At 36.0% G+C, this 57,671-nt stretch carries 55 protein-coding genes (2 of these 55 only partly in view); 15 read left to right on the top strand and 40 right to left on the bottom strand.

Features of this window, described 5'->3' with window-relative positions:
- A protein-coding gene (locus AC4BB5_RS15850; RefSeq protein ID WP_490457032.1) for a YbgA family protein crosses the window boundary here: on the bottom strand, positions 1-29 show its beginning. It extends 358 nt beyond the left edge of the window; the window shows 29 of its 387 coding nt (coding positions 1-29); its start codon is at positions 27-29; its stop codon lies off the left edge, out of view.
- Positions 30-218: 189 nt separating this feature from the next.
- On the opposite strand from AC4BB5_RS15850, the gene AC4BB5_RS15855 reads away from it, so the two are divergent.
- The gene (locus tag AC4BB5_RS15855; protein ID WP_490457033.1) at positions 219-1,688 is read left to right on the top strand and encodes a peptide MFS transporter; all 1,470 of its coding nucleotides are present in this window, start codon (positions 219-221) and stop codon (positions 1,686-1,688) included.
- A gap of 56 nt (positions 1,689-1,744) precedes the next feature.
- Here AC4BB5_RS15855 and AC4BB5_RS15860 read toward each other — a convergent pair whose 3' ends face one another.
- From AC4BB5_RS15860 to AC4BB5_RS15905, 10 genes are all read right to left on the bottom strand, one after another.
- The gene (locus tag AC4BB5_RS15860) at positions 1,745-2,908 is read right to left on the bottom strand and encodes a cation:proton antiporter (RefSeq protein ID WP_490457034.1); all 1,164 of its coding nucleotides are present in this window, start codon (positions 2,906-2,908) and stop codon (positions 1,745-1,747) included.
- Between the two features lie 142 nt (positions 2,909-3,050).
- Positions 3,051-3,614: an elongation factor P gene (gene efp, locus AC4BB5_RS15865; protein WP_490457035.1), complete on the bottom strand. Its 564-nt coding sequence runs from the start codon at positions 3,612-3,614 to the stop codon at positions 3,051-3,053.
- Between the two features lie 323 nt (positions 3,615-3,937).
- Positions 3,938-8,149, bottom strand: coding sequence for an MSCRAMM family protein (locus AC4BB5_RS15870; RefSeq protein WP_490457036.1), 4,212 nt, complete (start codon positions 8,147-8,149; stop codon positions 3,938-3,940).
- A gap of 274 nt (positions 8,150-8,423) precedes the next feature.
- Positions 8,424-9,377, bottom strand: coding sequence for a carbamate kinase (gene arcC, locus AC4BB5_RS15875; RefSeq protein WP_490457037.1), 954 nt, complete (start codon positions 9,375-9,377; stop codon positions 8,424-8,426).
- Positions 9,374-9,850 (bottom strand): nucleoside deaminase, encoded by a 477-nt coding sequence (locus AC4BB5_RS15880; protein WP_490457038.1) that lies wholly within the window; start codon positions 9,848-9,850, stop codon positions 9,374-9,376. The genes arcC and AC4BB5_RS15880 overlap by 4 nt, the downstream gene beginning before the upstream one ends.
- Positions 9,847-11,289: a cytosine permease gene (locus AC4BB5_RS15885; protein WP_490457039.1), complete on the bottom strand. Its 1,443-nt coding sequence runs from the start codon at positions 11,287-11,289 to the stop codon at positions 9,847-9,849. Before AC4BB5_RS15885 ends, AC4BB5_RS15880 begins: the two co-directional genes overlap by 4 nt.
- A gap of 24 nt (positions 11,290-11,313) precedes the next feature.
- Positions 11,314-12,456 (bottom strand): ankyrin repeat domain-containing protein, encoded by a 1,143-nt coding sequence (locus AC4BB5_RS15890; RefSeq protein WP_490457040.1) that lies wholly within the window; start codon positions 12,454-12,456, stop codon positions 11,314-11,316.
- Positions 12,457-12,474: 18 nt separating this feature from the next.
- Positions 12,475-13,899 carry a YlbE family protein gene (locus tag AC4BB5_RS15895; RefSeq protein WP_490457041.1) on the bottom strand — a complete coding sequence of 475 codons (1,425 nt, stop codon included), beginning with the start codon at positions 13,897-13,899 and terminating at the stop codon, positions 12,475-12,477.
- Entirely contained in the window at positions 13,896-15,446 is a 1,551-nt protein-coding gene (gene fdrA, locus AC4BB5_RS15900; RefSeq protein WP_490457042.1) for an acyl-CoA synthetase FdrA, read from the bottom strand. Before fdrA ends, AC4BB5_RS15895 begins: the two co-directional genes overlap by 4 nt.
- A 12-nt stretch (positions 15,447-15,458) precedes the next feature.
- On the bottom strand, positions 15,459-16,367 hold the full coding sequence (locus tag AC4BB5_RS15905; RefSeq protein WP_490457043.1) for an oxamate carbamoyltransferase subunit AllH family protein: 909 nt from the start codon (positions 16,365-16,367) through the stop codon (positions 15,459-15,461).
- A 170-nt stretch (positions 16,368-16,537) separates the two neighbouring features.
- Between AC4BB5_RS15905 and AC4BB5_RS15910 the strand changes: the two genes are divergently transcribed.
- Positions 16,538-18,214, top strand: coding sequence for a PucR family transcriptional regulator (locus AC4BB5_RS15910; protein WP_490457044.1), 1,677 nt, complete (start codon positions 16,538-16,540; stop codon positions 18,212-18,214).
- A 96-nt stretch (positions 18,215-18,310) separates the two neighbouring features.
- On the opposite strand, the gene fabZ is transcribed toward AC4BB5_RS15910, so the two are convergent.
- Together fabZ and fabF are read right to left on the bottom strand one after the other, a co-directional pair.
- Positions 18,311-18,745 carry a 3-hydroxyacyl-ACP dehydratase FabZ gene (gene fabZ, locus AC4BB5_RS15915; RefSeq protein ID WP_490457045.1) on the bottom strand — a complete coding sequence of 145 codons (435 nt, stop codon included), beginning with the start codon at positions 18,743-18,745 and terminating at the stop codon, positions 18,311-18,313.
- Between the two features lie 2 nt (positions 18,746-18,747).
- The gene (gene fabF / locus AC4BB5_RS15920) at positions 18,748-19,986 is read right to left on the bottom strand and encodes a beta-ketoacyl-ACP synthase II (RefSeq protein WP_490457046.1); all 1,239 of its coding nucleotides are present in this window, start codon (positions 19,984-19,986) and stop codon (positions 18,748-18,750) included.
- Between the two features lie 301 nt (positions 19,987-20,287).
- Here fabF and fabI point away from each other — a divergent pair, with 301 nt between their 5' ends.
- The gene (gene fabI / locus AC4BB5_RS15925; protein WP_490457047.1) at positions 20,288-21,040 is read left to right on the top strand and encodes an enoyl-ACP reductase FabI; all 753 of its coding nucleotides are present in this window, start codon (positions 20,288-20,290) and stop codon (positions 21,038-21,040) included.
- 116 nt (positions 21,041-21,156) lie between these two features.
- Here fabI and AC4BB5_RS15930 read toward each other — a convergent pair whose 3' ends face one another.
- The 14 genes from AC4BB5_RS15930 to AC4BB5_RS15995 form a co-directional block, all read right to left on the bottom strand.
- Positions 21,157-22,251, bottom strand: coding sequence for an acyltransferase family protein (locus AC4BB5_RS15930; protein WP_490457048.1), 1,095 nt, complete (start codon positions 22,249-22,251; stop codon positions 21,157-21,159).
- Between the two features lie 195 nt (positions 22,252-22,446).
- Complete coding sequence (locus tag AC4BB5_RS15935; protein ID WP_490457049.1) at positions 22,447-22,602, bottom strand: hypothetical protein; 156 nt, start codon at positions 22,600-22,602, stop codon at positions 22,447-22,449.
- Positions 22,599-23,186: a DUF1700 domain-containing protein gene (locus tag AC4BB5_RS15940; RefSeq protein WP_490457050.1), complete on the bottom strand. Its 588-nt coding sequence runs from the start codon at positions 23,184-23,186 to the stop codon at positions 22,599-22,601. Before AC4BB5_RS15940 ends, AC4BB5_RS15935 begins: the two co-directional genes overlap by 4 nt.
- Positions 23,179-23,496 carry a PadR family transcriptional regulator gene (locus AC4BB5_RS15945; protein ID WP_490457051.1) on the bottom strand — a complete coding sequence of 106 codons (318 nt, stop codon included), beginning with the start codon at positions 23,494-23,496 and terminating at the stop codon, positions 23,179-23,181. The genes AC4BB5_RS15940 and AC4BB5_RS15945 overlap by 8 nt, the downstream gene beginning before the upstream one ends.
- Positions 23,497-23,632: 136 nt before the next feature.
- Positions 23,633-24,448: a helix-turn-helix transcriptional regulator gene (locus AC4BB5_RS15950; RefSeq protein WP_490457052.1), complete on the bottom strand. Its 816-nt coding sequence runs from the start codon at positions 24,446-24,448 to the stop codon at positions 23,633-23,635.
- Positions 24,449-24,636: 188 nt separating this feature from the next.
- A complete protein-coding gene (locus tag AC4BB5_RS15955; RefSeq protein WP_490457053.1) occupies positions 24,637-25,473 on the bottom strand; it encodes a GNAT family N-acetyltransferase in 837 nt (278 codons plus the stop codon).
- Positions 25,474-25,507: 34 nt separating this feature from the next.
- Positions 25,508-25,906 (bottom strand): FAD-dependent oxidoreductase, encoded by a 399-nt coding sequence (locus AC4BB5_RS15960; RefSeq protein ID WP_490457054.1) that lies wholly within the window; start codon positions 25,904-25,906, stop codon positions 25,508-25,510.
- Positions 25,907-25,917: 11 nt separating this feature from the next.
- Positions 25,918-27,465: an ABC-F family ATP-binding cassette domain-containing protein gene (locus tag AC4BB5_RS15965; protein ID WP_490457055.1), complete on the bottom strand. Its 1,548-nt coding sequence runs from the start codon at positions 27,463-27,465 to the stop codon at positions 25,918-25,920.
- A gap of 380 nt (positions 27,466-27,845) precedes the next feature.
- Positions 27,846-28,688, bottom strand: a complete 843-nt coding sequence (locus tag AC4BB5_RS15970; RefSeq protein WP_071879279.1) for a PTS system mannose/fructose/sorbose family transporter subunit IID — start codon at positions 28,686-28,688, stop codon at positions 27,846-27,848.
- Positions 28,672-29,442 (bottom strand): PTS mannose/fructose/sorbose/N-acetylgalactosamine transporter subunit IIC, encoded by a 771-nt coding sequence (locus tag AC4BB5_RS15975; protein WP_071879278.1) that lies wholly within the window; start codon positions 29,440-29,442, stop codon positions 28,672-28,674. Before AC4BB5_RS15975 ends, AC4BB5_RS15970 begins: the two co-directional genes overlap by 17 nt.
- 29 nt (positions 29,443-29,471) lie before the next feature.
- Positions 29,472-29,945: a PTS sugar transporter subunit IIB gene (locus AC4BB5_RS15980; RefSeq protein ID WP_490457056.1), complete on the bottom strand. Its 474-nt coding sequence runs from the start codon at positions 29,943-29,945 to the stop codon at positions 29,472-29,474.
- On the bottom strand, positions 29,938-30,690 hold the full coding sequence (locus AC4BB5_RS15985; protein WP_490457057.1) for a BtpA/SgcQ family protein: 753 nt from the start codon (positions 30,688-30,690) through the stop codon (positions 29,938-29,940). Before AC4BB5_RS15985 ends, AC4BB5_RS15980 begins: the two co-directional genes overlap by 8 nt.
- A gap of 12 nt (positions 30,691-30,702) precedes the next feature.
- Positions 30,703-31,113 (bottom strand): PTS sugar transporter subunit IIA, encoded by a 411-nt coding sequence (locus AC4BB5_RS15990; RefSeq protein ID WP_490457058.1) that lies wholly within the window; start codon positions 31,111-31,113, stop codon positions 30,703-30,705.
- A 14-nt stretch (positions 31,114-31,127) separates the two neighbouring features.
- Positions 31,128-31,859 (bottom strand): GntR family transcriptional regulator, encoded by a 732-nt coding sequence (locus AC4BB5_RS15995; protein ID WP_490457059.1) that lies wholly within the window; start codon positions 31,857-31,859, stop codon positions 31,128-31,130.
- Between the two features lie 223 nt (positions 31,860-32,082).
- Between AC4BB5_RS15995 and AC4BB5_RS16000 the strand changes: the two genes are divergently transcribed.
- The 3 genes from AC4BB5_RS16000 (at position 32,083) to AC4BB5_RS16010 (ending at position 34,301) form a co-directional block, all read left to right on the top strand.
- Positions 32,083-32,670 carry a DNA-binding protein gene (locus AC4BB5_RS16000; RefSeq protein ID WP_490457060.1) on the top strand — a complete coding sequence of 196 codons (588 nt, stop codon included), beginning with the start codon at positions 32,083-32,085 and terminating at the stop codon, positions 32,668-32,670.
- 102 nt (positions 32,671-32,772) lie between these two features.
- A complete protein-coding gene (locus tag AC4BB5_RS16005; protein WP_490457061.1) occupies positions 32,773-33,444 on the top strand; it encodes a hypothetical protein in 672 nt (223 codons plus the stop codon).
- Complete coding sequence (locus tag AC4BB5_RS16010; RefSeq protein ID WP_490457062.1) at positions 33,444-34,301, top strand: sce7725 family protein; 858 nt, start codon at positions 33,444-33,446, stop codon at positions 34,299-34,301. The genes AC4BB5_RS16005 and AC4BB5_RS16010 overlap by 1 nt, the downstream gene beginning before the upstream one ends.
- Before the next feature lie 82 nt (positions 34,302-34,383).
- Here the strand turns inward: AC4BB5_RS16010 and AC4BB5_RS16015 are convergent, their stop codons facing one another.
- The 8 genes from AC4BB5_RS16015 to AC4BB5_RS16050 form a co-directional block, all read right to left on the bottom strand.
- On the bottom strand, positions 34,384-35,580 hold the full coding sequence (locus AC4BB5_RS16015) for a DUF998 domain-containing protein (protein ID WP_490457063.1): 1,197 nt from the start codon (positions 35,578-35,580) through the stop codon (positions 34,384-34,386).
- Positions 35,581-35,734: 154 nt separating this feature from the next.
- The gene (locus tag AC4BB5_RS16020; protein WP_490457064.1) at positions 35,735-36,187 is read right to left on the bottom strand and encodes a GNAT family N-acetyltransferase; all 453 of its coding nucleotides are present in this window, start codon (positions 36,185-36,187) and stop codon (positions 35,735-35,737) included.
- 173 nt (positions 36,188-36,360) lie between these two features.
- Positions 36,361-36,636 carry a hypothetical protein gene (locus AC4BB5_RS16025; RefSeq protein ID WP_490457065.1) on the bottom strand — a complete coding sequence of 92 codons (276 nt, stop codon included), beginning with the start codon at positions 36,634-36,636 and terminating at the stop codon, positions 36,361-36,363.
- Between the two features lie 352 nt (positions 36,637-36,988).
- The gene (locus AC4BB5_RS16030; protein WP_490457066.1) at positions 36,989-38,092 is read right to left on the bottom strand and encodes an NADH-dependent flavin oxidoreductase; all 1,104 of its coding nucleotides are present in this window, start codon (positions 38,090-38,092) and stop codon (positions 36,989-36,991) included.
- A gap of 86 nt (positions 38,093-38,178) precedes the next feature.
- Positions 38,179-38,547 carry a MarR family winged helix-turn-helix transcriptional regulator gene (locus AC4BB5_RS16035; RefSeq protein WP_490457067.1) on the bottom strand — a complete coding sequence of 123 codons (369 nt, stop codon included), beginning with the start codon at positions 38,545-38,547 and terminating at the stop codon, positions 38,179-38,181.
- A 144-nt stretch (positions 38,548-38,691) separates the two neighbouring features.
- Positions 38,692-40,005, bottom strand: a complete 1,314-nt coding sequence (locus AC4BB5_RS16040) for an NCS2 family permease (protein ID WP_490457068.1) — start codon at positions 40,003-40,005, stop codon at positions 38,692-38,694.
- Between the two features lie 245 nt (positions 40,006-40,250).
- Positions 40,251-41,180, bottom strand: coding sequence for a DUF4767 domain-containing protein (locus tag AC4BB5_RS16045; RefSeq protein WP_490457069.1), 930 nt, complete (start codon positions 41,178-41,180; stop codon positions 40,251-40,253).
- 243 nt (positions 41,181-41,423) lie between these two features.
- The gene (locus AC4BB5_RS16050) at positions 41,424-42,329 is read right to left on the bottom strand and encodes a phosphatase PAP2 family protein (RefSeq protein ID WP_490457070.1); all 906 of its coding nucleotides are present in this window, start codon (positions 42,327-42,329) and stop codon (positions 41,424-41,426) included.
- 455 nt (positions 42,330-42,784) lie between these two features.
- Here AC4BB5_RS16050 and AC4BB5_RS16055 point away from each other — a divergent pair, with 455 nt between their 5' ends.
- The 5 genes from AC4BB5_RS16055 to AC4BB5_RS16075 all read left to right on the top strand — a co-directional run bounded on the left by AC4BB5_RS16055 (position 42,785) and on the right by AC4BB5_RS16075 (position 48,388).
- Positions 42,785-45,502, top strand: a complete 2,718-nt coding sequence (locus AC4BB5_RS16055; RefSeq protein WP_490457071.1) for a YfhO family protein — start codon at positions 42,785-42,787, stop codon at positions 45,500-45,502.
- Positions 45,503-46,090: 588 nt separating this feature from the next.
- Entirely contained in the window at positions 46,091-46,498 is a 408-nt protein-coding gene (locus tag AC4BB5_RS16060; protein ID WP_490457072.1) for a hypothetical protein, read from the top strand.
- Positions 46,499-47,755 (top strand): alpha/beta hydrolase family protein, encoded by a 1,257-nt coding sequence (locus AC4BB5_RS16065; RefSeq protein WP_490457073.1) that lies wholly within the window; start codon positions 46,499-46,501, stop codon positions 47,753-47,755.
- A gap of 21 nt (positions 47,756-47,776) precedes the next feature.
- Positions 47,777-48,022: a hypothetical protein gene (locus AC4BB5_RS16070; protein ID WP_490457074.1), complete on the top strand. Its 246-nt coding sequence runs from the start codon at positions 47,777-47,779 to the stop codon at positions 48,020-48,022.
- An 81-nt stretch (positions 48,023-48,103) separates the two neighbouring features.
- The gene (locus AC4BB5_RS16075; RefSeq protein ID WP_490457075.1) at positions 48,104-48,388 is read left to right on the top strand and encodes a hypothetical protein; all 285 of its coding nucleotides are present in this window, start codon (positions 48,104-48,106) and stop codon (positions 48,386-48,388) included.
- A gap of 163 nt (positions 48,389-48,551) precedes the next feature.
- Here the strand turns inward: AC4BB5_RS16075 and AC4BB5_RS16080 are convergent, their stop codons facing one another.
- Positions 48,552-49,202, bottom strand: a complete 651-nt coding sequence (locus AC4BB5_RS16080; protein WP_490457076.1) for a DUF998 domain-containing protein — start codon at positions 49,200-49,202, stop codon at positions 48,552-48,554.
- 141 nt (positions 49,203-49,343) lie between these two features.
- Positions 49,344-49,964: a helix-turn-helix domain-containing protein gene (locus tag AC4BB5_RS16085; protein WP_490457077.1), complete on the bottom strand. Its 621-nt coding sequence runs from the start codon at positions 49,962-49,964 to the stop codon at positions 49,344-49,346.
- A gap of 317 nt (positions 49,965-50,281) precedes the next feature.
- Here AC4BB5_RS16085 and AC4BB5_RS16090 point away from each other — a divergent pair, with 317 nt between their 5' ends.
- Entirely contained in the window at positions 50,282-51,154 is an 873-nt protein-coding gene (locus AC4BB5_RS16090) for an alpha/beta hydrolase (protein ID WP_490457078.1), read from the top strand.
- 156 nt (positions 51,155-51,310) lie between these two features.
- On the opposite strand, the gene AC4BB5_RS16095 is transcribed toward AC4BB5_RS16090, so the two are convergent.
- Positions 51,311-54,310 carry an LTA synthase family protein gene (locus tag AC4BB5_RS16095; RefSeq protein ID WP_490457079.1) on the bottom strand — a complete coding sequence of 1,000 codons (3,000 nt, stop codon included), beginning with the start codon at positions 54,308-54,310 and terminating at the stop codon, positions 51,311-51,313.
- Between the two features lie 203 nt (positions 54,311-54,513).
- Positions 54,514-55,251, bottom strand: coding sequence for a tRNA pseudouridine(38-40) synthase TruA (truA, locus tag AC4BB5_RS16100; protein ID WP_490457080.1), 738 nt, complete (start codon positions 55,249-55,251; stop codon positions 54,514-54,516).
- Between the two features lie 257 nt (positions 55,252-55,508).
- Here truA and AC4BB5_RS16105 point away from each other — a divergent pair, with 257 nt between their 5' ends.
- Genes AC4BB5_RS16105 through AC4BB5_RS16115 form a run of 3 tightly spaced genes read left to right on the top strand, consistent with a single transcriptional unit; the run spans position 55,509 to position 57,572 of the window.
- Positions 55,509-55,877 (top strand): ArsR/SmtB family transcription factor, encoded by a 369-nt coding sequence (locus tag AC4BB5_RS16105; protein ID WP_490457081.1) that lies wholly within the window; start codon positions 55,509-55,511, stop codon positions 55,875-55,877.
- Positions 55,874-56,809 (top strand): ABC transporter ATP-binding protein, encoded by a 936-nt coding sequence (locus tag AC4BB5_RS16110; protein ID WP_490457082.1) that lies wholly within the window; start codon positions 55,874-55,876, stop codon positions 56,807-56,809. Before AC4BB5_RS16105 ends, AC4BB5_RS16110 begins: the two co-directional genes overlap by 4 nt.
- Complete coding sequence (locus tag AC4BB5_RS16115) at positions 56,802-57,572, top strand: ABC transporter permease (protein WP_490457083.1); 771 nt, start codon at positions 56,802-56,804, stop codon at positions 57,570-57,572. The genes AC4BB5_RS16110 and AC4BB5_RS16115 overlap by 8 nt, the downstream gene beginning before the upstream one ends.
- Positions 57,573-57,632: 60 nt before the next feature.
- On the opposite strand, the gene AC4BB5_RS16120 is transcribed toward AC4BB5_RS16115, so the two are convergent.
- A protein-coding gene (locus AC4BB5_RS16120) for a DinB family protein (protein WP_490457084.1) crosses the window boundary here: on the bottom strand, positions 57,633-57,671 show its end. Its footprint extends 471 nt past the window's final position; only the last 39 of its 510 coding nucleotides appear in the window; the start codon falls outside the window, past its right edge; its stop codon occupies positions 57,633-57,635.

Below are 57,671 nucleotides of genomic sequence, written 5' to 3' on the forward strand. Positions count from 1 at the left end.
TCTTGCTGTCTCTCGGTTATTATCTGCAAAAAAAGCTTCCTTTCTCTTACTAATTATGAAAAAAAAATGAATAAAAGCTCCATTATTCTTATAGTCTATTCATGAAAATTTATGATATTTAAAAGAGTAACAGTTTACAATGAGCTCTATATACTTTTTTCAGAAATTCTAGGGCAAATGAATTTTCTGAATATTAAAAAGAATTGAGGTTATTATTTATGGATGATCAGCAGTTAGACAAGTCATTTTTGGGACAGCCAAAAGGATTGTCTACACTCTTCTTCACTGAGATGTGGGAAAGATTTAGTTACTACGGTATGCGGGCAATTTTACTGTACTATATCTATGATACGGTTGCAAATGGTGGTTTAGGTTTACCAAAAGAAACTGCTTTAGCAATCATGTCGATTTACGGTTCGCTTGTTTTTATGTCCAGTATCGTTGGCGGTTGGATCTCTGACCGAGTGTTAGGTGCTAGAAAAACGGTTTTCTTCGGTGGTGTATTCATCATGGTCGGTCACATTGTTCTAGCGACACCATTTGGAATTGCCGCATTATTTCTTTCTATTCTTTTGATCGTAATTGGTACAGGGATGTTAAAACCGAATGTTTCCGGTATGGTCGGACATCTTTATTCAAAAACAGATACACGTCGTGATGCTGGTTTCTCTATTTTCTATATGGGGATCAATATGGGTGCATTATTCGCACCCTTTGTAGTTGGGACATTAGGTCAAACTTATAACTACCATATTGGTTTCTCAGCGGCTGCTTTTGGTATGTTTTTCGGTTTACTACAGTATTATCTACAAGGAAAGAAATCACTTCCTACTATCGGTTTGAAACCAACAAATCCGATTGGTACGGCAGAACGTAAAAAATTCATACACTCGCTATTGCTTGCTCTTGTTTTTGTCATCGTTCTTTTTGGCGGCGCCTTTATTATGGGACACTTAACGATTGGATTCTTTATCAATAGCGTTAGTTTCTTAGGCATTTTGCTTCCTGCCTATTATTTTATTAAGATGCTGAGTTCAAAAAATGTGACTGCCGAAGAAAAACCGAGAGTACTTGGCTACATTCCATTATTTATTGCAGGAATCGTCTTTTGGTCACTAGAAGAACAAGGTTCTTCAATTTTAGCATTATTTGCGAACGAACGTACGAATGATACATTGTTCGGTTTTTCCATTGCACCTAGCTGGTTCCAATCGTTAAACCCAATTTTTATCGTTGTCTTAACACCTATTTTCGTGACTTTATGGACAAGATTAGGGAAAAGACAACCCTCAACCGTAGTCAAATTTTCATTAGGGTTAGTCTTTGCTGGCTTATCTTTTGTTCTTTTGATGGTACCAGGATTACTGTATGGCACTGATACCAGAGTTAGTCCGTTGTGGTTATTCTTTAGCTTCTTCATTATGATCATAGGTGAAATGTGTATTTCTCCAGTTGGACTATCGATTACAACAAAACTTGCACCTAAAGCTTTTGAATCACAAACGGTTGCAATTTGGCTATTAGCGGATGCTGCTTCTCAGGCAATCAATGCACAAATCGCACGTTTTTATACACCTCAAACTGAATCAGCCTATTTTGGTATCGTTGGATTTGTGGCTGTAATCGCCGGTATTCTACTAATTCTTTCTAAAAATCCAATCAAAAAGTTAATGGGGTCAATCCACTAAAATAAAACAGTTTCCACCAAAGTTGACTGAACTTTGGTGGAAACTGTTTTTTTATTCTAATAATTAAGTTGTTTTTCCTGCTTCATGATCGTTGCTTTTAATAATAGCGGCGCAATGATCGTCGTAGCAATAATCACAATGATCACAGAGGAATAATATTCTTCTGAAAGAAAACTTGAGGTCAATCCCACTTGAGCAATGATCAATGCCATTTCACCTCTAGAAACCATTCCTGAGCCAATGATCAACGTAGAAACACCTTTAAACCCGGTAACACGCGCACCTATAGCACCACCCAATAATTTCGACAATACTGCTACTACAGTTAAGACAAGGATGAAAAGAAAATGTTTCGACATACCAGCAAACGTCATATTTAAACCAATAGAAACAAAAAACATCGGGATAAACACTGCATAGCCGATCGTTTCTAATTTCTCATCTACTCTCTTACGATAATCTGTTTGCGCAATGGCGACTCCTGCGAAAAATGCCCCAATAATTGCTCCCATATCCAACATTTCTGCAAAATAAGCAAAGCCTAAGCAAATCACTAAAGAAATAGCAGAAACAGCTTCGATTGCAATCAGCTTTTTACTCATATTCAATAGCCAAGGCACTAGCCACTTACTGGCTGCAAAGATCACGATAAAGAAAAAGACTTTCAAGAGTAAAACTTCCCACATTGGCAAACTTTCACCTGGTGTAGAGCGATTCATCAAGCTCAACATAATTCCTAAAATCAACACCACAACGATGTCATCCACAACTGCCGCACCAAGGATCGTTGCGCCCTCTTCACTATCTATCTTCTTTAGATCTTTTAACACTTGTACAGAAATACTTACAGATGTCGCACTAAAGAGGACTCCTAAAAAAATTGAATTCTGTACGGAAAACTGAAAAGCTTCACCTACGCCAAAACCCATGGCTGCAGGAAAAACAATGCCTAAAAGTGCCACCGATAGAGCCGGCCGCCAATATTTTTTTAATAACTCTAAATCACTTTCCAAGCCCGCAATAAACATTAAAATAATAACACCAATTTCAGAAAAATAATGCATAAAATCATCTGGCTTAATCCAACCCAATATAGCAGGTCCAATTAAGATTCCAACTAGTAGTTCTCCAATCACAGAAGGAATTCCAACTCGATTACAAAAGTGTCCAGCAAGTTTGGTGAATAGTAAAACTAGACACAGTGTTAATAAAAACCCCATATTTCTCTCCCTTTCTACTAAAAAAACATATAACTCATTGTACCACGGCAACTAGTTTTAGTCGTTGCGAAAAGATTATTATACTTTGAGCATACTAAAAAACTGACAAATCAATTACGACCTGTCAGCTTTATCAATTCAATTATTTTGATGCACGTTTTAAATACGTACCTTCTTGTGTATTGATTTCTAATGATTCATCTGCTTCAATAAAATCAGGAACGTTGACTACTAAGCCAGTTTCCATGATTGCTGGTTTCCCAGAACCTGAAACAGTTGCGCCTTTGATCGATGGTTGTGTTTCTTTTACTTTTAAGATAACTGTCGTTGGTAACGTAATTCCAATTACTTCTGATCCGTAAAATTGGATTTTTACTTCCATATTTTCTAAAAGATATTTTAATTCTTCTTCGATTACAGAAGTAGGGATTTCGTATTGCTCATACGTTTCTAAATCCATGAAATTAGCTGTATCATCTTGGCTATATAGATATTGTACAGGTTTATTTTCGATAAACGCTTTTTTCACTTTATCATCTGGACGCATTGTAGTATCTGTTGTTGTTCCTGTACGAACATCTTTTAATTTCATACGCATAACCGTATTTCCTTTACCAGGCTTGTGGTGACTAGCATCCATTACGCGGATTAATTTACCGTCTTGTTCAAAAGTCATGCCTGCTTTAAGATCACTTACTGCTATCATGTTGTTTTCTCCTCTTTCTTTAAGGTTCGATCTGATCGAAACGTTAGTGTCGTGCCTCTATGTCTAGATTGCTTTGCTTCTCTATTAGAGATACTTCTTAAAAAAATTCTTCTCAACCATTGTAGCAGATTACAAGCGGATATTCTAGAGAATACCTACTGTTTGAGTCCATTTTTTGTTGAGAAACGGCAGAAAGTTGATTTTGGTCACAAAAAGATGCTAGGACATAACTCTATGAGTTACATCCTAGCATCAAGGAATCCGAATAAACGGTGGGCGCAGAAGCAACCTCTTTTTACGATCCGTTATTTCTGAATGACTAATCAGTACTTCAGATGATTCTTGTTCTCCTCTCTATAGACTCGTTTTGAAAACAACAGCAATATGAATAGGAGTATCATCATGTAACCTAAATTAAATAACGTCATGATTTCATCGCTACCAGTTGCAGGCAATGTTCTTTTTGGGTAATTGTTTCCAGATTCTTTTTTATTCATGCTTTGAGGAGCTGTCATTAGTTTCGTTTTTTTAGTATTTTCTTTTGTGACTTGAACCATTTCAAGAGATACTGTGATTTCAAATGTCACTGGTGCTGTATCCATTTCATAATCCGCAGGTGCAGCTGTTTCTACGAAGCGATATTTTCCTATAGGTAAACTTGTCATTATTTTTCCATTTGAATCGGTTATTAGTTTTTCTTTTAGGATAGTTCCGTCAGACTTTTCTAAGCGGAATTCAGCACCTGATAACGTTTCTTTTGTTGTACGATCTATTTTTGTTAATTCAACCGTTCCTAACGTCGATAGATCAGCAATAGCTTGGTTTTCTTTTGAGACTGTTACTCTTGTCCCATCCACCAGCTCAAACTTTACTGGTGTCTGGTCTAGTAAATAACCTGACGGCGCTACTGTTTCTATGATTTGGTAGCTACCTAATGGTAAGTTTTCTACTACTAGCTTTCCTTCTGCATTTGTTTTCAAATCCTTATAAACTAACGTTCCATCTGCCTTCTCAAGTTGGAAAATCGCATTTTCTAAGACTTGTTTTGTACTAGCGTCTACTTTTGTCAGTTCAATTGAACCTAGCACGATAGGTTGAATAAGCAGTGGGGTATTTTCTTTGGTAACTTTTACGATTGCTTTACCTGTTAATTCAAAATTGACAGGAGTGCTATCCAATTTATAGCCTATCGGAGCCTTCGCCTCTACAAATTGATATTTACCTAACGGGAGGTTCTCCAACAGTATTTTCCCTTGTGTATCAGTTATCAACTTAGTCTCGATTATACTGCCGTCTTCTTGCTCTATCCGAAATTCAGCACCAGCTAGAGCTTGTTTTGTTATGCTGTCAATTTTGGTTAATTCAATTGAACCTAAGGTCTTTTCTGAATAGACGCCCATATTGATACGATGAGAAACAGTATCAGGTGCTAAAGTGACTACCGCACAACCGTCATTCGATACGGCTTCAGCTGATACATCCGTCGCTATCACCTCTTCTGTGCTTTGCTGATATTCAGAAATAACATCGCCTTCTTTGGTTTTTATGCGAATCTGATAATCTCCTCTAGATGGAATTGTTGTAAATTTATATTCCCCATTACTATCTGTCAAGGTCGTTAACACAGGTTCTACCAACTCACTCTGCGTTAACTCCACTTCATAGCCTACTAAAAATTGCTCATTTGAATCTTTTTGACTATTTTTATTACGGTCATTAAAGACAGAACCTGTAACTTTATAGGCTGTTACTGGGATTTCTGACGCTCGTGATTCTACCCAGTTTTTATTATTTGTTGTTACAGTAAATGTATTGACCATTTTATCGTTATTAGCGATTGATTCATCAATCGGTACCTTGGTAGGGAATGTAAAAGCAGCTTCCTGATTTTTTTCCAAGACTTCTCCGTCATTTAAGACAACTTTTATCATCGTGACCTGATTGTAATTAATTGTTTCTCCCAGAAGCCACGTAGCAGACTCGGCATTTTCTGACATTAATTTGGAGGGTTTATCATAAGAATAATAAACTGTGTACTCTTTTGGACCCGTCACCGGCCCTTCTAAAAGATACCCTAAATCAGACCCCCTTGGATAATGTTCGCCATCTGTACCTATTGTCGCGCTTAAATCTCCAACATGTGGTAATACATTGATCCCGACCAATTGAGTAATCTCTTGATGGCTATAGTTCATAACAGATATCTTTTGTTGAAAATGGCTACCTTGATCGACGGGTTCTGTCCTACCATTAATAAAACCTTGTTCCTCGTTGATTGACGCCGCTGTATCAATGAATAAGCTACTTGGCGGTACTAATCTAATTGGATTGGAATGACTTAGCAGTTCTTGTTTATCCATATCTGCGCTAAGTAATTGATAAGGATCAGACTCAGTCACTTTATAGTACTCCTTGTTCCCATATTGCGCCATTTTGATTCCATCATCACCATTATTCTTATACGTTAAAAATGATTCGATATCTTGAGTTCCATACTTAGCTGAGTTATTAAATTTAAAGGACAACTTTAAAGAGTTCAAACTAAACATATTATTAAAATCAGCTAATCCCCATTCTTCTTTTGGCTGGATAATCAATGCATTTTTACCAGTATTCTGAAAGTTTCTTTCTTCAGTGCAGAGTGCATCATCACCATCATAATCAAAATTGGCTAGCTCTAATCCTCTTGGCAAGATAAAGTATAATTTAGGATCGACCAGCTTAGGATCTGTTATATCATCTACAGCACTCCAAAACTCGACTTGAAACTTTTCACCAATAAAAACATTAGTCTTAGGTTGCATATAAGCAAGCCTTAGTTTATTTGTCGGTTTTATCGTTACAACGTTACCATAATCAGTAGTTGTAGCTTCTGTGCCTTTTGAATCACTGTAGTAAACAATAGCTGCGTTGTACGCATAATGACTACTTTCCAGATTCTCCTTTAAGTATTGCCAATACTCTGGACTTCTTTTTGCTGTGCACATCAACTCTACAGCATCGGATGATTCTTTAAGTTCCACTGCTGTATCAAACTCAATGTAAAAGGAAGTAAATGCCTTTCCTTCTGCTAAAATAAATGCTTCACTTCCTAAATTTTCTGTTATCTTAACTTTCTCACCTGCTGCCGTTATTCCATAAACGATATTCTGCTCAGTCTCAGTGATTCCTGCTGATTTGTTTAACCAAATAGACGTCAAGACAAAGGGATTAACCTCATTGATTAGAGTAGGTTTGTCTTCTATTTTTTTCAAAAATATACTGCCTTTTTTTCCATTATGACCAGCTTTGATTGTTGTGACAAATTCCTTATCTTTATTTTCATCTGTATAATATCTATGATTATTATCTGCCCAATTCATCAACTTCCAGCTTGTGGCACCAACACCGACAACACTAAACTTTTTTTGTTTGATCGAACTTTCCTCAGAGAGTCTTGCCTCAATTTGTTCATTTTCATTCAACACATTGACTGTAGCGGTAAACTTAACAGGATAATCCGCCGTATTCACATAAACATTTTGATACCTCACTTTAAATGATGTATATACACTACCCTTTGCAGCTAATTTCCTGCTGATTGAATGTTTTTCAGCATTATAGATCCATTCAGGATCATTGTCTTCTGTTTTAAAAATCATGTTCTCCTGTAAAGCAATTTCAACTTGTGATTCACCTGGATCTTGACCCAAGCTTCCTCTTTCATACACAGAAAAATCTATCTCATCGATAAATTCCGAGCTTATCAAACCTGTATTATCAACATACTCGTGTGATATTGGAAAAGGTATGGGTGAATAGCTAAAACTAATCGTTCTATTTAAAGTAATGGCCTCTAACTCAAGTGAATCTTCCGCTAACTTCGTCCCTTTTTCATCATAAAGAATCTGATTGATTGGCACTTTCGTTCCATAATGTAACTCTCTGGAACGAAATTTCACTCTAAAAGGAATTGCTAAATCCATCCCTGTATGAATATTATCTAACGTAATATCCAAATAAATATTTTCATCATCTTCTGAAAGCTCCCTGCTTACGGGAAAAGTTACCGCATCAGAAACTTCACCAAAATATTCAAAATATTTTTTAGCTAACACAATTCTAATTTTAACTTGCTTTGATGGAAAATAACCGCCAGAAATTCCGAATTTCGAGTAAAGAATGACTTCTTCTCCAGTCAAATAATCCAATTTAGGCGTTCCATCGTCATTAAATAGCTCTGGATAAAAATCGGTTATAAGTCCATAATTCTTAACTTCAGATTTCTCTTCTTCTACAACAGCTGTTGCTCGCTCTTCACTTTCAATTTTTTCCTCGTCTATAGCTATGATTGTTCTATCAACAGTACGTTCTTCTTCTGAGATTACAGAACTTGACTCTTCTAGCTCGTTGGATTCACTTATTTTATTATCTTCTTCTTCACTTGCCATTGTTTGAATTGATTCGTCTTGTGCATAAGCAACTACAACCTGTCTAAACATACCAACAATATCTATTACTTGCACCAACAAAAGTAATAAAACTAAAAAATTCATTATTTTCCTCTTCATATAAAAACTCCTTGTCTAAAAGATATAAATATATTATATCACAAAAATATTTAATTTTAACTTATTTTTATATTTTTTTTACATAGATTATACATACAACTTATAAATTAGTTTAAAACATAGCTTTTCAGCCGTGTTAATTATAAAAGGTGACTAGGACATAACTCTACGAGTCACATCCCAGTCACCTAGAATCCAAATAAATGTTTCTAACAAACCTCTTTTAATTCCTCAATTTGTTTTCACTTGTAACCATATGTTAGATACCCATTGGATTATCCTGTGTGATTATTGTCCCCTTAACTTTTCCCATAGTTTCCTTTAGACTTTCTAAAGATGTAATCACAGCTCTATTCATTGGCTTGATCTTGACAAACTGAACTGCTGCCTCAATTTTCGGCAACATGCTACCTGGAGCGAATTGTCCTTCCTTGATATATTGTTCGATTTCAGAAACCCTGACGGTTTCTAAAGCTTTTTGATTTGGCTGATTGTAATTAACAAAGACATTTTCTACACCAGTTAAAATAATCAAAGTATCCGCATCGATCAACTCCGCCATTTTTTCTGCCGCAAGATCTTTATCAATAACAGCTTCAATTCCTCTTAATTCGTTTCCTAAATAAGTAACTGGGATACCTCCACCACCGCCTGCAACTGTCACCACACCATTTTCTAAAAGTGTTTGAATGGTTTGGCTCTCTTTGATTGTCATTGGTTTGGGTGATGGAACAACTTTACGAAAACCTCTCCCTGCATCTTCCGTGTATAAAGCATCAGAGTTCTTCATTAAATTTTGTGCCTCAGTTTCTGTTAAAAACGGTCCTATTGGTTTGCTCGGATGAGCAAAGCCTTCATCGTTCAATGACACTTCAACTTGGGTCATGATAGCTACAACATTTCGCTCTATTTTTCTTTTTTCAAACGCATTGGTTAACGCATTGACCAACCAATAACCAATACTGCCTTCTGTCATAGCCACACACGTATCTAGGGGCATTGCTGGATTTTCTTCTGAATCAGCTTTAGCTTGTTGCAACATTATGTTCCCGACCTGAGGACCATTTCCATGAACAATCACCAATTCCATTTCATCGGTCAATAAATCTGCAAGCGATTCGGCTGTATCTTGTACGATTTTTTGTTGCGCTACTGCTGTTGGATCGCTTTCTAAAATCGCATTTCCACCTAATGCTACAACTACACGTTTCATTTCCCGCCTACTTTCTCCACATCTTTTGAATTGATTTCATCAAAAGTTTGCCATAAAGAATCACACTCTGGACATCCTCCTGTATGGATCATCGCAAGTGGTGACTGATCCGTTCCATCTAGATAGTTTCGTAAGTGCATATCCGAAAAGCCATGTTTTGCAGCGTCTTCTCTCGTATTTGAATAATAAACTGTTTTGATTCCAGCCCATAAAATGGCTCCAACACACATCGGACAAGGTTCACAAGTTGCATAAATTTCACAATCGGATAAGTCCATCGTATCTAGCTTTTTACAGGCCTCACGCACTGCAACCATTTCTGCATGAGCTGATGGATCAGTGTCTCTCATCATCGTATTACTGACTGAAACAATCACTTCTCCATTTCTAACCAAGGTTGCCCCAAATGGACCGCCAAATTTCTTTTCCATCCCAGCAACAGTTGCATCTGCTGCCATTTTCATATAATTCATGATTTTTCCCCCTTCATCACTTTACTTAAAACACTATATACAACAAACGAAAAGATCAATCCTGAAAAGAAAGCAAAGTCATTGATTGTTTTCAGCAGTGAAACTGATTGTAAGAATGCACCTGACATTGTGATCACAAAACTAGTCGCTAGGGTTATCATCGCTTTTTGGTTATAGCCTGATTTAAATGCGCCAAGATCACCGTCTTCAACATAAATATCCTCTAAATTGATCACTTGCTTATGTTCAATATAAAAACTAGCTAACATAATGCCTGCGATTGGTCCAAACATTGAACCGATAAAACTATAGAAATAAAACAATGTTGAAGCATTTTCTACTAATTTCCATGGTAAAATCATCGTACCAATAATAGCTGTTAAGACTCCCGCTTTTTTCACATCTAAGAATCTAGGAAATAATGATGACATTTGCAGCCCCGCTGGGAATAAATTACCAAAAACAACAAAGGCTAGTGCTCCCATATTCAAAGCTAGGATCAATACAAACACAGCAAATGTGTTATCGATTTTATCAAACGCATTGACAATATTGAAAATCGGTTCTCCAAAGGCAATTTGAGTTCCTGCAATCAAGCCAACACATGTAACCGCAAACAAAATATAAGAAAGAATAAAGCCTAGCGGTAAGCCAATGATCATGGCTTTCGGTGTTTTCGCTTTTTGAGTAAAGTCACCAATATTCACGATTGGGCCTGCCCAGTTTGAAACTAATGCACTGACACAGGCAATAAAAACAATCGGACTGGTTGTCGCATTTGCAGGTGAATAGGCTAAGATTGGACCAAAACCACCAGCGATTTGAATTGTCCAAACTGCCGCTCCAATAATAAAGACATACACAATTGGAGAAGACCAGTTACCAAATTTATCCAAGACTTTTGTTCCACCTAAGAATAAAGCAACCGTCACACACCAAACAATCAAATAACTAAGCATTGTTGGTGCAGGCATTCCAAGAATCCTCATTCCACTGCCGATATCCATATAATTAGGAAAAATTCGGCTAAACAAAACATCTAAAGACTGCGCACTTACCACACTTTGAGTCCCAAAGAAAACGACACCTGCAATTAAGCCGCGACATAACGATGGAATAATCGCTCCTTTCACTCCAAATACTGAACGTAGCAACATCGGAAACGGCAACCCATATTTAGCAGACGCCACACCATTTAAGACATAGAAAATTGAAACGATCACAGCAGACAACATTACAGCAGATAAAACTTGTTTCGTATTTAAACCTAGTAAGAAAAATCCCGCTACAGTCATATAAGAAAGAATATTGTGGACCGCTCCCATCCATAAAGTTACATAGTTGAAAATGCCCCAATTTTTATCTGTACCCGTTTTTGGCAGTAATTCTGCGGAATACGTCGGTGAGTCCGCAATGGCTTGTTTTTCTACTGATTCCATTGTATTTTCCTCCAATACATTTCTTTAGTTTTTTACTAACTGAAGTGATTGTGCAAGGTGTTCTGAAAATAATGGATTTGCTGGATTGAGTTCGATTGCCCGTTCCATCGCTTCGATAGCTTCTTGATGTCGCTTCAGACTACGAAGACTATTTGCTTTATGAAAATAGAAATCAACTCGTTCAGGATAGTCTTTCAACAAGTCATCCATCATTTTGACAGCTTCTTCATGACGGCCTAATTCTCTTAAAAAATTAGATTTATGATAGCGATAAAAGAAGCTTTGGTCTGTTTTGATTGCTTGATCATATATTTGCACTGCGTTGCTCATTTGCCCCATCATACGATAGCTGTTTGCAATATAGAAAGCAAATTGCTCGTCTTCTTGCCAACCTTTTTCATAATACACAATCGCCGTTGGGTAGTCTTTTAGACATTGATAGATATAACCAAGGTAATAAAGAACTTCTAAATCAGTTTGTTCTTGTGCTTCTAACACTTTTAACGCGCGCGTTAATTCACCTTTTCTTAGGTAAGTTCGTACTTCATGAAAAATCAATTCTTCGACTTCCTGCTTCTCTAAGATAGCAATCAATGGGTTGTTTTCTATTTTGTCAGCATAATCAAGAGCGTTTTTACCAGTATCATCTACTTGAGTCACATCTGCTTGATGTTGAACTAATTCACGAATCACATCTTGATATAAGAACCCTCCATCACCTAAAATTACCGCTTCTAACAACGCTGACCAACCTAAGCGATTAACATGATTGACTGGCACCCCTGCAGCCAAACACAATTGAACCGTTCTTAAATAGCCTTTTTCACTAGATGGAAGCAACGCTGTTCCACCAAAGCGATTGACTGACGCTAAATCCGCTCGCCCAGATTGAAGTATCTCACTAACTATTTCATCAAACCCATTAGCCGCAGCACAAATGAACGGAGTAAGTTGTGTATTATCACGCTGGTTCGCATCTGCACCAAATGCCAATAGTTCTTTAACTAGCATTAAATTGTTACGTTGAACCGCGAGCATCAACGGAGATCGTCCAGCTTCATCCGTTAACGAGACATCACAACCTTCATTTAATAATTGTAAAACTTGTTCCTTTTGCCCTAGCTCTACTGCTTTTAGCAGAGATTGCTTTGCTTTTACTATATCCATGATCATGCTCCTTTCTTTTTATAGTTGTTCACTAAAGGCAATGATTGCTTTTTCGAAAGCCTCCATCGGCGGATGAGTGATTCCAGCTCCGATCATACCAATCCCCGCTTCTTTATGAGCGATTGCCGTATTGATGATCGGTAATGTATTCGTTTGGATAACTTTTAAACTGTCGATCCCAGACGGAATACCCATAAAGTCTAATGTAGGGATCGTGATATTCGGATTCTCTGCAGTCGTGATTCCTTGCATTTCCATAGAAAAACGTAAGGCATCTTCGATCGTTCCACCTACTAAAGCTACGATTGCAGGCGCTGCGGCCATCGCAAAGCCACCGATTCCATAAGTTTCTGTGATTGCACTATCCCCAATATCAAGTCCAGAGTCTTCTGGTTTGTATCCTGCAAACATTGGTCCTATAACTTTTTGAGAAGGTCCAACAAACCAAGGGTTTCCTTCTACACCACTGATATGAATGCCAAATTCAGTTCCATTTCTAGCCATCGTTGTTACAACTGTGCTATAAGGAATACCTACCGCTGAATCCAGTGCTGCTTTACACATTGCCATCCAAGTCGGGCCTGAAAAATAATCACTGCTGGCAACAAAATCAAAAACTTCTTTCATTTTTTCGATTGAATGATCTGTTTGGATAATATACGGCGTTAACGCTTGGATCAGTAGGGTCGTTCCAGCATTGTTGCGATTATGACATTCATCTCCCATATGCAATGCTTGAGCTAACATATGTTTCAAATCGATTCCTTCTGTACATAATTTCATCGCATCTCTTAAAATCGGACCAAAAACATCCCTCATCCAAATCAACCGTTCGATAACACTGTCATCATTGGCGCCCATCCGTAAAATTTTTGACATCTGTTCGCTTAAATTTGTAAAAGCCAAGTTGCCATATGTTTTATTTTCCACGATATGCACATACATGGATGCAGAAGTTACCCCTGCCATTGAACCTACACTTTGATGTTCATGACACGGAGAAAATATGATTTCACCAGAAGCTGCCACATGTTCAGCATCATCTAAATCTTTTGCTAACCCTTCAAAAACTAGCGCTCCTTTGACTGCACCTTTCATCGGGCCATTCATTTTTTCCCAAGTAATCGGTGGTCCAGCATGCAAAATTGTGTTTTTAGTCATACCTGGGACAACATTGATTGCTTGATCATAGCCGATCAATGAAATTTGAGAAGAAATGATTCGATGAACTGCTTCTTCATTGGCTTTATTGATTTTTTCTAAATTTTCTGGTGTTTCAATTTTCTCTAGTGCTGCTAGAATAGCTGCTTTTCCTCGACCTGGAGGAGCCCAGTTTAAATAGGTCGCTTGTACTTGCTGCTCGATCAATTCCTCTTGGAACGTTTCGATTCCAAGAGTGATAATTATCGGTTCTTCTTTAAACAATTCAGTGATTTTGCTCATTGTTCTGCTCCTTTCACAACAAATTCTCTTGCTAATAATCCAGCATTTTGACTACTACTAGCATACGTTGCACCGATAGAGGTCAATTTTTCGACTTGTTCATTAATATTTTGTTTATCTAAATCAGTACCTAAAACGTAACCAATAATTTCTAGATGATGACCTTGTGAAGCAGCTTGTTCTTTTGCAGCTTTCATAGCTGGCACCATTACACCAACCGGATCTGGATGAGCACCATAACCTAATACAAAATCCATGAGAATCACTCCTACAGAAGGATCTGCTGCTTCTTCTATAAAACGAGCGATTCGATTGGACGGATCGATCATTGGATGCGGTTTGCCATTGGTAAACTCATCTGCACCGAAATCGATAAATGTATGCGCTCGGCTGGTATCCCCAAAATGTAAAAGGTGTTTTTCATCTGTTGCAATATTGCTATAAACATCTGAAAAGCGTTCTTTTGCAGTGAACATCGCTTCATCACAAAGTGTTCCCCCAGTAAATAAACCACGAATATACTTTTGCTCTGGATTTAATTTTTCCCGAACTTCATCGATCAAAGGAAGGTTCAACGGATGAACATCCAAACTATTTTGGTCTATCCCAGCTAAAGTTACCGCTTTCAAGGCTGCTGTTTTCGACATTTTTTCAAAGAAAATACCTTCTTCATTTTCTCGTGCTTCACTGCCAATAAACCAAATAACTACAGGTTTATGCGTTTTTCTAACTCTAGCAAGAATTTTTTCTTCTACTACTTTTGCTGGTGGTTTAGAAATCAATACGATTACTTTCGTATCTTCGTCTGCTTCTAATGCATCAATTGCATCTAACATCATTTTGCCACCAACAGCTTCACTTAGATCCCTACCACCTGTCCCAATCAGTTGAGAAATCCCTTCACCAAATTCATGGATGCGAACGCTGATTTCTTGACTACCTGTGCCAGAAGCGCCAATAATCCCAATGCTGCCTTTTCGAACATTGTTTGCAAAACATAACCCAACATTGTTAATAATCGCTGTTCCACAGTCTGGTCCCATCATCAACAAGCCCTTTTCATGCGCTAAATCTTTCAGGTTTATTTCTTCTTCTATGCTAACGTTGTCACTAAACATCATCACATGTAAATCATTGTTTAGCGCTTTTCTTGCTTCACGGGCAGCATACTGACCATTAACAGAAATCACAGCCAAATTTGATTCAGGTATAGATTTTTTCGCCATTTCGATTGTCGTGTAGCTTTCAGTCGTTTGACTGGTACTCTTTTCTTTTTTCTCAGTCATCAATGTTTCGATTTTTTTGAGTAATTCAGCGGAATCTTGTTCCTCTTTAGCATCCAAAGCGATAATTAAATCACTGGTTTGCGCTTGCGCAATTTCATCTGTAAATAGACCAACATTTTTCATCACTTCTTTATTCATTTCTGTAGCCATCGCGATAATCGCTTGATCGACACCAGCTAATTGATTTGCTTTCGTTGATAAAGCCATTAGTGATACCGAATCAATGTAGGTATTTGGTTGAATTTTGATACTGATTGTCATGAAGATTCCTCCTTAATATAAAAACGTAATGGGCTCATCCAGATCTAACGTCAACTTTATCCCAGCCAACATTCCCGTCAGCATATCCCCGCCAGACGTTGAACCGATTGCTAAAACAGCTAACATTTTCTCCTTCAAATCCTCTTCATCTTCTCCATAAAATAATTCCGTTAAGAATGAACCGATTCGCTCTCGGGCTGCTCCCTTGATTGCCCAATCTAATGTTGAAAAACTAATAATATTCGTTCTTTTTTTCATTTCATTTCGGTTGTTTAACAACCACTGTTTTAATGAATGATAAGGATAATTTGTGGTAGTAAAAATAAGAGCTAATCCAACTAAAAAATCATCGCCAGATGGTGTTAAACCCGGTCCTAAGCCAATTACTCGGTTTAACTGCTTCATTGCTTGAAATAATTGTTTTTCTTGTAAATAAGCCAACAATTGCTCAGATTCTTTCCAAAGCATTGCATGAATCATTTTCTCGTACTTTGTTGCTTTGGGGTTATTTAACAAATATCCACCATGATTTCCAGCTTGCCTCAGCCAGTCATTCAGCTGATTGACTCGTTTATGTAGCTTAGAATATTCTTGTTTCTCCGGAAATTTGATCGTTGGATAATGCCATTGATGCGCACCTTGAGTATCAATAACTGCAATTTCACCAATCACTAACTGTCCTCTTTGAGAAAAGACAGGTGTTTTCACGAGTATCTTCGGCCGATTCGAAAAAAATTTAGTTACTCTTAATGTATTGGGCGCATTGTCCAATTCGGCTGTTGCAATCGTGTATAATTCTCCAGACTCACAAATTATATTTATTGTTTGGTTAAAGGCGCTATGAATCACTCCTTTCCATTGCTTGTTTTGAATCTCAGATAAGAAATTATCAGATCCAGAAAGGGATTGGTACGTATTCATCTCATTCACTTCCTTAAATACTTATCTTCTTTACACTATTCAATTTACAACAAGAAAGCCCTTTCACATACAGATAGAGTAGCCGAATATTTTCTTTTTCAGTTGTATACTTTAACCAATTACCGTATAGTTAAAGTAACGAAATCAAGATTTAGAAAGATGGTGTATCCATGTTAACAGTCAAAAACTTCCTGCAGCTTGCTCCTTTCAAAACATTTCAATTAGTCGCAGGAAAAAAAGGGCTGGACAATACAATCACAGGGGTTAATATTTTAGATAATCCCGATGCTTCCGATTGGTTGTCTGCGGGTGAACTGCTGATTACTTCTGGATATTTTTTTAGCGAAAATGCCGAAATCCAGAGACGTTTTATCCAACGCTTTAAAGAAATCAATTGTTCTGCAATTTGTATCAAACCCCACATCTATTTAAAGGGAATTCCTGAATCCATGCGCAGATTAGCGGATGAACTTGGTTTACCACTTATAGAAATTCCTTATGGGATCGCCTTTTCAAAGATCATGAATATCGTAATGGCTGAAATTTCTGGTCGCATGAATGAACTGAATCAAGCCTCGTTAGATATTCATTCACAATTTTTTGAAATTTCTCTACATGGCGGCGGTATGAAAAAAATTGCTTCCGGCTTAGCAAAAATGGTTAATAATCCTGTTATATTAGTTGACACAGACTGGTCAGTAACCGCAGTAAGCGATCAAAACCAACCGTTGATTCAAGAAACTATCAAAAAAAACGAAGATACCTATACCTTTCCAATCCAAACAATTACAGACTTACCGACTGATTTTGAACGCATTCAAAAACCGATTACTCGCGCACTCTTTTTTGAGGAGCAAGAATACCCTTGTGTAATCATGCCTGTTTATTTTGATACCATCCACTATGGCTTTATTTTGGTTTATCAAATAGAGCGTCCGCTGACAGATCTTGATTATGTCGCTTTAGAAAATGGTTCAATGGCATTTGCATTGGAGCAAATGCGACTTTTGGAAATCGAGCGTACGGAAAATAGAATTCGTCGTGATTTTTTCGATCAATTATTATCAGGACAAATCAAGGACTTAGCTGCTTTGGCCGCTTATGATACAACGATTGATTCATCCTTAAACTATACTGTTTTGATTCTTTCCATTCAGACTATTGGCCATGAATCCAAATCGTTAATGAAAAAGAAACAGTCAGAAGATCGTTTAATGAAAAGCTTGTTATCCTCACTGACAACCTATACATCCAACCGATTTCCACATCTCCACCTATTTAGCCGTAAGAATCAGTTGGTGATACTTTTAGGAACTGATCCTAAATTAAGTGCATTAAAAACACACAATGAAGTATCCGATACAGCTGAACGAATTCGAATGCATTTGGAACAGCAAGGTCAATCTGAGCGAGATATTTTCTGCACCATTGGGTCTACTTTACCAGTTCTTGAATTATCTCAAAGCTTTGAAGAAGCAAAAAAAGTCATTCAACTCTTGGAAGATGACACTAAAGAAGAGAAGATTTATTTTTTCAACGATTTTTATTTTGATTCTTTTTTAGTTGATTCTATTTCAAAAGAACAAGGAAGAAAATTCTATTCTCATTATTTAAACACATTGTTGACTTATGATCAGGACAATAAAACCAGCTTTACTCCAACCTTGAAAACCTATCTGGCCCATCATTTAAATATCGCTACAACTTCTAGGGCCTTATTTATTCACCGAAATACATTGCTTTATCGTATTGAAAAAATCAAAGGACTGTTACCAGTAGATTTAGAACAAGAAAAAAATACCTTTGCATTACAATTGGCATTGAAATTATATGAATTGCATCACTAAAAAAGTAGACTGGAATATAGCTCTAAAAGCTATATTCCAGTCTACTTAAATACGGATAAAGTCCTCTACCTCACTATTATCGTGTGCTTCAAGCTGTTATCTGCCCACAATAAATGTCAATTCACATTCACAAACTTTTTTATCTTCAACATACGCAGTTGCTTTCCCAATCCCTACGTAATCTCTAATTTTTACGATTTCAAAATGTAACTTTAAGACATCTCCTGGAACTACTTTTTGGCGGAACTTCGCTTTATTGATTCCACCGATATAGGCTGTTTCGCCTTTAAATTTATCCATTTTTAAAATCAAGATCGAACCTACTTGCGCTAAGGCTTCAATAATCAAAACTCCTGGCATTGTTGGGTTTCCAGGGAAATGTCCTTGGAAAAATTCTTCATTGATCGTCACGTTTTTTGTGGCAATGATTTTTTTATCTGTAATGATTTCATCCACATAATCGATAAAGCAAATCGGGTAACGGTTCGGAATCATTTCCATAATTTCTGTTGCATTCATTAATCTTGTCATTGTTAGTTTTCCTCCCATTTCTTCATACAAATAACGCCGTTATGTCCGCCAAAGCCGAATGAATTACTGATTGCATATTCTGCTTGTACGGGGCGTGAACCATCTGTTACATAATCTAAATCACATTCTGGATCCGCTACTTCATAGCCTACTGTAGGATGCGCAACACCTTCTTGTAATGTCTTCACACAGGCAATTGCTTCAATCCCTCCAGCTGCTCCTAAAAGATGTCCTGTCATACTTTTAGTGCTAGAAATCGGAATATCATAAGCACGATCACCAAATACACGTTTTAAAGCTGCTGTTTCAGCTGCATCGTTAGCTGGTGTTGAAGTTCCATGTGCATTGACATAGCCAACATCAGTTGCAGTGATCTCAGCTTCTGCTAAAGCTAACTCAATTGCATCGGCTGCACCGCTCCCATCTTTTAATGGCGCCGTCATATGACTAGCATCACAGTTACTTCCGTAACCTACGATTTCACCTAGAATAGTTGCACCACGTTTTTGAGCATGTTCAAGTTCTTCCAGCATTAACATGCCAGCTCCTTCACCCATTACAAAACCATGTCTTTCTTTATCAAAAGGAATCGATGCTCTAGTTGGATCTTCTGTTGTATTCAATGCGCTCAAAGCAGCAAAACCAGCAATTCCAATTTCGCAAATCGTCGCTTCCGTCCCTCCTGTGATCATCATATCAGCTAAACCATATTTGATTGTACGGAAGGCTTCACCGATAGCATTTGTTGCTGAGGCACAGGCCGTGACAATTGTTTGAGATGGTCCTTTAGCACCTAATTTAATGGAAATGTTCCCTGATGCCATATTGGCGATCACCATCGGAACAAAAAAAGGTGTCACTCGTTTTGCTCCTTTTTTATCCATAACTCTGACTTGATCTTGTAATGTCGTCATCCCGCCAATTCCGCTGCCTACGATAACGCCAAAACGCTTTGGATCGATCGTTTCCTTTGTCAGACCACTCATATTCCAGGCTTCCATCGCAGCAACTAGACCATATTGCGAAAATAAATCCATTCGTTTTTGCTCTTTGCGATCTAGAACCTCGCTTGGATCGAAGTCTTTCACTTCACCCGCAAGTGCCACACCTGTATCTTCAGAATCAAACTTAGTGATTTTAGCGATTCCTAATTTTCCATTGACTAAATTTTGCCAATACTCTTTTACTGTGTTTCCTAAAGGAGTCACCGCTCCCATCCCTGTTATTACAACTCGTTTCATCGTGCACCTCCGCTATTGTTTTGACTATCAAATTAAAAAAAACTTGCTTAAACAACACTTTTTTGTTTAAAATTAAGTAAAATAGTTTGACTTTCAAAGTATTTTGGTTAATAATTCAGACATCCGATAAAATGTCTGTATGGGTGTCGTTTATCAATTTAGAGAATTTTATTATCATTCTCAAACAGATAATACCAGTTGCAATTTTATCCGTCAACTTAAATAAAATCATATATTGAGATTTTATTAAGATGTGAGAGTCTTTTCACATACTAAAATAATTATAAAAGGGGAAAATCATATGTTTTTAAAAAATAAAAAAGTCGTCGTGATGGGCGTAGCGAACAAAAGAAGTATTGCTTGGGGATGTGCTAAAGCACTAAAAGAGCAAGGTGCTGATATTATTTACACATACCAAAACGAACGCATGAAAAAACAATTATTAAAATTAGCTGAACCAACAGATTTACTTGTTGAATGTGATGTCGCATCTGACGAATCGATTGCCAAAGCATTCCAAACGATCCAAGAAAAGTACGACAAAATCGATGGTTTAGTTCACGCAATTGCTTTTGCTAACAAAGAAGAATTAGACGGAAATGTTAGTGATATCAGCCGTTCTGGTTTCCTATTGGCTCAAGATATCAGCAGCTACTCACTTTTAGCTGTTGCACATCATGCAAAGCCAATGCTAAATCCAGGTTCTGGGATTGTTACTATGACTTACCTAGGATCTGAAAGAGCTATTCCGAATTATAACATGATGGGAATCGCAAAAGCTTCTCTAGAAACAGCTGTAAAATATTTAGCTTATGAATTTGCTGCAGACAAAATCCGAGTGAACGGGATTTCAGCAGGCGCCATCAAAACCCTTGCCGTTACAGGCGTAAAAGATTACGATCAATTGATCAAAATATCAGAAGACCGTACCCCTGATAAAGCTGGTGTCACGATTGAGGAAGTCGGTAATACTTGTGCCTTTCTAGTTAGTGAACTTGCGGCTGGTATTGTAGGTGATATTATTTATGTGGATAAAGGTGTTCACCTTACTTAAAAAAGACTTATTTTGAATAAATAATTTTTTCTCACTCTTTATGCATGTTTAGAGTGCGGAACAAAACTAAAAACCAGTTTTGTTCCGCACTCCTTATCTTTTTACGTCTATCTATGTTAAATAAACTTTTGTATATAGCTATGATTTACTTTTAACATCAGTTGTAAATCAAAATAATAGTATGGTAATTGCTGAGTTAATGTGATCACTAATGAGCTCAATAAATGCGTTGCGACCAAAGTCACAATTAACTGTAGCCAACTATTAGCAAAAAAATCATAACTGTGCACCAAATTCTGTGTCCACAAAATACATAATGGATGAATGAAGAAATAGTACTTTCCTAAATCTCTCAATCGTTTTACATTGATTTTCTCTTCCACGTTTATAAATAAGCTCCAACAGAAAAGGCAGCTAGTAAAAGGAACAAGCATCCACATAAAGTTCTTATCGATTCCAACATTAGAATAAACGATAATTCCTTCACCTATCAAAAGAACCCCGGTCAATACAACCAACACTCCTAAGTACTTCTGATAACGAATAACCTTTTCCCGATAATCCCATAAGAAAAAACCAAGCGCTACAAAAATAAAGGCAAAAAACAAACCATTACGAGTTGTAACAAACAAGCTCATATACTGATCAAAAAATGCTTTCAACTGTCCATCTCCAATATAAGCATAGTAGGTTTCCAGCGAGCCAAAAGCATACATAAGCGCAGCTATACTGAACAAAACAATATACCCTGTTTTTTTAAGTATCCATTGGACACTGATAATCCCAAATATCGCTGCTGGGATGTACCAAAGATGGTAGTAAGTTCCTGTATAAAACAAACCCGCCACTAAAGCGACTGGATACAATACTGGACTAAGCGAATAGTTTTGTTGAATCCACATGAAACCAACTGGTAAATAAATCAGACTCCAAAACAAATATGATTTTGCTAATGATTTTATATACTGTTTTATGTAATCGGCAGATTGATTCTGTCCTCGTCTAACAAAATAGCTTGTTGAAATTAAAAAAAAGGGAACTGCAAATCGACACAAAACATTCTTAAATAAATGATTGATTGCAGGATCTTGAAAAACTCTCTCACAATGAAAGCAAATAACCAAAATCGCCGCTGCATATTTGACTAAATCAATCCCCTTTGTATTTATCTGTTTTTCATCTATCAACCTGTTGATACTTTTCATCCCCATACCAATACCCACTTCCTACTTTAGTCCTCTTAACTTTTATTATAGCAAAGCACATTTTTTAATTTATCGGTACTAAGGCTGATTTTTTAATACTACTTAAGTAACAGCATCCACTTATCAGCTTTCAAAAACTCTGTTCTAAAACAAAAATAGAAACACCGTCAAGATTCCCACCTGTCAAATGTTTCTATTCTTCTACTCAAATCGAATCGTTCGATACCAAGAAATTGTTCCTTTTTCTCGATATTTATCAAGTTGAAAACCAGACATCGTAAACCCTAGCAATGCAATAATCAAACCAATAACAGTCAATCCAGCGCCAATTTTAATAAGTATTTTTTTATTTGTCATAATAATAACTCCTTCACTCGTATCAGATTAAGTACCTTGTTTGTGAACGTTCTTGAAATTTGAATAAAATAGGTTGCCATATTGATCGTGGCTACACCACTAAGTAGAGCTAGTCCTAATACCATGACACCAATCCCTAACTGCGTGAGCGCAATATGAACACCATCTTGCATCGCAAAAACACTAGCAAACATACTAAAAACTGAAACAACTAACCCAGTTACCGCAAAAACTCCGGTTGAAAAAGGTAAACACCAAATAACAATATAGGCAGATAATACGATTGCAATCAGCACGATTAACAGACTTCCCCACAAAGGAAAACCTAGAATCAATAGCACAGCAACTAATGGACTAACCTTTTTCTTTGGCTGAAAATCCCCCTCTTCAAAGGCTTCTTCCAAAATCTTACTTGCTATGATCGCTGGCTTCCCTAATTTTTTTACTGCCTCATCTTCGGTGGCACCATCTTCCAAATAATCTTCGATCAGTTCATCATAATAGCGAATAAATTGATTTTTTTCGACTTCATCTAAACGAACTAACCCTTCTTTTAATTGATACAAAAATTCCTGTTTATTCATTTTGCTCCCCCATCTCAATAAAATGATACACCTTCATTACTTCATCCCACTCTTGGATAAATGTTTTTATCTTTTGCTTACCGACCTCTGTGATTCGATAATATTTTCTTAAACGACTATTATGCTCCATTGAGTATGTTTCTAATTCTTCTTTTGTTTCTAACCGTTTCAAAATGGGATACAATGTTGATTCTGAAATTGTGATCACGCTTGATAAATCTTTGATTATTTGATAGCCATAGGAATCAGATTTCTTTAAAATGGCTAAAATACAATATTCTAGCAAGCCTTTTTTTAATTGTGAATCCATATTATACCTCCTAATACGCATTACTATACATTACATAGTATGATGCGTCAAGTAGTATTTTTGATAAAAAAAGAGAACGATCCCAATCGTCCTCTCAATCGTATACTCCCCACCATAACACACGGTAACTATACGATTATTTTTTTGCTGTTCCATAGAACAACGGAATACTTTCCACATTATTACGAATTCCTTCAACAGCCTCGTCTTCATTTTCTAAATCTAATGCTTTTTGAAATACTTCATCGATAGTAATCTGTATTGAAGCAAACCTATCATAATGCCAAATAGCGTGGGCAACTTTTAAAGATTCAACCCAAAAATAATAACTTTGGTCTTTGGTTACAATATCGATCAATGTCACAAAATTCCCACCCACATTACGAAAGTACTTTCCAAACTGCAAGTTGATCTCCACAATTTCAAGTAGTGGAAAAGTAGCTACCAGCTGCTCTATAGGAATATTGACAGCAAGTTTAAACTTTCCGATTTGATCGATTGAAACAGTTTCATTTTTAAAACTACATAAACAATTAGCATATCCCATCATTTTTGAAAAAGTTGCTTTAGGATAAATCTCTTCTTCAATTTTTATAAATGTATTCACTCGTTTTCCTTTTGAAAATAACGGTTGAATATCTTGGGTGTAGGCGCTGTAAAATGCGGTACTGTTTTTTTCCTCTTTATTTTGCTCCATGTGCTGTTGCCTTCTTTCCTTCCCATCAAACAACCCTCTAAAGAAACCAGGCTTCTTACGTCCTAAAAGAACATCCACACTGATATTGAAATACTCAGAAAGCCTCACAACATTCTCCAAGTCAGGAAGACTTTTGCCTAGCTCCCATTTAGAAATTGTTTGGCGTGAAATATTCAAATAGTCTGCTAATTCTTGTTGCGAGATTTCTTGTTCTTGACGGAACTTTTTGATTTGTGTACCAATTTCTACAGTCACTATAAGCCACTCCTTTTCTAACGTCTATCCTTTTATCCGCACAAATGCGTTGCTTTTGTTTATTATACAATAAAACCACTCGCAACGGATCGTTGCTTATTGGTCTAACAACGTTCTTGTAAAAAAAGCTCTACAACCTTCATTTTTAGTCAATGAAGGTTGTAGAGCTTTTAATGGATAAGATATCACTATTTTCCATTCAATTGTTTAACCAATTGAAATTGTGTAAGCTGCATTTCAATACCAATTTTTTGTAGCTCAGTGTATTCAGGTGTTGTCATATCAAAATTGCTTAATTTGACGGCACTACTGTTCTCTTGTTTTTTTAATGTAAGTAAACTATCCATTATAAATGATTTGTCATTTTGTTTGAATATATGCAATTGTTTGATGATCAACACATTGCTGTCAGACTCTTCAGCTAAATTGAAACTTATTGAACCGATTTTCGTTTTTTCTTGATAAATATCGTAATTTCTATCTGAAAAAATAGAACGATTTTGCCAAGGTGTCCATTGATTTTCAGCTATAGCTTGTTCTTGTGGTGAAATAGATTTTAAGTGCAATTTATTTTCTCCATTGGATTTCGTTGGTAAAGAAATAACTCCAACAGCCAACTCGTTCACATGTTGAAAGCCTTTTGCTTCATACAATTTTCTAGCACGTTCATTAGTAGCAATTACCTCAAGGATTAAGTCATCACATTGATTTTCTATTGCTAGTTTTTCGGCATAATCCAGTAATTTAGATGCCACTTTACTTCTGCGATATTTAGGAATCACAGCCATCCCACCGACCCACATTACTTTGGTCTGCTTAAAGATCTGGATCCCTAAAAGAATGATTCCAACAAATTCTCCTTCAATCGAAAAAACAGCTGAAAGTTTCTTTGAGAGCTTCAATGACTGGATTCTTTGTTCTAGTGCTTCTTGATCGACATGGATCGGTAACAGATAATCGCTAAACCCTTGATTCCATACTTCTACTACTTTTTGAAACTCAGCATCTTCTATCGTTATAAACATTATTGTTCTCCTTTTACTTCTCTTATCTCTTTAACTATAAACGATTTTGAGAATATTCATAGTTTTTTGAAACAATGATGTTATCGATTGTAAGGAACCATTCAAACTCTTCTCGATTACAGAGACAAACTTGATTTTCACTAACATTGAGGATAGATGTTTCTAAAAAAATAGTTACAACCAGTTTCTCTAGTTTTCTCATAAGTTCAACCCGTTTTGCCAAGTCTATACAATCTGACAGAATTTCATCTGATGTTTCTATAATAGTCACTTCTTTTCCCTGCTCGGCTAATTCAATGGCGAGCATACTTTCTAACTCACCGCTTCCGACAACTAATATCCGCTCAGATAACTGCCCTTCGGATAGTCGTTGCTCTCTTATCGGAAGCTGGGACTGGTACAAAAGACACTCTGTTAATCGTGTCAAATCCATCACAATTCACCTCATTGTCTAATAAGATGCTTATCAGCAACCGTATAAACATGATCTGCAACTTCAGAATAAAACTGTTCATCATTTGAAACTAATAAGACACTGCCTCTAAACGCTTTTAAAGCATCTTGAAGAGCTTTTCTTGAATCAACATCTAAATGATTCGTTGGTTCATCTAAGATCAGGAAATTACTTGGCTGCATGGTTAAATCGCATAGTTTCACTTTTGATTGTTCTCCACCACTCAACATATACAGGTTTTTTGAAGCAATTTCTCGTTTCAAGCCGCATTTTGCCAATTCTCTTCGAACATCTTCATACGTCAGTTTGGTATATTTATTCGCTAACGCTTCGATAGGTGTCCATTCAGTATTTTCCCACTCGATTTCTTGTGAGTGATAGCCCACAACAACTTGAGGTGAGAACTGAGCTTTTCCGGAAATTGCGGGTACCATTGAAAGAAGTGTTTTCACTAATGTGGATTTACCTAGACCATCTGCACCAGTAATCACGATTTTCTCCCCTTTTTTGACCTGTAAATCACGTACCGTAAGTAATGGTTCTTTGTACCCCACAGTAAGTTCGTCTATAGTCATAACATTAGGTGAACTTTGCGGCATTAATTTAAAGGAAAAATTAGACTTCACTTTCTTTTCAGGTTCTTTCAAACGATCCATCTTTTCCAAATGCTTTCTTCTACCTTGCGCCATTTTTGTCTTGATACCAGCTATATTTTTTTGAATAAACGCTTCGGTCTCTTTGATTTTTCGTTGTTGCGCGTCGAATTGACTTTGATAAGCTTCAGCCAGATGCGCTTTTTGTTTTAAGAAATCTGTATAATTACTATGATATTTTTTGATTGAGCCAAAATCAATATCACAGATACACGTTGCGATATTACTTAAAAATTCCGTATCGTGGGAAACAATGATAAAAGCATTTTCAAAAGCATTTAAGTACTCTGTCAACCAGTCAATATGTTCTTGGTCTAGATAGTTCGTCGGTTCATCTAAAATTAACACTGATGGTTTTTCCAATAGTAATTTTGCTAAGATAACCTTGATTTGGTCTCCACGGTTCAACGCACTCAATGTTTGATCCGCATCACCATCGCTGATACCAAGTCCCGTGACAGCCTTACTGATGTCATTTTCGACTTGATATAATCCTTTAATTTCTAGTTGTTCCTGGTATGTTGCAGCTCTTGTCAACAATTGGTCATCGCCTGTTTCCCCATAGGTTTCGTAAAGTTTCAGCATCTCTTTTTCTGTATCAAATAATTCTTGGTACGCTGATCTTAAAAATTCATTGATTGTAAGGGATTGATCCATATCCACATATTGGTCTAAATAGCCTAATGTTGCTGCTGGATTCCACGTAATTGCGCCTTCATCTGGTAAAACATTGCCTAAAAGCATCTTCAATAACGTACTTTTACCAGCACCGTTTTTACCAACGATTCCCATATGTTCCTTACTTCTTAATGTAAACGAGCTATTTTCGTAAAGCTGTTTATCTGGTACTGCATAGCTTAAATCTTTGACTTGTAATAATTCCATTCTATTTTCCTCTTTCATGTGGTTTCGTTGATTTTTACTAAAGAACATACAAAAAAGACCCATAGACAAAATGTCTAGGGCCTTTTTAATCTATATATTCTTCAGTAAATAGGCAGACTAAATACATAGCAAACATGTGCTATCTTTTTTAGTATGCGAAATTTACTGATGAATAAGAAAAGCTCTTAAGCTTTTCGATTAAGCTCCATACAACACTTCATCAAAAATAAGTTGTAGGGAGCTAAGAGTTGAAATATATAATACGTACATTTGAAACACCTTCCTCAGGTGTTACTCTACCATTTTGAAAAAAATTAGTCAAATCCAGCTATAATTGACAATTCTCATCAATTGCTCTACTCAGCTGATTTTTCCTTTACTTAGGCAATACCTAATGCAGCAAAGAGAATAGAAATGACGATTACACCAACAAGTAACGTCGTGGTTTTCACTTTTTTTCCTAACAACCAATAAATGATCAAAAAGAACAAAGCAGGGAAAAAACCTAACATGATTTGATCAACATATTCTTGTAAAGGTGCTGCTATCTTTCCACTTCCAACTTTGGCAGTCAGTTCAAAAACCACATTAGAAGCTGTCATTCCCCCAATAACCATCAATCCTAAAATAGAGGCAGCATTGGTTACTTTCTCGATGATGCCACTATCACCAACATCACTGAAGAATTTTGCGCCAAGCTTAAAGCCTTTGTCCAAACAGATATATCTTAAAATAAAGTGAGGAACATTGATGATCAATAAGAATGCGATGGGGCCAAAAATATTCCCTTCTTTCGCTAAAGAAATAGCGACACCAGAAGCAATAACTTTTAACGTCCCCCAGAAAAAAGAATCTCCGATGCCAGACATTGGCCCCATTAAACTTGATTTAACCGCATTGATACTCGCTGGATTGAACTTGGCATTTTTTTTATTTTCTTCTTCCATTGCACCAGAAATTCCGAAAAGCAGTGTAGAGATATGAGGGGTAACAGACATAAATTCTAAATGACGTTCTAACGCTTCTTTTCGTTCCTCAGGTGTTTTATATAACCTACGAATGATTGGCGCCATCGCAAAGGCATAAGCTAAGTTTTGCATCCGTTCATAGTTCCAAGAAGAATCCAACGTCAATGAACGGAAGAAAACAGACCAAAAATCTCGTTTAGTAATCACCGAATCTGGTGAAATCGTCTTTGTTTTTTCTTTAGAATTCGTTGTCATCTACGTATGCCTCCTTCGGTTGGTTATTGCTGAAATTCATATAAATCAACACAACGACGATGCCAAACAATGCAATCCCGACAATTGAAATTTTCAAGTAGGCTGCTAATAGAAAACCTAGCAAAAGAAACGCAATCATTTTTTTCGTCAACATCATTCGAGCAAGCATGGCAAAACCAATAGCTGGAATAATCCCAGCAGCAATATCTAGACCATGTGTTACGAATTCAGGGACATAGGAAAGAACTTTTTCAATAAATGGAACCCCTAAATAAAAGCCTAAAGCGACAATCAAAGCTAATAAGATTTTATTACCGATACCAGCGATTATCTGGATTCTTTCAACACCTTTAATATTCCCTTTGCTGGCTTCTTTGTCTGCTAAATGACTGGCTCCAGTTAATAAGAAGGTCATTTGAAGATTATCAATCAACAAAACTAACGTTGCAATCGGCACCGCTAAAACAACAGCACTAGACACAGATTGTCCACTCATGATTACATAGGCCGTTGCAATGATCGTCCCTGAAACAAAATCAGGTGGATTACTAGCGCCAACCGGAAAAGCGCCCATAAAGACCAATTCTAAGGTTGCCCCAAGTTTAATCCCCGCCTCTATATCACCTAAAGCTAACCCCACTAGCGGTGCTACCACAATAGGTCGATTCCACATTGTTGACCCAAACCAACTATGCAGGTAAGCGAATAAAGCAATGATAAACATCAAAAATACTCTCATAAACGTGACTTCCATGTTTTTTCCCCCTCAGTATTTTCGCCCTTTTACGATAACAATTTTTCGATAGCCACAGCAGGATCATCTGGTACTAATTGAACTGTTAATTGCTTACCATCTGAAATCAATTCTTTGATTCTTTCGCTATCTTGTTCGGATAGATGCACAGCTTTTGATACTTGTTTACGGTCAGCGCCATTTTTCATCCCACCTAGATTGATTTCTTGAATGGTCGGTACTTTTTTCACCAATTGATACATGTCTTCAACTGACTCACACAAAATAAATAATTTATATTTATCTGTCACACCAGAATTCAAGGCTTTGGCTGAGTCCTCGATCGTCTTCATCACTAATTTGACACCAGATGGTTTCGCCATTTTCATCGCACTCATTTTTAAATCGTCGTTAACTAAGTCATCACTTGCGATCAAGATACAGTCTGCATCTAAAAATTTGGTCCAAGTAAAGCCGACTTGTCCATGAATCAATCGATGGTCTACACGTAACATTTTAATCATTTAACTCACTCCTTAATTCTTTTATCACATTCATAAAATCTGCCACATGTTCTGCACTGACATCGCCAGTATCTTTTCTAGTATCCTTAAAATAACTGCCTACAATAGCCGCATCACAAATTTCTAGTTGCTCTTTTGCATTTTCTGTTGTTACCCCAGCTGCGACAATTAGCGGGAAATCAGATAATTCTTTACGGAACAGCTCAATTTTAGCCATAGAGGTTTCTTCTCCTGTGGCGTTTTCTGTCACCGCAATCGCATCACAACGTTCTGTGGCATGTCGTAAATCCTCTTCTACTGTTTTTTCAGATAACATCGGTTGATATTTAAAACGAACGCCACCAATCAATTTTGCTTTACAGGTACTTCTATATAAATCGAAAAATGCCTTAAGCGAAACTTCGTCTCGAGGTTTCACATGACCAACAACTGAATCGATTTGCATAAAGTCTAAGTCATATTTATTTGCAAGATAGAAGCCAAGTGAATCAACATTTAAAACGTTGACGCCAATCGGGATCGTTAAGCCTAATGATTTGATGTATTGAATAGCCACTTCTAATTGCTCATAATTTCCATAATAATTTTCCATAAGAATGCCATCAACGTCATTTTCTACATAGATGTCGATTTCTCTTTTTGCTCGCTCTAGAACCTCTTCATCTGTAATCCCTTTCAAATGAATAACCCCAATAATCGGTTTTCTTTCGTTGAATAGTGCTAAAAATTCATCTTTCTTACTCATCTTACATCCTCCTTAAAACTCTTCATTTTCTAGTTTTTCGATTGTAACGCGGCGAATTCCTTGTTGGGCATTCAGAATGATTTGATCTAGCTCTTCATCCTTTAATTTATTTGGCCCGGCTAAAATAATCTCTAGTGCTAAATTTAAATTCACCCCTGCCAACAACGTGACATGTTCAAAAGAAGTCGTTTCTAATAATGCATTGACAACACTTGCACCAAATAAATCGCCTAAAATGATGTATTCATCTTCATTATTTGAAGAAAGCTCTTTCATTAATTGTTTTGAAAAATCTGTTGCACTTGCACCTGGATATAAGCTAAACGTTTCTATTTCTTTTGCACTATCTCCAGCAATCATTTCTAAAGAATGTTTTAATCCTTTAGAAAAATCGCCGTGAGTCGCAATATAAATTTTTCTCATATGATCCACCTCAGCTATTTATTATAAGAGCGCATCGCTACTTTATATACTTCACTTCTAATATATTGTTCATTGAAATAAAGAATCTGATTTTCATCGTCAATGACCGTCTGATGGATTTTGACTAATGGTTCTTCTTCTTCAATGATTAGACCAGCAGCTATTTTTTCATCTGCCAAAGCAATTTCAATAATATTGTCAAAATAAGCCGCAATCAAACCGCCATGATTTCGTAGAACATCCAATAAAGATTCATCGGTCAAATTCAACTCGAGCATAAAATCAAAAGCATGTCTAAAATAATCGATTTCAAAAATCGCAGGTATCCCATCTAATGAACGAATACGTTCTATAGCAATGATCATCTCGCCTTTTTCGATTCCTAAAGCCTGAGCGACATGCCCACTCGCTGGTTTTTCTTCGATAGAAATTACCTTTGTTCCAGGTTTCTTCTGCATTTGTAGTCCAGATTCTGTAAAACTACCGCCCGCTGTCATGCTTTCAACATACGCAGGCATTGAAACAAAGGTTCCTTTACCATGCCTTTTCACTAAAACATTTTCATCAACCAATTGTTTGATCGCATTTCGAACAGTTACACGGCTTACACCATAAATTCCCATTAATTGTTCTTCTGAAGGAATCTTGTCTCCGACTTTGTATTCACCAGTCTTTACTTTGGATAGCAATGATTCATACAACTGTTTATATAGCGGTGCTAATGCATTGGATTCTAACTTTTCCATTTCCTCGCCCCTTTTAATACGTCTTAATACGTCTTATAATAAAGCGTTTTCTCAAAATTGTCAATAGCAAGTTTTAGCTTCTTATTTTCAGCTAAAACTTGCTACCTGAAACTTTACACTGTATTTATAACTGTGACTTAAATAATAGTTTATGATTATTTTCAAACGTCCACTTCTAGATATATAATAGAGAAAAATAAACAGATTCATTACGGAGGCTATTATGATTAAATTACCAAACATCGGTAAGCCTGCTACCAATGCGCTCAATTCGATTGGGGTTACAACGCTTGAACAAGTTAGTAAGCTGGAAAAAACGACTCTTTTAAAGATGCATGGTGTGGGACCTAAAGCGATCAGCATCTTGGAAAAATCCTTGATTGATCACAATTTAGTTTTTCCAGACTGTTCTATTAGTGACGTACTTCCAAAAACTGATTTTGCCGTTATCTGCTCATTACGTTGCGACAACGCACCTAAGAGACGACTGATTCGAAATTATTTGCTTGCCGCAGCGTCAGGAAATCAGCCGTTGCTTGAGTCAGTCCTCTGTGACTCGTTGCGCTGGATTATTCCAGGAAAATCCCCTTTGGAGGGAAAAGAAGCCTTTATTGATGCAGTAATCAAAGAACAAAAAGAGCTTAGTTCGCTAGAAATCCAATCTATATTAACGCATGGGAAAGACGGCTCTGCACATGGAGTACTTACAACAAAAACAGGAGATAAGATCTACTTTTCAGATATAATACGATTTAAAAGTAATCAAAAAGACGCTCCCATTTCTGAAATTACTTCTTTTGTGATTCATTAAAACTTTATAGGCTAGTTTAGTTTTCTATTTCCTCTAACAAAAAATACTTTATTTTTACGAACATACGTTTTATAGTAGAATAAAAATAAAAAGGAGTTAGATATGAAAACCTCATTAACGACCCAAATGGAAGAAGTTCTTTATTATTACTGTCGAGAAAATGGAGATATTGTGGTGGAAGAAGTGACTATGCCGAACGATCAAGGCATTGTTGATACATTGAGTTGCCGCTTGACTACTGAGAATCAATTTGAGTGGCGCTGTTATGAATTAAAAGTCAGTAACGCCGATTTCCGTTCAAAAGCAAAACTTTCTTTTATTGGTCATTATAATTATTTTGTTTTACCTGAAGCTCTTTTTGAAAAAATAAAAGAAGAAATTCCCACTCATATCGGCGTTATGGTTTACCACCAATACCATTCTATAGAAAATCAAATGCTGCCGGGTTATTTTACAATAGATAAAAAACCGCAAAAACAGGAGCTTTTGGTTAATGAACAAGAATTACTCTATCGTTTGATTACAGCCCAGGCTCGTGAAGTCGGCAAAGCCAAACAAACGGCACGAGGCTTACGAGTATTTTCAACGGATCAGCTTTACAAAGAATTAAAGAAAAGACAACCCGATTATGATTTGTTTGGCGGCGGAGTAAATTTTTACGACCGCTTTATTGAAGACAGTTGTGATCAAGCTGTTGAAGCTTTAAAAAATGAATTAGACGCAACACGTGAAGCTTATCTCGAATTAGAACAGCGTCTTTTGGAGGAACATTAATGTATTATCCCTATTTTCGTGGCAAACAGTTTGATCTACTTGCTTTGACAGCATTAATAGAAGCAAGCTGTCTGTCCTCTCATATTTTACCAATTATCGAACCGGTCAAAAATTCCACTACCTTGAAAAAATTTATCGCGCTATGCCAAAGAAAACATCAACCATTTTATCTTATTCAAAATCCTCAAACGGGAGATTTTTTGACAAAAGAAGGTCTGCACTATCTAGAAGTCTTATCTTTAGACAAAGCCGTGATTGTTGAGCAACCTATTGAGACATTGAATGAAGAACCACAATTATTTGTGATCAATAATGCAACGCCTGCATTACAGAGTGACTGGCTTACCAACCAAACAAAGGTCCTAATACCAAAAGAATTCCGTTTACTGCAAAAAGTCAAAGGTGAAAAAATTATTTCACATGATCCATTTACTAGATTACCCAAAACAAGTTTTTACCAAGAGTGCTCTGACGAGTTTTTCTCAGATAGTCATTTAACCTTTCAAAAGAGTGGCTTTGTAGGATTCAGTGATTTTTCTATCGACAGTCGGATTTACTATGAACATAGTTATCCTTCAAAAATATTGAGTTTACATCTTGTTTATTTTGAAAATGATCGCTTACGTATCCATCATTTTCTTTCGAGTGAAGAGGCTCCGACACAAAAAGATAAATTTTTTGAACTTATGAAAGACGTACAAGAGTGGGAAAATAAATTATGCGGTGACAATATAACATTAGGGATCGAACTACTGTTTGATGCTGTTTCTAAAGAAAAATTCCCTGGAATGGGTGTTATGAGAAAAGCAGCTGTCATGCATCATATGGAATTAATGTCACGTTATCTAAATAGATAATGTGTGCACAAAAATAAGGGTAAAGCGAAACATTTCAGCTTCGTTCTCCCCTTATTTCTTCTACTCATCTCAAGAAATGTTCTTACTCATCTGTGACTTGTTTTTCAGAGTCCAATTTAATCTTGACTTGAAATGTGTTGTTGATATTTTGCGTCATTTTTTGCAAATTCTGTAGTAATAAAACGATCCAGCTGAATGCTAACATAAATGATAATAACTCAAACGCTGTCAGTGAAAGATAGCTCGTCCATTGAAATAATACAACTACTACCACTAACGTCGCTGCGATCATATAAGAAATCGACAAAAATTCCTTACTGACATTAGGTAATAACCATTTTATCCCTACAATTAAAACGACGATCAAATAAACGAGATAACCTGCCACTTGATTATGAACGCCTTGAAAAGGACCTGTTTCTGTATAAGGAAATAAGCCAACCGCGCCAAGATCTAGAGCTGTTAAAGTTAACAGAACTCGTAGAATTGTCAACCGTTTACTATGAGGAATTGCCTTTTGTAGCTCTACAAATAAGCAATCGATCAGTGCCACCATCAATAAAGAAGAGAACATCAACGTTACATTGAACTGCCAGCTACTTTTCGCTTCAATTGTTCCTAAAAAGCTAAAGTTAAATTGCCACCACTGATAATCTTTATTTGTAATCATAGCCAACAAAACACCGCCAATGATGACAAAAATCAAGAGGTTTGTTAGTTTTGCTGGTGTGATCGATAGTGCTGAATAAATCATAAAATAGTTGACCAATGCTACAAATACAAAGAACAACAATGTCGCTGTATAGCGGTCAAATGTTGCACCGACAAAGACTAATCCGATGACTTTGAAAAAAACTAACAATGAAAAAACCAATATAACAATAAAAGACAATAAGATTGTCGGAAAATTACGCCAGTAAATATCTTTTGATTTAGTCGTGACTTGATTTCTTTTGCCTTTAATAAAAAAAAGTATGAAGCTGAAAACACCAATCAAAACACCGAAAGAAAGAACAAAATTTGCAATAGAATAAGTGCCCACTAACGCAATTTGTGTTTTGTCAGCATAAAATAAATAACCTAAAAATAATATACTGATGACCGTCGTTGGGATCAAAAACCATCTCAGAGAAAGTGTCTGGTTTCCAGTAACTTTCTTTTTCGGTTCGATTACTATTTTTTGATCTTTAATACTTAACGTAACCTCTGTTTCATTCTCTAGATCAAATTCTTCCACTATTTTTTCCGGCAGTGCTATACTAAACTGCTTTTCTTCCATAACCATTCCCCCTATACATAACTAAACATCTCATAAATATTATAGATTTCTTGAATTTAAAAGCAATCAATATGTTCATCGTTTCAATTCATTCAAAAACCTACTCTAAGTTTTACCTTTTCGTGTATGCTCACTTTTTTGTTGAAAAGGTTCACTAAAGTTGCTTCTTCATGCAAATACATAAATCATCTCCAATAAACTCCCCATAATTTGGAACGATCTGGTACCCATATCTTTCATAAAATTTAATTGCCTCGTTCATTTCCTTACCAGTTTCCAGAACGACCTGTCGATAACCTTTCTCCAATATATCCATTTCTAATGCTTGGAGAATTTCCCCAGCAGCCCCATTTCCACGGCTCTTTTTCTTTGTAAACATTCGTTTTATTTCTGGTGTTCGCTCATCTAAAAGCTTCCAGCAACCACAGCCAATCGCTTCTTTGTTCTCATAAGCGACAATTGCACACCTCATCTCTGCTAGATTATGATGGCTTTGATAGTTCTGTGCTACGTCTTGCCCCCACTCCTCGTCAAAAAAATCATTTAACTCCTTTACTAAATCTAACAAATCTGGATTAGTCATAGCTACCCGTTTTATTTTGATCATCGTTAAACACCTCTACTTTTTCATTCATCTTAGTAATGTAATTCTACTTTACTACTACTCAAAACTCAAAGTAATACAAAAAAGAATCGCCTGCCAATTTTGACAAACGATCTTCACTACCCTAATTCTCATTATTAAAAACATCACAAGGAATCAAACGCTTTCAAAAACACTTATAGACCACCTAAGCTTGCTAAATAAAAATCCAATGTATAAAAACGATAATCACTTTTAGAAAATTTTGATTTTTTATCTTGTAATTGCTCTATTAACTCTAAGCGATCTTGCTCTGATACTTCTTCCCAATCCTCATTTCCCATTCTACAATACAATCTAAACGGTAATTCAACGTCCACACGAACTTCTAAAAATCCATCAGGTTCCCCCAATCCATGATATTCAACATCCGTGATAATCTCACCTACATAGTTCAGATATTTTTTACTCATTACGCCCAACCTCCTAATATTTTTCTACAAAACAATTGTACTAATTTTTTCAATACTTGACGGTTCCCTACATTAAAACAGACTCTTTATTTTTCTTTACAGGAGCGCTTTGCCTTTACTATCCCTATCCTTCTCCCCCTTTAATTAAAAACAATAACATACTTTTGAACACAATTATTTATCCACTTTAAACAAAAAAAATCAAGAGGCCAGGACATAACTCTATGAGTTACATCCCAGCCTCAAGGAATCCGAATAAACGGTGGACGCAGAAGCAACTCCTTCTGTCCCAACCTCTCAATATCAGGAAATCTGAATACTCAGTCTAAGAAGATAAAATTTCTTCTTAGGTTTATTTAAGTCGTTCAGGCATCATTACTTCTAGAAATCCTAAAACACCGTTACTAATTTTCAAATCATCTTGATCATAGTGGGAAAGCTCCGTCCTAATCAAATGATCTTGTCCGTCTAAAACTTTTTGCGCCCAATGTGGATCAATCAAAATTGCCCTACCTACAGCTACTAAGTCTGCAGTTGCCAAAATTTCTTTTGCGTCTGTTCCATTCCTGATATCACCTACACCGATAAGCGGAAGACGGTCATTGATTGTTTCTTTTATATACGCAATGATTGGTTTTTCATTAAACGCATCACTAACTGAATGATTTCTATAATTACTAACAGACAAATGTAAATAATCCAACGGTTTATTAGCTAATAGATTCACTAAAAATAACGTATCGCTCAAACGAATACCAGGTTCTTCATATTCTTCAGGCGAAAAACGATATCCAACAACAAAATCTGTCACTCCTGACTGATCAACGACTTCTGTTACACCATCAACTAAATCGTTGATAAATTTGATTCTTTTTTCTAATGAGCCGCCCCAATCATCAGTCCGTCTGTTAGAATGCGGGGAGAAAAACTGTTGAATCAAATAAGTGTTTGCTCCATGGATTTCAACACCATCAAACCCAGCTTTAATTGCTCTTTCGGTCGCTTTTTTGAAACTTTCTAAAATTTCTAAAATTTCTTCTTCTGTTAGTGCTCTTGGAACTTGTGCATCTGGTCGTTCAGCTGCAACCGCGCTTGGTGCAACTGGTTGAAGACCATTCAAGACTTTTGAATCTGTCATCCGTCCAGCATGAAAAATTTGTAAAATTGCTTTTGTGTGATTTTTCTTAATTGCTGCAGCTAGTTTGGACAGTCCTGGGATAAAGCGATCATCATACACGCCTAGCTCACCCTCCCAGCCTTTTCCTCCTTCATGAACATTAGCCGCCGCAGTAATAAATGCGCCTACTTCACCAGTCCGTAATGCATAATGATCAATTTCATCATTAGTTATAACACCATCAAAAAAAGACATCTTCGTGGTCATTGGCGCAACAACAATTCTATTTTTCAAATGTAATCCTCTTTTAAATGTTAAACCTGCTTCTAAATTATTCATTAAAATTCTCCTCCTATACATTTGCATGCACATGCAACTATATTCATAATAAAGAAAAGAAGACTAAAATGCAACTTTTTAGTCTTCTAAGAAAAATACTCTTTTAGCACATGTTCCACATCCTGCTCTATAGTAGATAATAATTTTGCGCCTTCATGCGTTAGATCTACGTAAACTCCACGTTTGTCGTCCGTACAAATTCGTCTTTCAATAACGGACGGACTCTTTTCTTCCAACCTATTGATCAAACGAGACAATGCACTCTGACTCAAGCATAAATAATTTCCTAAATCATTCAGCCTCATGTGACAACCGTTTTGTTTAAGCTGATACAAAGCATAATATTCGCTTGTCGTCAGCTGACTATTCTTCTTTAACATTTCTTCTAGTTTTTTTTCAACAATAGATTGCTTCTTTGCATAATCCAACCATTGTGATATAAGAGGCATTTCCATTTGATCGTCCCTCACAGTCTATTTCTCTTCAACTATTTATATTTTGCTTGTTTTTAGAGTAAAAGTCAAAATTTTAAGAAACTTTCGGATAAAACAAAAGCCATGGATCGCAATCACATGGCTTTACTCTACGCACTCTTTTAATTAATTAGCATTTAGAATCCACATGAACCCCACAAAAACAAAGAACAATCCGTACATGATCGGAGACACTTCTTTGCCACGTTTTGCAGCAATCATTGTGATTGGATAGAAGATAAACCCAAGTGCAATTCCATCAGAAATACTGTAAGTTAAAGGCATTCCTAGAAGAATCAAGAAGGAAGGAATCGCAATTTCCATTTCTTTCCATTTGATTTGGCTAAGTGATTGTGCCATTAAAACACCAACTACAATTAACGCTGGCGCTGTCACTTGAGACGTTACCACTGAAAGCAATGGAGAGAAGAATAGCCCAACGATGAAGAACAGACCTGTTGTCACAGCTGTCAATCCAGAACGTCCGCCCACAGCAATTCCAGCTGAAGATTCTACATACGCTCCAACAGGTGAAGTCCCTAAAAGCGATCCAGCTAACATAGCTGTTGAATCCGCAGCCAGAGCTTTCCCTACACGAGGCATCTTATTATCTTTCATAAAACCCGCCTGATTTGCTAAACCTACTAATGTTCCTGCAGTATCAAAGAAGGTCACTAATAAGAACGTCAACACTACGACCCATAACTGTATTGAATTGATATCTCCAACATGTTTTAAAGCAACTAAAAAAGTTGGTTTAAGACTAGGAGCACTTGAAATAATTTTAGCAGGTGCTTCAATTAGTCCTGTTACCAAACCTAAAATTGTCGTTGCTGTCATTCCAATAAAAATACCACCCGGCACACGACGTACCATCATGATAGCCGTAATTGCTAGTCCAAAAATAGTCAGCCAAGTCGTCCCCACATTTAATGGCCCTAACGCAACTAATGTTGCTTCATTAGAAACAATGATTCCACCTTCACTTAGACCTAGAAAAGCGATGAATAGACCGATCCCACCAGAGATAGCATATTTTAAATCTGCCGGTATAGCATCAATGATTAACTCGCGTAATTTAAAAACAGTGATCATAATGAAAATCAAAGAAGCTACAAAGACCCCTGCTAAAGCGGTCTCCCACGGAACACCCATCCCTACACAGACAGAATAAGCAAAAAAGGCATTGATTCCAAGTGCAGGTGCTGTCGCAATCGGATACTTAGCAAAAATCCCCATTAAAATACAACCCAAAGCGCTTGCTAAAGCCGTCGCAGTAAAGACTGCTCCTTCGTCCATTCCAGAAGCGCCCAATACAGTCGGATTGACAAATAGAATATACGCCATAGAAATAAAGGTCGTAAACCCAGCGAGAAACTCACGTTTAACAGTGGTATTCAATTTTTCAATCTCAAAATAGGAAACAATTTTTTCTTTCATTTAATATCCTCCTAAAAGTTCTAACAATAAAGAAAAAGTTCGGAAAAAGTGCTATAAAACACTTAAACAACGTGTTTAATCATATAATAAACGAAACGATAAGTAAATAAAAAAGTTTAAACCCCCTCTAAAGACGAACGTTTATCCTCTACTCTAATATAATAGCTCCTCAAGTAGTAAAGAGGCTGGGACACAACTCTTCGAGTTATCCCCCAGCCCTAATTACTTTATTCCCTCACTCTTTATCAGTTACCTACAATTTGGGCAAAACCATTTATCAAATCTGCATTTTGTGTATTATCAAAATACAATACATGTTCATTATTGCCTTGATTTTGCATAGTAATCAATACGGAAGGCTGTCCATTGAATATCACAAATAAATAAAGATGATTCCCCATCTCTTTTTTAGGTACAGCTGTATCAATGTCAGAATAAATCCCCACTACATTATGAGTATTTGCTGTCATACCATCGTAAGACCATTGGATTGGCACACCGTCGTAGGTATTATTGCTAAGAACACTTGGGTAATAAGTCCCATAAAAACTAACTTCATTACCAGGATAATACTCTCGATAATTTTGTCCCATTGTCGTTCCCCAACTAGCCATAAAAGCTGCCAATTCTGCTTTTTTCTGAGGGTTCCACTTTGGAGAAGTGGCGTTTTCAACTGCAGGCTTTGTTTCGGTTGTTTCTACTTGTGACTCGGCTTCCTTTACTTTTTCAGCCTCTTTTTTATCCTCTTGACGGTCTCTGATGATTTCCTTGTTGATCTCTTCGGCTAAATCTTTACCATATTGCTTTAGTGACTCTGAGCCTTCTTTAGCATCCGTTAATTCTGTCAACTTTTTCAATGCTTTAGAGTAATCTTTTTTCTCTTTCAGTAAAACAACCTCTTTATAAAGTTTAGATTGTTCGATCAAATTAGAGGCTTCCTTACTGTCTTTTTTATATTCTAATGCTAATTGGAAAGCTGCTATTGCTTTAGATATATCTTTATCTACTATTGCTTCTTTTCCTTTTGCCATAGCTGAATCATACTCTGATTGTTTTGTATCACTAGTCGTAGTAGTCACATCACTAGTCGTTGAAGTTGTCCCTTTATCATTTGAACACCCTGTCACCAAACCAACAATCAATAATGAACTTACCCCAATCAATAACTTTTTCATGCCCGCACATCCCTTTTAGTATTTGCATTTCTCCTCTCCACATTATCTATTACTACTCTCTTTATGACAAGCTTTGTTGCCACTATTTTTAATAAAGCAATAGTTCCAATTCCCCATTTCATTCATCGTATCATTGCATTCATAGTCTTATAAACCATCTACATAATTCACACGAATCTAAAAAACTGAAAAAACAAACAAATGATTGTTCGTTTTTTCAGCTACCAGTTTATTTTTATTTTTTTAGTCTATAAGCTTTAACTGCGCACATCTCGTTCCAACAAAGACAAGAAAAATAATAATGAATGCCCCCATCGTTGCATCACTAAAGAAATGACACCCTAATAGTACTCTGCTGATTGCTGTAACAGTCCCCAAAGTCACACCAAAAATTAGTAATCGCTTACGTAGCTTAGTGTTTTTAGGACTGGCATACAGAGGGAAGAAAATGGCAAACATACTTTCACAAGAATGACCCGACGGAAATGACTTATGTCCAGTTGGACCATTCATTTTGTACCATGGAGTAAAATTATCTTGAATAGCATTTAGCTCGTAGGGACGAACACGTCCCCACAAGATTTTGATCTCTTCTACACACATTAGATAAACAAAAGCTACCGCAATACCTAAAATAGCCACACGCATCAATCGATCAAGCTCTTCTGTAGTTTTATGGCTTAGCCATTTTTGAATCATCACTGTCGCTATAGCAAAAACCACTAGGCAAATGATGATATTAATAAATGTCGGTAGTGTTGGATTGATTCCACCATCATTATTCGCTTGACCGATAGGAAGATTGTGTTTTACATTTTGAATTGATGATAGCGTATACTGAATAGCAAATTTTAAATAATACCAGATTCCATACATAGACAGCCCCACTCCAGCGATAACAATCAATAGTTTTGCAATCAAAGGTTGACTCGATCGAACCGTGTAATGCATGATGATTTCCCCACTCATCATAATCACGACGCCTACTGGGAAGCAAGCATAATTTTGTAAAAACGTTGCAATGTAAGAATTTTGACTCATCACTGCATTTGAGATTGCTAAATCCCCAAACGTACCAATCCCAAGTAAAACTACAAAAATAGAGATAACAATTGCAATTCTTCTACTATCTGACATTCTTTCCAACATTTTTAATTCCTCCTAAATTTAAAAGTCTAACGGGCTCGTTATGCTCTGACGAAAAAATTGACTGAGGTGCTTTATGCCTCTTTCCATTTTTATCTTTTTTCCGATTTGTTGTCCATAAAACTATCTATATTCATAAATCACTTCCACGTATTAGTGTACCATTTACTATTTTTAAATATCATACATTTTGTCTGTTTTCGTATAAATAAAAAGACATTAATCATCTGCTGTAATCCTTTTAAGGACAAAAAAAGAACCTCAGTAAAATTTCTTTCCCGAGGTTCTTTCACTCACTATTCTGTAAAATGTTATTTGTACTCTTATACTAATCGCTCTGCCATCTAAAACCGTAGCAATTATTAACTTAGTAGAAATTACGCTATACATATGCTTGTAAATTTATTATACTTTTGAAAGAATGAATTTATTATCGTTACAATATGGAGGAGCTTAATTTGAACCGTTTGAAAAACAAAAAGACGCTAAAATATTATAGTTTATTAAGTGCATCATTATGGATCGTTATCCTTAGTATATACATTTGGTGGGCAGTAGCAGGCAAAGCCATGGTGGAATATTGGGACGGACAATCCCAACACTTTTTATCCTTTGTTTATTTTGGTGAGTATGTAAGAGATGCTTTCAAAAGTGTCCTAGTAGACCATAATTTTAATTTACCAATGTACGATTTTAGCATCGGGTATGGGCAGGATATCTTGGGAACACTTCATTATTATATCATTGGCGATCCCTTCTCAATTTTAGCAGTTCTAGCTAAACCTAAATATGCAGAATTAGCTTTTTCTTTTGCAATCATGTTTCGACTTTTTTTATCAGGCATCTCCTTTTCAGTCTTTGCTCGCGCAAAAAACTTTAGTTATTTTCAAAGTTTTATTGGCACGTTTGTCTATGTTTTTTCTGGGTTTGCAATCATTGCAGCTTCTAGACACCCCTATTTCATAAATCCTATGATTTACTTGCCACTTTTATGTTTAGGTGTCGATCATATTCTTGAAAAAAAAGGATACAAGCTATTTATATTCATGGTATTTATTTCCATAATAAGTAATTTTTACTTTTTTTACATGTTAACGATCTTAGTCTTCTTTTATGCTATCTATAGATATTTGGAACTATATTCCATTAAAAATCTAAAGCAATTATTTTCGTTATTGACTCAATCAATTATCAGTTACCTTATTGGTGTCTTGATGGGAGCAGTTATTTTTATACCTGTAGTCAGTCAATTTTTAAATACAGGACGTGGTACTGCGAAAGCAACTATTGAACTGTTGTATCCCAAACAGTTTTACATCGGTTTTATCAATAATTTCATTTCACCGACGTATACTGGCGGCTCATGGACTCTGACTTCTTACTTACCGATAATCATGATTATTTTTGCCTATATCGTGTATAATCTCAAGGTTAAAAAAGAAGCAAGAAAAGATTTTATAGTCCTTGGTTTCATGACACTGTTACTTCTATTTCCATATGTCGGAAGCTTTTTTAATGGTTTTTCCTATAGTACCAATCGTTGGGTTTTTGGTTATTCATTTTTATGGGCTTTTCTTACAGCAAAATATTTACCTAAAATAATTTCTAATATAGAAGCTCATGGTGGTAAAAAGCGACTTTTAAAAATTAGCTCTATTGTTTTAGTTATATGCTTGCTTTTTGCTTTAGCAAATATCCACAAAACCGTTCAACCATTTATTGGTATTGTCTTTTTATTGTTGTATTTAATAGTCCTGTTATTGTCTAACACTATTAGAACAGCTAAAATACTAATTAGTATTCTAACTGTCTTCAATGCAATCGTATTCGGAGCCTTTCATTCTAATATAAAAATAAACCCAGGTATTTTTAATAGTTACACAAATGAAAATATTGTTAAAAATGACTACTGGGCACCTAAAAGCTCAGCTATAGCAGATATTCAAAACAAAGACAAAGATTGGTTCCGCTATGAGCTCTCTAAAGAAAACTATAGAACTGAAATAAACAATGCGGCAATCCGAAATACCAACAGTACTAATTTTTACTTTAGTTTATCGAATAAAAATATCTTTTCATTTAATAAAAATATTGGTAATGCTATTCATAATGATTACGAGTACTACGGCTTAGATAGTAGAGCTGAGCTAGGAACTTTAGCAAATAGTAAATATTATGCGAAAGAATCAACCACTAGCGCTCAATACGTCCCCTATGGTTATGTATATTTAAAAACAATCAAAAAAGGACCGAAAGATATTGAAATATACGAAAACACGAATTTTTTACCCTTCGGCTATACGTATGATTCTTACATTGATATAGACAATCAAGACACAACCCCTATGCAACTGATGAACAGTATGACTAGCAGTGTCATTGTTAACAAAGATATATCAGGTCTAAAACAAAATAAATTAACGCAAAAAGATATCAAGAAGTTAGATTACCAAGTAACTGCTACTAAAGATGTCCAAATGACAGGAAATCAATACACTGTTTCTGCCCCTAACGGAGAAATCACATTAACCATCAAGAATGATATAGGGAGTCTTCCTAATACGTATCTTTTCTTAAATATGCAAGGAATCGACTTCCCTAATGTCAAACACGGTCTATTTGGATTTAGCGGTACTATGAATGAAACTAATTTGAAAGCAACTTATGGAACACTGCTAAAAGATTTTATTTACCGTAATAAGTATCAAGGTTGGTATGTAGGGATAGAAGATTCTTTAATGAATTTAGGTCCTGTAATAGACTCGAACAAAGTAAAAATAACTTTTAAAAATCCTGGAGTGTATAAATTTAAATCAATCGATTTATTTACCAGAGATTATACAGATCTAGCTTCAACTACTTCTGAGCTAAGAAAAGATACGCTTCAAGATGTCGACTTCGGTACAAACAGTATCACTGGAAAAATAAACTTAGACAAAGAAAAGCTTCTTTTATTAACGGTCCCTTATGACAAGGGTTGGACTGCATATGATAATGGCAAAAAAGTACCCATTGTCAAATCTAATTTTATGTACTCAGGACTAGTGCTCAACAAAGGAGATCATCAGATCCAATTAAAATACAGGACTCCTGGATTGACAATAGGTATCATTCTGACTTTGATTGGTTGGGGAATATTTATTCTAATAATTATCAAAGACAGCAAAAAAGACTGATTCGCCTCAACTGAAAAGCGTGTTTGAGAGGTCAATCCTAAGAAAAAATAGAAGACCGAAAATCTAAAAAAAGATTTTCAGTCTTCTATTTTCTAGTTTACCGGAAGGTTCATCTTTGTTTACTAGCCTATTGAGAAAATATTATCTATAAAAAATTGCTATGTTGACGATTTATGCTATTTCGGACATAAGCAAGACGAGAAACAGTCCACACACAAATCACTTAGCACTGACAGCTCCCACTATTTTTGGTACAAATTTTCTTGATGCTCTTCTTAAATTGAACTTACTATTCTAATCAACCTTAATTTGAGCACCCTCTTTAGCGTTTGTTCCTCCTGTTTAACAGAATGCTGCCCCAATAGTTAACGGAAAAGCAGACACCTCACAAGTAGTGATTGCTTACGCAGGAACGAATCAATCGGACGATTTAGATATAGCGACAGATCTACAAACAGTTGGCTGACTTGACTTGTGTTAATAGAGATAACGATAAGTTGTAAATTAAATAACGCTATTTATAATTTTTAATAAAAGCATATGATATTATGTTACAATTAATTTACCATCTATCTTTAGGAGGATATAATGAATAAACGAATTGCTATAATCGTTGGAATTATTACTATAGTGCTTATTGGATTTGGAGGGAAATTATATATGGATAAAAAAGCAGAAGAAAAAGCTAAAGAAGAACAACGAAATTTATTGGAAACAGAAAAAGAATCTGTAATTGTTTTAAAACAAACATTTGTTAATATTAAAGCAATAAAATTTGTAAAGAGTAGTGGTCCAGATCCAAAAACAGGCTCTTATCATATGAGGATAAAAATGACAAATACACAGGAGAAATCAACAGAGTTTACTTATAGCTATTGGAAAAGAGATAGGGATATAGGAAGTTACGGAATTGAAAATGAGCAAGTTCAGATTGCAGGCATCACTATTGGTAATATTCAAGTTACTTATTCCAATGGTCTGGAGGGAACTATTTAAATGATTACCGAAAAAGCTTATAGAGAAATGAGCGAAGAAGTTTACTTATTAGATCCTAAACATAAAGATTATGATTCAACATTAAGAAAAGGGAGTACACGGGTATTTAATGGAGTTAGGCATGAAATCCTCGATGTGGAGCATATATCAGACAACGGAATGCAAGCAATGGCCGTCGCCCCAATAGTTAACGGAAAAGCAGACACCTCACAAGTAGTGATTGCTTACGCAGGAACGAATCAATCGGACGATTTAGATATAGCGACAGATCTACAAACAGTTGGTGCAGGAAGCGATAAACTGAAATCGTTTGATTGGTTTGGAGCACCCGAAATGGTGGACGCCCAATCTGTCACAGCCCAACAATTCGCAAACTCGATTAGAAATCAGTATCCTTTTGCAACAATTACAACGACAGGGCATTCTTTAGGCGAAAGTTTAGCATTTTACATTGCCGCAGAAAACAAATGGCTTAACGTAGGATTCAATGGTCCTTATGCTGGAAGCATGATGTCAAAAGATGGAAAAAAATGGGCAAAAGACAACCCAGGCATGTTTTATAACTATCGCAATAGGAACGATGCTATCGGAGGACTTCGAGTTACCGGTCGAGAGTTTGCCATTATTATTGATATGGAAAAAGACAAAAAGATGGCGGATCGATTTGGTGGCGCTTACCATAGTCTGGCTATGTGGGAATTTGATAAAAAAACGGGTCGATTGCTAATTCCTGACAATGAGTTCAATGTAAAAGCAATTAAAAAAAGAGCTGAGAATGATAAACAGCAGTTGCTAGGTGTTCTTAGTAGCACACAAGCATGGATGAAGTTTTTGCGAAATAAGTTAAAGAAAAGTGGTGGCGGTTTATCAGCCAATGAAGCGATTTTCTTAGACAGCGTTGAAGCACTCCTTGTGTTAAATGCGCAAATGAGTACGGTCAATGCAACGTTTTTAGAGGCAGAAAGTTTCCTTCGTCGGCAAACAGAAAAAGCAGAACAATCTTGGCAAAAATCATTAGAAGCAGGAATAACATTAGGGCATGATTTAAGCGAACCAGAAGTACTAGATGCACTCGAATCTATAGGGGTCAGTAAATCCATCATTTCAGATCAACCTAAAGAGAGAAACGAATCGAAAATTGCTGAATACAAAGAGATCGCAAGCAGTTGTGATACGCTCAAAACAGAAATTCATGGAAGTATTGAAAAACTATTATCTGTTGATCAACAATTAGCGAAACAATTTCAACCAGACTAACTGTAAAGGAATGCGTTAAGAATGGATAAAGAAGAAGAACTAAAGCTAGAGTATCTGAAAGAAGTGCGTATATGTGAGGAAAAAGAAGATCAGTTAGCTTGGAACAAAACAAAAGTATTTCAAGAAATAGATGACTATGTCAAGGAAACTGAGTATTGGGCAGGTAGACTCCCTTTTGGTCGTGAAGCCATATCTGAAGCGTATCATCATTTTCAAAATGAATCGTTGGAGTTAGAGGATCGATTTCATCAGGAACGAAAAAAATAATGAACGAGCTGGAAGAGTTAGAAGAGAACTATAGAAAAGAATTACGTAATTTAGAAAATTAAAAGGAGGCTTTTAGAAGACATGGCAGAGCTATTCACTGATGAAATTCTTGATGAAGCTGGATTAAAGGAGCTTAGAAAAGCGAGACAAAAAAATAACATCCGTTCTTTCGTTGGGACGGCCGTACTCATGGATCACGTGGCAAGAGAACAAGAAGTAAAATCAATTACTGATACGTACATAAATGAATTGAAAAGTTCTTTAGAGAGTTTATCAAGTAATTTAAGCAGCTCTCTAAAAGGACAAGCCGGAAAAAAAGTAAAAGAAGCAATAAAACAGCAGGCCTCAAAAATCCAATCGATATAAGGGAAACTGGCTTGCCCACAAGCTCACCAGTTCATTGAAAAGCACATGGGTCACTCAAGCCAAAGAAAGCATTCAAAAAAACAGAAACCTTTATTTAACAGGGTTTCTTTTTTAATTTATAGATAGACCATGGCTTACAAAGTGATTGTCTCATTAATAAGCTCTAAGCTGTAACTTTCCCATTTTTGATTTGATCTAGAGCAAAAACCACTATCGGTAAATAGTTAAAAATAAAACTGACCCGTTGCCAAAGACCGATTTGATTCAGCACTGGCAGCTGATTGATTGCAGGAATACGGGCTAGACCATAAATACTAGCAAACAAGAAACTAATCAGCAATAAAATGAAATACATCTTGCTATGAGTCACTTCCCTCTGCTTTCGATAAAGTAAAAATAACATGAAAGGAAACAATAAAAATCCAACATAGCCTAAACCTGAGCCTATATTATGAATCCAAGTAGAGAGAGTCCAAGTTGACTGATCAGTATCGATGCTAAACAATCCGGTGAAAATACAATCTCCCACACCATACAAGCCAATGGCCAAAGTTAGTATCCCTGCCATTAGACTTGAAGTACTGCTAAAGGTTTGATACACTGCGGGACTTGCTAAGACAAAGAACAGACCTGATATCACTGACCAAATCAAAAACACTTGGCGAACCGGACTAGTTATACCACCGAATACACTGATCACCATCGTCAGTTGATTCATTTTTGGATAAAATAGCCCTAGAATATAAGGTGTTAAAAAATCACTTACTACACCCAATAATAAAAAATGAGCGCCATATCTTTTTAAAATAGCCATTTTGTTCCTCCTAAGCCAATGTCTTCTAGCGGTTCTGCTCTCTAATTATACGTAATTGCAGAATATTTCGATAATCTTTATTCTTTAAAATAGCCAAAAAGTCGGATCATCGATTGTAGTATTTGACCGTATAGCACATGATTACGCTAATATTTCCTTTAATATTTTCTCACCGTTTAACGCAGCATACTCTTTTTTAGGAATAACCGTCACTGGAATCTCAGGAAATTTATGTTTGATTTCCTCCCTCGCATAACTAAGTTCGGGACATAATAAAATATGATCTGCCTCTTTGCCTTTTTCATCGATTTTAGAAACGCTATACGCTTGGATCGTGACATCTATATTTTTATTTTTTGCCAGATTATTCATCTTTGTCACTAATAATCCCGTATACATTTCATAATCAGTCATCATACTAGTAATACTGAAAACTAGAATTTTTTTCAGTCCAGTGTTGATTTTTCTTCCATTAAAAATCGGCTCATCATCAATCGTAATTTCCTTTTTCATGTCCGTTTTGCCTTCCTTCTTTGAAAAGAGAGCGTTAAAAAAAGAGTCCTTATTATTTCCTAAAATCTTATCCGTAGAAATTTGAAAATACTTGCTGAGCTTTACCAACGTATCCAAATCAGGACAGCTCTTATCGAGTTCCCATTTTGAAACAGTTTGAGGTGTGACATTAAGAAATTCAGCTAGTTCTCTTTGCGTTATTTTCTTTGACTCTCTCAATTCTTTTAGTTTATTTCCTATTGCTACCACAAGCATATCCTCCTAGAATAGATTTGAGCAATCAACAATTGGTTGAATCCACGCTATTTCTTCTCAACTGTTGGTTGAATTAAAAAAAATGATGTTCTATAAGTCTATTATAGCAATAAACGTCTAAAAAGCTCCCCCTACTTTGTTTCCCTTTCTATGATTATTCTATTTTTTTCTCATGCTTTCAATTTAGACAGTATCATCGAACTATCTAAAAAAATGAAAGCAATTTTGTTTCCAACTTCCATTAGTAAACGTTTGCAATTATAATACAAGTAGCAAAAATTAGAAACATACTTAATTTGGAGGTAATAACTATGCTTAATTTTGATATCCCAACAATGAGGAAGAACATACGTAAAATTGACGAAAAGCGTGATGCCGGTTTAACTGAGCCTGATTCGCTAGAAAAAATCAAGAATCTATCTTATGGTCCTTATGGCATAGAAAATACTTTTGATATCTACTACCCCAAAAACACTGACCAGTGTTTGCCGACAATCGTCAATATCCATGGCGGCGGTTTTTTCTATGGTGATAAAGAACTTTATCGTTTCTACACAATGTATTTAGCGACACAAGGATTCACCGTAGTAAACTTCAATTATCGATTAGCACCAGACCATCAATACCCTGCACCTTTGGAAGATATCAATACTTTGATGAATTGGTTGATCCAACATGGAAGTAACTATTATGTCGATTTGGATCAGCTCTTTTTGATCGGAGATAGCGCTGGTGGCCAACTGGTGGAACAATATACCGTGCTGACTAGTAATGCAACCTATGCACAAAAATTTAAGTTTGAGATTGCATCTGTCCAATTTAAAGCAGTAGCTTCAAATTGTGGTGCATACTTTATTGGTCAAAACAACGCTATCAATCAAGATTTTCCATTTTACTTTGGTGAAACAGTAACACCTACACTTAAGGAACAATTTCCGGTGGAAAGCTATATTACTGCGGATTTCCCACCTGCCTTTATTGCAACTGCTACACACGATCCTCTAAGAGAGGTTGCTCAACCCTTTGCAGATTTATTAATATCAAAAGGCGTTGAAACAACTTGTAAAATTTACGCTAATCAAGATAATACTGAGTTGGGACATGTTTTTCATCTAAATCAAAAAAGTAAGATCGCTACACAATGTAATGAAGCTGAACTTGCTTTTTTCAAGCGTTTTCTTTAAGCTAAAGACAAACGCGATCGACAGTATACTCAAAGGATTATATAATACATTATTTAAGTATTGATGTTGGTGGAGTTTATATCAAATAGGAGCTGCCTGTGTGAATTACCAAAATTCATACAGGCAGCTCTTAATGATGTTTTACAAGTCAATTTTTCATTTGTTACTTGATTGTGCTGCCCATTCAGCAGCAAACTCTTCACCAGCAGTTAAATCATACTGGATCAAACGATAGTCTTGCAAAATTTCCTTTTGCTTACTTGATAATTTATCTTCTGTTATTTTTTCATTTTGGTCTGTCACAAAGATTTTTTGCCCATTATAATTATTAGAAATACTAGCTGACGGATCTGTTGTTGATGCCAACACATCGTTTGTGATCTTAGTCATCAATGCATAAAACGGAGTGATTTTAACATTGGCTTGTTCTAAAGCTAGTGCTGGAAAATTATATGGAGAAACAATTTTTTTATTTAGCTTCTTACTTCGCTCTCGGCTATAACGATTACTATAAATAAAATAATCCGTTTCATGTTGCACTAGTCCATGTTTACTCATGTTATTACCACTGTAAATGGATGGCAAATGATCACCATAAAAAACAAACGTGATGGGTTTTTCTATTTTATCTAACTCTTGTATAAAACTTTCTACTGCTTCATCTGTATAATGGATACCTTGCATAAAAGTATTTAATTCTGATTGTCTATCTTTCATCACCGCTGTACCACTAAAGGAATAATTATTTTCATAGTAGTAATTCTCTTTATATGGCATGTGATTTTGCATCGTAGATAATTGAATAAATTGTTTTTTATCAAGATTGTTGTTTATTTTCTCCAAAGTTTCTTGATAAGCAGAAAAATCAGAGATGTAAATACTCTCATCGATCTTGTCTTGGAAAGTCAACTCATCTGGACTATTCACATAATAAAACTTGTCAAATCCAAATTTTTTGAATACTTTTTTTCGATTGTAAAGAGTTGCCACATACGGATGAATTGCGATACTTTCATCAAATAGATTCGTTATATTAGGTGAAATCATCTGCTTTTCCACTAGCTGAGTGTAGGGCGTAGGTAACGTCGGAGAGAGATTGCTGATATCCAGACTGGTCAATGACCCCCATTCCATATTTGCAGTTCCCCCACCATAACCGTTTGACAACATCCATCCACTCGTATTTTCTTTCATGGTCTGACGAATATAAGGTATGGGATCTCTATCTATAGTCAAATTAGGTACTCTTTTAGGATCACTAAAACTTTCACTTAGATTGAAAATAAAAGTTTCATTATCGTCCCATTCTAACCGATTACTATTAATATCTTGCGCTTCTTCATCATACTTCTTCATGATTTTTTTTATTGCCGCCTCAGAATAGTCTGCTGGTTTGTCCATGACCGTAATATCGATATTATTCAAAAATTGTACGATTGGGCCATTTATTTGAGCACCCAACTTCTGATTATAAAAATAGCGATTGACTCTGAAAAGGTTAAACATTAAATACGACGGTGAATTCTTATGGTTGACGAAAAGTAGACTTGAAAAAAATAGAAGAACAACTATCAGTATGCTTACTCTTTTTTTCCGATTTACCTTTAGATTATATAATCGTTTCGCCCTTCGCTCTAACAAATAACTAGATATAACTAATCCGCCTACCACAATTACTCCAACAAGAATAACAAGTGGATTGACCATATCAAGGATTGCTTTAATCCCGTTCAACATTTTTAAATCTGACGGTAATATAGGCTCTTCCCGCGACGCTATCTTTAGATAATTGGAAATAGTGATCAATAAATCAATCGTCAATGTCAAAACAAATGAGTGCCAAAATCTATTCGTAAGAACAAGCAACAAAAGAAAAAATGCCATGATTATTAGAACGTTCAATACTATTGGTGCTTGTCGTTTCAATAAAATAAATGCATAGGCATTAACCGTATCCGCCACACTTACGCTTATTCTTGATTCAGAAATTATAAACATTTGAACAATCGTAAAGCCATAAAAGAAAACTGCTGCAAATACAATTTGGCGCTTCTGAGAGAACCATTTAAAAACAGCTAGCCCCTTATTTTTTACTGCATCTAACGAATCAACGCTTAAAGAACTTTCAAGCCTTTTGAACACTATTGTTTTTTGTAATAAGAAATTAATGATCGTCAGTAGCACAGCTGCACCTATCCAGAGAATCGAAAAGATGACGATGGATTTTAACCACTGCACACCTGAATTTTCGTAAGGTTTTCTGTAAAATGTTGCGATAAAATGAATCGCAACGGGAGAATTGATTGCGACTTGAGTACTCACCAAAGTCGTTGCAATTATTGAAGCAGACGCTTGTATCCTAAGCTTTTTTCTGCTTTCTAAAGTCGCAAATAAACTTAATGTATAGTACATTGCCAATAATGAAAATGGCACACAATATCGAAGTGCTGTTGACGTGTCTCCTCGCATAAAGATCGAGACTCTAGCCATTACAAAAATAGTACTAAGTAACAAAGCACCACTAAACAATAAATGACAAATAGGCAATCGTACTTTTTGAACCAAAGCGAACCTTTTTAAGGAATACCCAACAAAGACTAAATAAAAAATCCATACGATATTTTTTCCACCTTGAACTGCCCAAATATCTTTACTAAACAAGGTAGGTAATACAACAAATAAGATAGAGGTTACGATCAATCCACTTTTTATCTGTTGATCAGAACTTTTGTCTAACCAACGAACGATTTGTGGCAAACATAGCAAAGCTAACACACAAGAAACAGCATAGCCATAATGATTTTGACTGATTGGAAAGAAAATCGACCAATAATCACGCATATTCAATGAATTTTTGATAACATAGAAAAAAATATTTACAAATAAATAAGTAACAACATAAATCAAATAATAGCTACTAATGTTTTTTAAAACTTTCTTTTTCTTGATTTTATCAGAATTAAATCCGAGGTATATCGGAAAAATATTCACCCCAACCATCACGATCGCCTGCATCATTTGATAAAGATAAAAACGATTCATGTAATTACCATACTCTGGAGCAACTGTTGCAGATTGTAACACCCTTTGAATCACCATAAACAAACAGGCCACAATTATCGGAATATAATTTAGCCTCAATGACTTTTCTTTCACTACCAAAACTCCCTTTACTAATTAAAACTAATGGTTTCTTTATTTTACACATTTGCTAGTATAGCATAAAAAATTATGTGTAAATCCCAAATATTAGTAATTTCTTAGGGAAGGTCAGCTACTACTCAGTATTTTCTGACCATTATTTAAAATAATAATCGGAAAAATTAAAGACAACTCACTTCGATCAACTAAAATGATTATTAGTAATAAACCTCATCAAGAAAAAGCCCTTGGGAAGGAACTGTCATTCCAGCATCACTTCTGATTTTCCGTTCAAATATTTCATCAATTGTTTCTAAACTCATCGTTCCACTCCCGATTTCTAGAAGAGTTCCCATAATGATTCGCACCATTTTATACAAGAAACCATCACCCACAAAGGTAAAATGCAGCATGTTTCCCTTTTTTTGAATCGAAAGTTCCTCAATCGTCCGTGTCGTTGATTTTTTCGTCTTTTTAAGAGAAGAAAATCCGATAAAATCATGTGTTCCGACTAATTTCAGACAAGCCTCATTCATTAACTCAAGATCAAGTTTATCTGAATAATGAAAACTATAGTTACGCTCAAACGCTGAGGGAATAGCATCGTTCCAAATATAGTAACTGTATTTTTTCCCTTTCGCATTATATCGGGCATGAAATCTTTCAGTAACTTCTTCCAGTTTTTTTACAACAATATCTTGTGGTAGATAGCGATTTAAAAACTCACTCATCTCTGATAATGTCATTTTAGTGTCTGTTTTGAAATTTGCGATCTGCCCCCTAGCATGTGTTCCAGCGTCTGTTCGACCCGAACCTATGATTTCAATTTTTGAACGTGTCATTTGTGTCAAAATATTCTCGATTTTTCCTTGAATCGTTTTATCAGAATCACCCAGTCTTTGCCAGCCAAGGTATCTCGTACCATCATATTCGATTGTTAATTTAATGTTTCTCATATTGTTTCATTTACTCCTCTTAAAACGCGTTTTTTTCGTTGCTCATTCCAGCATTCGCTTCTAGTATAACAGTATTGCTACACATGATGAAGTCTAGCTGCTTTAAATTTCGGTTAGAGGACACTTTTTTAGAAGGAAAATGAATCCTATAAGCACTGATTTTCTGTTCCTCTTACTAGCATTAGAACCACTTGACATTACATTCATGTTAATTTATATTTAACATAGATGTCCATCTATGTTAAGGAGGAAGATGTATGGATTACGAAAGAGTTTCATTGATATTAAAGGCTATGGCGGATCCTAAAAGAATGAAGATAATCGACCTACTGTCCTATAGCAATATGTGCGCATGTGATGTGTTAAAACACTTTGATTTTACACAACCCACGCTTTCTCATCATATGAAAGTCTTAGAAAGTGCTGGAATTGTTTCTGTAAGTAAGCAAAGTCAATGGCATTATTATACATTACGAGAAGATTTTGTCAGAGAATTTATGCACTCTATGACATTATTACTTTCAGATAGTGGTACAGATTGCCTGTGCAAAAATAACAAAACTCAACCTGTAAAAACAGATGATGATTTGAAGAATGATACTGATAAGGAGATAGTTAGTAAATGACTTATGCGTTAGAAATAAAAGACTTGAAAAAAGTATATGCAACGGGTGTTGAGGCTTTAAAGGGAATTGATTTAGTTGTAGAAGAAGGAGATTTTTATGCCTTACTCGGTCCAAATGGAGCTGGAAAATCAACAACGATTGGGATCATCACATCTCTCGTTAATAAAACATCGGGGAAAGTAAATGTTTTCGGCTATGATCTTGATAAAGACTTGGTTCTTGCAAAACAACAAATTGGACTGGTTCCTCAAGAGTTCAACTTTAATCCATTTGAAACGGTAGAACAGATCGTTGTCAATCAAGCTGGTTATTACGGAGTTTCACGAAAAGAAGCGTTGAAGCGTAGTGAAAAATATCTAAAACAATCAGATTTGTGGGAAAAACGGAATGTACGTGCACGAATGCTTTCTGGTGGTATGAAACGCAGATTAATGATTGCTCGTGCCTTGATGCATGAACCAAAATTACTTATTTTAGATGAGCCTACAGCTGGTGTGGATATTGAACTAAGACGGGAAATGTGGGATTTTCTAAGAGAATTAAATGCAAACGGCACAACGATTATCCTAACGACTCACTATCTTGAAGAAGCAGAAATGCTATGCCGCAATATCGGAATCATTCAATCTGGTGAATTAATTGAAAATACTAGCATGAAAACTCTTCTAGCAAAATTACAATTTGAAACGTTTATTTTTGATTTAGAGGATTATGATAGCAAACCTGAAATTGTAGGTTATAAGAATAGCTTTGAGGATGAACGAACACTGGTTGTAGAAGTTGAGCGAGATCAAGGGATCAATGACCTATTTGATCAACTCACAAAACAAGGGATAAAGGTTCTTTCCCTTCGCAACAAGTCCAATCGGTTGGAAGAACTGTTTCTAAAAATCACAGAAGAAAAACGTCAAGTGGGGGAAAAAAATGTTTAAGCTATATTTCACGGCACTAAGAAGCCTTGCAGTAAAAGAAACCAATCGCTATTTGCGGATCTGGGTTCAAACTTTAGTACCACCAGTCATTACTACATCATTATATTTTGTCATTTTTGGAAACTTGATCGGCGGACGAATCGGACAAATGGAAGGATTCTCCTATATGGAATTTATCGTTCCAGGGCTAATCATGATGTCAGTGATCACAAGTTCTTATGCTAACGTCTCTTCTTCATTTTTCTCACAAAAATTCCAGAAAAATATTGAAGAGTTATTAGTAGCACCTGTTCCAACTCATATTATTATTTGGGGATTTGTGATTGGTGGACTGGGCCGAAGTGTTCTAGTTGGTACACTTGTAACGATGATTTCTCTATTTTTTGTACCACTTCACGTGTATTCATGGTCTATTGTGATTATTACACTTCTTATGACTGCTATTTTATTTTCATTGGCAGGCTTGTTAAATGGGATCTTTGCCCAATCTTTTGATGATGTATCGATTGTACCAACATTCGTTTTACAGCCATTAACTTACCTTGGTGGAGTATTTTACGCAATCTCAATGCTGCCACCGATCTGGCAAGCTATTTCAAAAATCAATCCAATTGTTTATATGATTTCAGGATTTAGATATGGCTTTCTTGGCACGATCGATGTACCAATCATTTTTTCTATGATCATCTTGATTCTTTTTATCTCAGTACTTTATGCAGTTTGCTGGTATTTGATTGATCGAGGTCGTGGGTTAAGAAGTTAAACTAAAGAGTTGGGTTTGAACATAAACTGGTTCAAATCCAACTCTTTTTAGATAAATTTATTATTTTCCAATAACCAACCTTCTTGTATAAACTGCTTG

The organism is Enterococcus sp. AMC1252 (assembly GCF_058216515.1).

Excerpts from the sequence above, each read along its gene's own strand:
- AC4BB5_RS15935 (WP_490457049.1), bottom strand. The coding sequence starts at position 22,602 with ATGACAAATAAAAAAATACTTATTAAAATTGGCGCTGGATTGACTGTT.
- AC4BB5_RS16090 (WP_490457078.1), top strand. The coding sequence starts at position 50,282 with ATGCTTAATTTTGATATCCCAACAATGAGGAAGAACATACGTAAAATT.
- fabZ (WP_490457045.1), bottom strand. The coding sequence starts at position 18,745 with ATGACAAGATTAATGAATGCAACAGAAATTATGGAAATGATTCCGAAC.
- AC4BB5_RS16040 (WP_490457068.1), bottom strand. The coding sequence starts at position 40,005 with ATGAAAGAAAAAATTGTTTCCTATTTTGAGATTGAAAAATTGAATACC.
- AC4BB5_RS15970 (WP_071879279.1), bottom strand. The coding sequence starts at position 28,688 with ATGACAACGAATTCTAAAGAAAAAACAAAGACGATTTCACCAGATTCG.
- arcC (WP_490457037.1), bottom strand. The coding sequence starts at position 9,377 with ATGAAACGTGTAGTTGTAGCATTAGGTGGAAATGCGATTTTAGAAAGC.
- AC4BB5_RS15885 (WP_490457039.1), bottom strand. The coding sequence starts at position 11,289 with ATGGAATCAGTAGAAAAACAAGCCATTGCGGACTCACCGACGTATTCC.
- AC4BB5_RS15965 (WP_490457055.1), bottom strand. The coding sequence starts at position 27,465 with ATGGAATTATTACAAGTCAAAGATTTAAGCTATGCAGTACCAGATAAA.
- AC4BB5_RS16005 (WP_490457061.1), top strand. The coding sequence starts at position 32,773 with ATGAAAACCTCATTAACGACCCAAATGGAAGAAGTTCTTTATTATTAC.
- AC4BB5_RS15895 (WP_490457041.1), bottom strand. The coding sequence starts at position 13,899 with ATGAGCAAAATCACTGAATTGTTTAAAGAAGAACCGATAATTATCACT.
- AC4BB5_RS16050 (WP_490457070.1), bottom strand. The coding sequence starts at position 42,329 with ATGTTGGAAAGAATGTCAGATAGTAGAAGAATTGCAATTGTTATCTCT.
- AC4BB5_RS16000 (WP_490457060.1), top strand. The coding sequence starts at position 32,083 with ATGATTAAATTACCAAACATCGGTAAGCCTGCTACCAATGCGCTCAAT.
- AC4BB5_RS16015 (WP_490457063.1), bottom strand. The coding sequence starts at position 35,580 with ATGGAAGAAAAGCAGTTTAGTATAGCACTGCCGGAAAAAATAGTGGAA.
- efp (WP_490457035.1), bottom strand. The coding sequence starts at position 3,614 with ATGATAGCAGTAAGTGATCTTAAAGCAGGCATGACTTTTGAACAAGAC.
- AC4BB5_RS16105 (WP_490457081.1), top strand. The coding sequence starts at position 55,509 with ATGGATTACGAAAGAGTTTCATTGATATTAAAGGCTATGGCGGATCCT.
- AC4BB5_RS16010 (WP_490457062.1), top strand. The coding sequence starts at position 33,444 with ATGTATTATCCCTATTTTCGTGGCAAACAGTTTGATCTACTTGCTTTG.
- AC4BB5_RS15910 (WP_490457044.1), top strand. The coding sequence starts at position 16,538 with ATGTTAACAGTCAAAAACTTCCTGCAGCTTGCTCCTTTCAAAACATTT.
- AC4BB5_RS15990 (WP_490457058.1), bottom strand. The coding sequence starts at position 31,113 with ATGAGAAAAATTTATATTGCGACTCACGGCGATTTTTCTAAAGGATTA.
- AC4BB5_RS16110 (WP_490457082.1), top strand. The coding sequence starts at position 55,874 with ATGACTTATGCGTTAGAAATAAAAGACTTGAAAAAAGTATATGCAACG.
- AC4BB5_RS15860 (WP_490457034.1), bottom strand. The coding sequence starts at position 2,908 with ATGGGGTTTTTATTAACACTGTGTCTAGTTTTACTATTCACCAAACTT.
- AC4BB5_RS15985 (WP_490457057.1), bottom strand. The coding sequence starts at position 30,690 with ATGAGTAAGAAAGATGAATTTTTAGCACTATTCAACGAAAGAAAACCG.
- truA (WP_490457080.1), bottom strand. The coding sequence starts at position 55,251 with ATGAGAAACATTAAATTAACAATCGAATATGATGGTACGAGATACCTT.
- AC4BB5_RS16035 (WP_490457067.1), bottom strand. The coding sequence starts at position 38,547 with ATGGAAATGCCTCTTATATCACAATGGTTGGATTATGCAAAGAAGCAA.
- AC4BB5_RS16030 (WP_490457066.1), bottom strand. The coding sequence starts at position 38,092 with ATGAATAATTTAGAAGCAGGTTTAACATTTAAAAGAGGATTACATTTG.
- AC4BB5_RS15890 (WP_490457040.1), bottom strand. The coding sequence starts at position 12,456 with ATGGATATAGTAAAAGCAAAGCAATCTCTGCTAAAAGCAGTAGAGCTA.
- AC4BB5_RS15880 (WP_490457038.1), bottom strand. The coding sequence starts at position 9,850 with ATGAATTATATGAAAATGGCAGCAGATGCAACTGTTGCTGGGATGGAA.
- AC4BB5_RS16060 (WP_490457072.1), top strand. The coding sequence starts at position 46,091 with ATGAATAAACGAATTGCTATAATCGTTGGAATTATTACTATAGTGCTT.
- AC4BB5_RS16115 (WP_490457083.1), top strand. The coding sequence starts at position 56,802 with ATGTTTAAGCTATATTTCACGGCACTAAGAAGCCTTGCAGTAAAAGAA.
- AC4BB5_RS15855 (WP_490457033.1), top strand. The coding sequence starts at position 219 with ATGGATGATCAGCAGTTAGACAAGTCATTTTTGGGACAGCCAAAAGGA.
- AC4BB5_RS16065 (WP_490457073.1), top strand. The coding sequence starts at position 46,499 with ATGATTACCGAAAAAGCTTATAGAGAAATGAGCGAAGAAGTTTACTTA.
- fabF (WP_490457046.1), bottom strand. The coding sequence starts at position 19,986 with ATGAAACGAGTTGTAATAACAGGGATGGGAGCGGTGACTCCTTTAGGA.
- AC4BB5_RS16075 (WP_490457075.1), top strand. The coding sequence starts at position 48,104 with ATGGCAGAGCTATTCACTGATGAAATTCTTGATGAAGCTGGATTAAAG.
- AC4BB5_RS15870 (WP_490457036.1), bottom strand. The coding sequence starts at position 8,149 with ATGAATTTTTTAGTTTTATTACTTTTGTTGGTGCAAGTAATAGATATT.
- AC4BB5_RS15945 (WP_490457051.1), bottom strand. The coding sequence starts at position 23,496 with ATGGATTCACAATTAAAAAAAGGCTTGCTAGAATATTGTATTTTAGCC.
- AC4BB5_RS16080 (WP_490457076.1), bottom strand. The coding sequence starts at position 49,202 with ATGGCTATTTTAAAAAGATATGGCGCTCATTTTTTATTATTGGGTGTA.
- AC4BB5_RS15905 (WP_490457043.1), bottom strand. The coding sequence starts at position 16,367 with ATGAATACGTACCAATCCCTTTCTGGATCTGATAATTTCTTATCTGAG.
- AC4BB5_RS16070 (WP_490457074.1), top strand. The coding sequence starts at position 47,777 with ATGGATAAAGAAGAAGAACTAAAGCTAGAGTATCTGAAAGAAGTGCGT.
- AC4BB5_RS15940 (WP_490457050.1), bottom strand. The coding sequence starts at position 23,186 with ATGAATAAACAGGAATTTTTGTATCAATTAAAAGAAGGGTTAGTTCGT.
- AC4BB5_RS15955 (WP_490457053.1), bottom strand. The coding sequence starts at position 25,473 with ATGTTTATAACGATAGAAGATGCTGAGTTTCAAAAAGTAGTAGAAGTA.
- fdrA (WP_490457042.1), bottom strand. The coding sequence starts at position 15,446 with ATGACAATCAGTATCAAAATTCAACCAAATACCTACATTGATTCGGTA.
- AC4BB5_RS15995 (WP_490457059.1), bottom strand. The coding sequence starts at position 31,859 with ATGGAAAAGTTAGAATCCAATGCATTAGCACCGCTATATAAACAGTTG.
- AC4BB5_RS15975 (WP_071879278.1), bottom strand. The coding sequence starts at position 29,442 with ATGGAAGTCACGTTTATGAGAGTATTTTTGATGTTTATCATTGCTTTA.
- AC4BB5_RS16025 (WP_490457065.1), bottom strand. The coding sequence starts at position 36,636 with ATGAGTAAAAAATATCTGAACTATGTAGGTGAGATTATCACGGATGTT.
- AC4BB5_RS15980 (WP_490457056.1), bottom strand. The coding sequence starts at position 29,945 with ATGATTAAAATGTTACGTGTAGACCATCGATTGATTCATGGACAAGTC.
- AC4BB5_RS16020 (WP_490457064.1), bottom strand. The coding sequence starts at position 36,187 with ATGATCAAAATAAAACGGGTAGCTATGACTAATCCAGATTTGTTAGAT.
- fabI (WP_490457047.1), top strand. The coding sequence starts at position 20,288 with ATGTTTTTAAAAAATAAAAAAGTCGTCGTGATGGGCGTAGCGAACAAA.
- AC4BB5_RS15960 (WP_490457054.1), bottom strand. The coding sequence starts at position 25,906 with ATGGATTTGACACGATTAACAGAGTGTCTTTTGTACCAGTCCCAGCTT.
- AC4BB5_RS15930 (WP_490457048.1), bottom strand. The coding sequence starts at position 22,251 with ATGGGGATGAAAAGTATCAACAGGTTGATAGATGAAAAACAGATAAAT.
- AC4BB5_RS16045 (WP_490457069.1), bottom strand. The coding sequence starts at position 41,180 with ATGAAAAAGTTATTGATTGGGGTAAGTTCATTATTGATTGTTGGTTTG.